The 57,671-nt window shown below is 63.2% G+C and carries 47 protein-coding genes and 1 pseudogene (1 of these 48 only partly in view); 31 read left to right on the top strand and 17 right to left on the bottom strand.

The features are described from left to right. The 3 genes and pseudogenes from BANT918_RS07155 to BANT918_RS07165 form a co-directional block, all read right to left on the bottom strand. Nucleotides 1-524, bottom strand: the 5' portion of a protein-coding gene (locus BANT918_RS07155; RefSeq protein ID WP_233429238.1) for a LutC/YkgG family protein. The gene continues 244 nt to the left of window position 1, outside the view; 524 of the gene's 768 nt are visible here — the first part of the coding sequence; the start codon lies at nt 522-524; its stop codon lies beyond the left edge, outside the window. Then, nucleotides 521-2,065 carry a lactate utilization protein B gene (locus BANT918_RS07160; RefSeq protein ID WP_233430391.1) on the bottom strand — a complete coding sequence of 515 codons (1,545 nt, stop codon included), beginning with the start codon at nt 2,063-2,065 and terminating at the stop codon, nt 521-523. The genes BANT918_RS07155 and BANT918_RS07160 overlap by 4 nt, the downstream gene beginning before the upstream one ends. A 302-nt stretch (nt 2,066-2,367) precedes the next feature. Further along, nucleotides 2,368-3,057, bottom strand: a pseudogene (locus BANT918_RS07165) ((Fe-S)-binding protein); the annotation flags it as partial. Nucleotides 3,058-3,277: 220 nt separating this feature from the next. On the opposite strand from BANT918_RS07165, the gene BANT918_RS07170 reads away from it, so the two are divergent. After that, nucleotides 3,278-4,090 carry a FadR/GntR family transcriptional regulator gene (locus BANT918_RS07170; RefSeq protein ID WP_101619613.1) on the top strand — a complete coding sequence of 271 codons (813 nt, stop codon included), beginning with the start codon at nt 3,278-3,280 and terminating at the stop codon, nt 4,088-4,090. A 36-nt stretch (nt 4,091-4,126) separates the two neighbouring features. Then, nucleotides 4,127-5,047: an SCO6745 family protein gene (locus tag BANT918_RS07175; protein WP_101619614.1), complete on the top strand. Its 921-nt coding sequence runs from the start codon at nt 4,127-4,129 to the stop codon at nt 5,045-5,047. A gap of 65 nt (nt 5,048-5,112) precedes the next feature. Here the strand turns inward: BANT918_RS07175 and BANT918_RS07180 are convergent, their stop codons facing one another. The 3 genes from BANT918_RS07180 to orn all read right to left on the bottom strand — a co-directional run bounded on the left by BANT918_RS07180 (nt 5,113) and on the right by orn (nt 7,899). Then, nucleotides 5,113-6,804 carry a SulP family inorganic anion transporter gene (locus BANT918_RS07180; RefSeq protein WP_101619615.1) on the bottom strand — a complete coding sequence of 564 codons (1,692 nt, stop codon included), beginning with the start codon at nt 6,802-6,804 and terminating at the stop codon, nt 5,113-5,115. Beyond that, a complete protein-coding gene (locus BANT918_RS07185) occupies nt 6,801-7,208 on the bottom strand; it encodes an ArsR/SmtB family transcription factor (RefSeq protein WP_101619616.1) in 408 nt (135 codons plus the stop codon). The genes BANT918_RS07180 and BANT918_RS07185 overlap by 4 nt, the downstream gene beginning before the upstream one ends. Nucleotides 7,209-7,293: 85 nt before the next feature. Beyond that, nucleotides 7,294-7,899, bottom strand: coding sequence for an oligoribonuclease (orn, locus tag BANT918_RS07190; RefSeq protein WP_101619617.1), 606 nt, complete (start codon nt 7,897-7,899; stop codon nt 7,294-7,296). A 169-nt stretch (nt 7,900-8,068) separates the two neighbouring features. On the opposite strand from orn, the gene BANT918_RS07195 reads away from it, so the two are divergent. The 3 genes from BANT918_RS07195 to BANT918_RS07205 all read left to right on the top strand — a co-directional run bounded on the left by BANT918_RS07195 (nt 8,069) and on the right by BANT918_RS07205 (nt 12,587). Then, a complete protein-coding gene (locus BANT918_RS07195) occupies nt 8,069-9,688 on the top strand; it encodes a hypothetical protein (protein ID WP_101619618.1) in 1,620 nt (539 codons plus the stop codon). Nucleotides 9,689-9,873: 185 nt separating this feature from the next. Next, nucleotides 9,874-10,818, top strand: coding sequence for a tetratricopeptide repeat protein (locus BANT918_RS07200; RefSeq protein ID WP_101619619.1), 945 nt, complete (start codon nt 9,874-9,876; stop codon nt 10,816-10,818). A 53-nt stretch (nt 10,819-10,871) separates the two neighbouring features. Continuing rightward, nucleotides 10,872-12,587, top strand: a complete 1,716-nt coding sequence (locus tag BANT918_RS07205) for a hypothetical protein (protein ID WP_101619789.1) — start codon at nt 10,872-10,874, stop codon at nt 12,585-12,587. Between the two features lie 50 nt (nt 12,588-12,637). Here the strand turns inward: BANT918_RS07205 and BANT918_RS07210 are convergent, their stop codons facing one another. Both BANT918_RS07210 and BANT918_RS07215 read right to left on the bottom strand, forming a co-directional pair. Continuing rightward, nucleotides 12,638-13,030, bottom strand: a complete 393-nt coding sequence (locus tag BANT918_RS07210; protein ID WP_167389423.1) for a hypothetical protein — start codon at nt 13,028-13,030, stop codon at nt 12,638-12,640. A gap of 65 nt (nt 13,031-13,095) precedes the next feature. Beyond that, the gene (locus tag BANT918_RS07215) at nt 13,096-13,446 is read right to left on the bottom strand and encodes a hypothetical protein (RefSeq protein WP_101619790.1); all 351 of its coding nucleotides are present in this window, start codon (nt 13,444-13,446) and stop codon (nt 13,096-13,098) included. Between the two features lie 124 nt (nt 13,447-13,570). Here BANT918_RS07215 and BANT918_RS07220 point away from each other — a divergent pair, with 124 nt between their 5' ends. The 10 genes from BANT918_RS07220 to BANT918_RS07265 all read left to right on the top strand — a co-directional run bounded on the left by BANT918_RS07220 (nt 13,571) and on the right by BANT918_RS07265 (nt 26,666). Further along, nucleotides 13,571-14,782, top strand: a complete 1,212-nt coding sequence (locus tag BANT918_RS07220) for a cysteine desulfurase family protein (RefSeq protein ID WP_101619621.1) — start codon at nt 13,571-13,573, stop codon at nt 14,780-14,782. After that, nucleotides 14,779-15,972, top strand: coding sequence for a tRNA 2-thiouridine(34) synthase MnmA (gene mnmA / locus BANT918_RS07225; protein WP_101619622.1), 1,194 nt, complete (start codon nt 14,779-14,781; stop codon nt 15,970-15,972). The genes BANT918_RS07220 and mnmA overlap by 4 nt, the downstream gene beginning before the upstream one ends. Before the next feature lie 34 nt (nt 15,973-16,006). Continuing rightward, entirely contained in the window at nt 16,007-18,037 is a 2,031-nt protein-coding gene (locus tag BANT918_RS07230) for a S9 family peptidase (protein WP_101619623.1), read from the top strand. Then, the gene (locus BANT918_RS07235; RefSeq protein ID WP_101619624.1) at nt 18,030-19,157 is read left to right on the top strand and encodes a hypothetical protein; all 1,128 of its coding nucleotides are present in this window, start codon (nt 18,030-18,032) and stop codon (nt 19,155-19,157) included. Before BANT918_RS07230 ends, BANT918_RS07235 begins: the two co-directional genes overlap by 8 nt. Beyond that, nucleotides 19,154-21,379 (top strand): NAD-dependent DNA ligase LigA, encoded by a 2,226-nt coding sequence (gene ligA, locus BANT918_RS07240; RefSeq protein WP_233430392.1) that lies wholly within the window; start codon nt 19,154-19,156, stop codon nt 21,377-21,379. The genes BANT918_RS07235 and ligA overlap by 4 nt, the downstream gene beginning before the upstream one ends. Before the next feature lie 140 nt (nt 21,380-21,519). Beyond that, nucleotides 21,520-22,023: a hypothetical protein gene (locus BANT918_RS07245; protein ID WP_101619625.1), complete on the top strand. Its 504-nt coding sequence runs from the start codon at nt 21,520-21,522 to the stop codon at nt 22,021-22,023. 124 nt (nt 22,024-22,147) lie between these two features. Further along, complete coding sequence (gene gatC, locus BANT918_RS07250; protein WP_101619626.1) at nt 22,148-22,453, top strand: Asp-tRNA(Asn)/Glu-tRNA(Gln) amidotransferase subunit GatC; 306 nt, start codon at nt 22,148-22,150, stop codon at nt 22,451-22,453. Then, nucleotides 22,453-23,955 carry an Asp-tRNA(Asn)/Glu-tRNA(Gln) amidotransferase subunit GatA gene (gatA, locus tag BANT918_RS07255; RefSeq protein ID WP_101619627.1) on the top strand — a complete coding sequence of 501 codons (1,503 nt, stop codon included), beginning with the start codon at nt 22,453-22,455 and terminating at the stop codon, nt 23,953-23,955. Before gatC ends, gatA begins: the two co-directional genes overlap by 1 nt. Further along, nucleotides 23,952-25,433, top strand: a complete 1,482-nt coding sequence (gene gatB / locus BANT918_RS07260; RefSeq protein WP_101619628.1) for an Asp-tRNA(Asn)/Glu-tRNA(Gln) amidotransferase subunit GatB — start codon at nt 23,952-23,954, stop codon at nt 25,431-25,433. Before gatA ends, gatB begins: the two co-directional genes overlap by 4 nt. Nucleotides 25,434-25,595: 162 nt before the next feature. Continuing rightward, the gene (locus tag BANT918_RS07265) at nt 25,596-26,666 is read left to right on the top strand and encodes a hypothetical protein (RefSeq protein ID WP_101619792.1); all 1,071 of its coding nucleotides are present in this window, start codon (nt 25,596-25,598) and stop codon (nt 26,664-26,666) included. Between the two features lie 64 nt (nt 26,667-26,730). Here the strand turns inward: BANT918_RS07265 and def are convergent, their stop codons facing one another. Continuing rightward, nucleotides 26,731-27,303, bottom strand: coding sequence for a peptide deformylase (gene def / locus BANT918_RS07270; protein WP_101619793.1), 573 nt, complete (start codon nt 27,301-27,303; stop codon nt 26,731-26,733). Nucleotides 27,304-27,808: 505 nt separating this feature from the next. Here def and cysK point away from each other — a divergent pair. From cysK to BANT918_RS07325, 11 genes are all read left to right on the top strand, one after another. Next, nucleotides 27,809-28,735, top strand: a complete 927-nt coding sequence (cysK, locus tag BANT918_RS07275; protein WP_101619629.1) for a cysteine synthase A — start codon at nt 27,809-27,811, stop codon at nt 28,733-28,735. Between the two features lie 135 nt (nt 28,736-28,870). Further along, nucleotides 28,871-29,551: a serine O-acetyltransferase gene (gene cysE / locus BANT918_RS07280; RefSeq protein ID WP_101619630.1), complete on the top strand. Its 681-nt coding sequence runs from the start codon at nt 28,871-28,873 to the stop codon at nt 29,549-29,551. A gap of 264 nt (nt 29,552-29,815) precedes the next feature. Continuing rightward, complete coding sequence (locus BANT918_RS07285) at nt 29,816-30,994, top strand: LLM class flavin-dependent oxidoreductase (protein ID WP_101619631.1); 1,179 nt, start codon at nt 29,816-29,818, stop codon at nt 30,992-30,994. After that, nucleotides 30,991-31,710 (top strand): NAD(P)H-dependent oxidoreductase, encoded by a 720-nt coding sequence (locus BANT918_RS07290; protein WP_233430393.1) that lies wholly within the window; start codon nt 30,991-30,993, stop codon nt 31,708-31,710. Before BANT918_RS07285 ends, BANT918_RS07290 begins: the two co-directional genes overlap by 4 nt. Nucleotides 31,711-31,712: 2 nt before the next feature. Then, nucleotides 31,713-32,177 (top strand): MarR family winged helix-turn-helix transcriptional regulator, encoded by a 465-nt coding sequence (locus tag BANT918_RS07295; RefSeq protein ID WP_101619632.1) that lies wholly within the window; start codon nt 31,713-31,715, stop codon nt 32,175-32,177. Nucleotides 32,178-32,272: 95 nt separating this feature from the next. Then, a complete protein-coding gene (locus BANT918_RS07300; RefSeq protein ID WP_101619633.1) occupies nt 32,273-33,220 on the top strand; it encodes a 2-hydroxyacid dehydrogenase in 948 nt (315 codons plus the stop codon). Nucleotides 33,221-33,299: 79 nt separating this feature from the next. Beyond that, on the top strand, nt 33,300-35,012 hold the full coding sequence (ilvD, locus tag BANT918_RS07305; protein WP_101619634.1) for a dihydroxy-acid dehydratase: 1,713 nt from the start codon (nt 33,300-33,302) through the stop codon (nt 35,010-35,012). 458 nt (nt 35,013-35,470) lie between these two features. Next, nucleotides 35,471-36,454 (top strand): ABC transporter permease, encoded by a 984-nt coding sequence (locus BANT918_RS07310; RefSeq protein WP_009882647.1) that lies wholly within the window; start codon nt 35,471-35,473, stop codon nt 36,452-36,454. Nucleotide 36,455: 1 nt separating this feature from the next. Continuing rightward, entirely contained in the window at nt 36,456-37,373 is a 918-nt protein-coding gene (locus BANT918_RS07315; protein WP_101619635.1) for an ABC transporter permease, read from the top strand. Then, on the top strand, nt 37,366-39,471 hold the full coding sequence (locus tag BANT918_RS07320; RefSeq protein ID WP_069600496.1) for an ABC transporter ATP-binding protein: 2,106 nt from the start codon (nt 37,366-37,368) through the stop codon (nt 39,469-39,471). The genes BANT918_RS07315 and BANT918_RS07320 overlap by 8 nt, the downstream gene beginning before the upstream one ends. A 60-nt stretch (nt 39,472-39,531) precedes the next feature. Next, on the top strand, nt 39,532-41,229 hold the full coding sequence (locus tag BANT918_RS07325) for an ABC transporter family substrate-binding protein (protein ID WP_101619636.1): 1,698 nt from the start codon (nt 39,532-39,534) through the stop codon (nt 41,227-41,229). 140 nt (nt 41,230-41,369) lie between these two features. On the opposite strand, the gene BANT918_RS07330 is transcribed toward BANT918_RS07325, so the two are convergent. After that, entirely contained in the window at nt 41,370-41,933 is a 564-nt protein-coding gene (locus tag BANT918_RS07330) for a hypothetical protein (RefSeq protein WP_101619637.1), read from the bottom strand. A gap of 104 nt (nt 41,934-42,037) precedes the next feature. On the opposite strand from BANT918_RS07330, the gene BANT918_RS07335 reads away from it, so the two are divergent. Next, the gene (locus BANT918_RS07335) at nt 42,038-42,979 is read left to right on the top strand and encodes a D-2-hydroxyacid dehydrogenase family protein (RefSeq protein ID WP_101619638.1); all 942 of its coding nucleotides are present in this window, start codon (nt 42,038-42,040) and stop codon (nt 42,977-42,979) included. A gap of 78 nt (nt 42,980-43,057) precedes the next feature. Here the strand turns inward: BANT918_RS07335 and BANT918_RS07340 are convergent, their stop codons facing one another. Together BANT918_RS07340 and BANT918_RS07345 are read right to left on the bottom strand one after the other, a co-directional pair. Further along, a complete protein-coding gene (locus BANT918_RS07340) occupies nt 43,058-43,879 on the bottom strand; it encodes an aldo/keto reductase (protein ID WP_101619639.1) in 822 nt (273 codons plus the stop codon). Nucleotides 43,880-44,115: 236 nt separating this feature from the next. Next, nucleotides 44,116-44,634, bottom strand: coding sequence for an adenine phosphoribosyltransferase (locus BANT918_RS07345; RefSeq protein ID WP_101619640.1), 519 nt, complete (start codon nt 44,632-44,634; stop codon nt 44,116-44,118). 55 nt (nt 44,635-44,689) lie between these two features. Here BANT918_RS07345 and BANT918_RS07350 point away from each other — a divergent pair, with 55 nt between their 5' ends. Continuing rightward, nucleotides 44,690-45,070, top strand: a complete 381-nt coding sequence (locus BANT918_RS07350; RefSeq protein WP_233429248.1) for a protein-L-isoaspartate O-methyltransferase family protein — start codon at nt 44,690-44,692, stop codon at nt 45,068-45,070. Nucleotides 45,071-45,960: 890 nt separating this feature from the next. Here BANT918_RS07350 and BANT918_RS07360 read toward each other — a convergent pair. The 3 genes from BANT918_RS07360 to BANT918_RS07370 all read right to left on the bottom strand — a co-directional run bounded on the left by BANT918_RS07360 (nt 45,961) and on the right by BANT918_RS07370 (nt 50,018). Then, entirely contained in the window at nt 45,961-46,206 is a 246-nt protein-coding gene (locus tag BANT918_RS07360) for a hypothetical protein (RefSeq protein WP_101619642.1), read from the bottom strand. A 168-nt stretch (nt 46,207-46,374) separates the two neighbouring features. Continuing rightward, nucleotides 46,375-48,213 carry an ABC transporter ATP-binding protein gene (locus BANT918_RS07365; RefSeq protein ID WP_101619643.1) on the bottom strand — a complete coding sequence of 613 codons (1,839 nt, stop codon included), beginning with the start codon at nt 48,211-48,213 and terminating at the stop codon, nt 46,375-46,377. After that, on the bottom strand, nt 48,210-50,018 hold the full coding sequence (locus BANT918_RS07370; RefSeq protein WP_101619644.1) for an ABC transporter ATP-binding protein: 1,809 nt from the start codon (nt 50,016-50,018) through the stop codon (nt 48,210-48,212). Before BANT918_RS07370 ends, BANT918_RS07365 begins: the two co-directional genes overlap by 4 nt. Before the next feature lie 335 nt (nt 50,019-50,353). Between BANT918_RS07370 and BANT918_RS07375 the strand changes: the two genes are divergently transcribed. The 3 genes from BANT918_RS07375 (at nt 50,354) to ilvC (ending at nt 53,966) form a co-directional block, all read left to right on the top strand. After that, on the top strand, nt 50,354-52,291 hold the full coding sequence (locus BANT918_RS07375) for an acetolactate synthase large subunit (protein WP_101619645.1): 1,938 nt from the start codon (nt 50,354-50,356) through the stop codon (nt 52,289-52,291). After that, complete coding sequence (ilvN, locus tag BANT918_RS07380) at nt 52,288-52,800, top strand: acetolactate synthase small subunit (protein ID WP_101619646.1); 513 nt, start codon at nt 52,288-52,290, stop codon at nt 52,798-52,800. The genes BANT918_RS07375 and ilvN overlap by 4 nt, the downstream gene beginning before the upstream one ends. Before the next feature lie 134 nt (nt 52,801-52,934). Next, the gene (gene ilvC, locus BANT918_RS07385) at nt 52,935-53,966 is read left to right on the top strand and encodes a ketol-acid reductoisomerase (RefSeq protein WP_101619647.1); all 1,032 of its coding nucleotides are present in this window, start codon (nt 52,935-52,937) and stop codon (nt 53,964-53,966) included. Nucleotides 53,967-54,032: 66 nt separating this feature from the next. Here ilvC and BANT918_RS07390 read toward each other — a convergent pair whose 3' ends face one another. Then, complete coding sequence (locus BANT918_RS07390; RefSeq protein WP_101619648.1) at nt 54,033-55,850, bottom strand: ATP-binding cassette domain-containing protein; 1,818 nt, start codon at nt 55,848-55,850, stop codon at nt 54,033-54,035. 3 nt (nt 55,851-55,853) lie between these two features. Continuing rightward, nucleotides 55,854-57,530: an ABC transporter substrate-binding protein gene (locus BANT918_RS07395; protein ID WP_101619649.1), complete on the bottom strand. Its 1,677-nt coding sequence runs from the start codon at nt 57,528-57,530 to the stop codon at nt 55,854-55,856. Nucleotides 57,531-57,671: the final 141 nt, after the last annotated feature.

A 57,671-nucleotide genomic window follows, 5' to 3' on the forward strand; every position in this document is an offset into this window, starting at 1 on the left:
GTTCCGGTCTGCGCGATCGCCACCGCCGAGGCGGTCACCACCGCCGCCTGTGCGTCGAGTTCGGGAATGCTCAGCTCCTGACCGGGAGCATCGACGGAGATCTCACCGGAGAACTCCTGCAGCCAGGACTCGTCGAGTCCGCGGGGCACGACGATGTTCGACCCCGACTCGAGGAGTCCTGCGATGGTCGCGGCAGGGTCACCGCTGACACGGTGGACGTTGGCCTTGTAGTCCTCAAGCCGGTCGATGAGGAGTGCGATGAGGTCCTCACCGGAGTGTGTGCCGGTGCGCAGATAGTCCGCGCTCTGATTGACCATGCCCCCGCCGGCTGCGGGAGTCCTCGAATCGGCGTCATCTGTGTTCTCATCCGTGCCGTGGCCCGCGCCGGTCCTGGACCCCGCGGCAGCTGAGGGTGAAGCGGCGGGTACGGTCCCGGAGGCGGATGAGACGTACTCGCCCCCACCTCGGCGACCGAGGGCCTGATTGATGCGGCCAAGGATCTCTTCGCGTGCGGTGTCCGTCATTTCTCGTCGTCCTCTTCCTCTGCACGGGCCTCTTCCTCGGAGCGGGCCTCATCTTCGGCCCACATCGCTCTGAAGCTCTTCTCCGGCAGCCCGGGAATGTCACGGCTCGAGGTCCAGGCTCCCGCGATGCCAGGCAGCGAGTTGATCTGATTTCCACCGGTGGCCTTGTGGGCGAGGGGCAGACCGGATTCGGCCGCTGCCATCCGCTTGCCGTCGCCCATCATCCACGACGCACCGGTGAGCGCGGTGTCGAGTTGGGAAGAGACGGGGGAGTGGTTGGCTTTGACGTCCTCATTGCGCAGGTGGACGAGGATCTCGGGAATGTTGATCTTGACCGGGCACACGTCGTAGCAGGCTCCGCACAGGCTTGAGGCGTAGGGCAGTGAGCCGTTCTCTTCGACTTCGATACCGGTCATCAGCGGTGAGAGGATCGCGCCGATCGGCCCTGGGTAGGTCGATCCGTAGGCGTGTCCGCCGGTGCGCTCATAGATGGGGCAGACGTTCATGCACGCCGAGCAGCGGATGCAGTTGAGTGCCGTGCGCCCGTGCTCGTCGGCCAGGGCGCGGGTGCGTCCGTTGTCGAGGAGGACGAGGTGGACGTTCTGCGGGCCGTCGCCGGGAGTCTTGCCGGTCCAGAAAGAGGTGTAGGGGTTCATCCGCTCTCCGGTCGATGACCGGGGCAGCAGCTGCAGGAAGACCTCGAGATCGTCGAAGCTGGGCAGCAGCTTCTCGATGCCCATCACCGTGATCAGGGTCTCCGGCAGGGTCAGGCACATGCGGCCGTTGCCCTCCGATTCGACGACGCCGAGTGTCCCGGTGTCGGCGATGCCGAAGTTCGCTCCGGAGATCGCGACCTTCGTGGTCAGGAACTTGTGGCGCAGATGTCGTCGGGCCGCCTCGGCGAGGACGGCGGGCTCGTTCGTCAGCTCACCGGCGTCGGGCATCTTCTCCATGAAGATCTCGCGGATCTCGTCGCGGTTGCGGTGGATGGCGGGAACGAGGATGTGGCTGGGCTTATCGTCGCCGAGCTGGACGATGAGCTCTGCCAGGTCGGTTTCGAAGGCATCGATGTCCTGGGTTTCGAGGTGCTCGTTGAGCCCGATCTCCTGGGTCGCCATCGATTTGACCTTGATCACCTCACGGCGCCCGTTCTCAAGCACAGGAGCGTTGGCTTCGACGAGTTCGGTGACGATGGCGTTGGCCTCGTCGGCATCCCGTGCCCAGTGGATGACGCCGCCTGCTGCCGTGAAGTTCTTCTCGAACTCGGCCAGATACTCCGGCAGGTTCTCCATCACGTGATTCTTGGCCTGAGACCCTGCCTCCCGCAGGGCCTCCCAATCGTCGAGCTCGGCGACGACCTCGGAGCGTTTGTCCCGAATCGTCGCGGTCGCATGTCCGATGTTGTCGCGCAGCTGTTGGTTCGACAGATGCTGGTGTGAGACCTTCGCGAAGGACTCGTCTTCGACGATATTGCCCTGCCCGCCGGGGATCTCATGGTCGTGGCGCGTGGACCGCAGCAGCGGCATTCCCAGAAAGGTCATCGCAGACTCCCTCCACTCACGGTTGCTCCTTCACTTTGGACACGCAATGGGTCCTCCTTGGTCGAAGCGAGGATCCGAGCCAGGTGGACTGTGGACTGCCCGACTCTCAGGCCCGACTGGACCGGGCTCGGTTCCGTCGGGCGGGTGCTGTGTCCGCTCGACTTCAGATGATCGTCGTCACCGGCGCCGACGACAGCTGTGAGGTGATCGGTATTGTCATCGCTGGGGTCATTTGAGCTCGTGTGCTTCACATGCACGGCCGTGACGTCGGGGGCGCCCTCGAAGCTCCCGGTGCGTTGGAAGCGGGACATTCCGCCGCCCATGTGCAGGAGGCAGGACGCGTCTCCGCCGGTGCACACCTCGGCGCCGGTTGACTGGACGGTCCGGATCTTGTCGGCGAGCATCGCGGAGGAGACCTCCGGGTTCTTCACCGAGAACGTCCCTCCGAAGCCGCAGCAGGAATCAGCCAAGGGCAGTTCGACGAAGTCGATTCCCTCAACGGAGCGCAGCAGGTCACTCTGCCGATCACCAAGACGCAGCAGCCGCATCCCGTGGCACGAGGGATGGTAGGTCACGCGGTGGGGGAAATACGATCCGAGGTCCGCTGCGGCATCCGTGACGCCTTGGACATCGGTGAGGAACTGGGAGAGTTCATAGGTGCGTCCGGCCACCTCGGCGGCTTCCGAGGCCAGGGCATCGTTGCCCATCCGGCTGGCGACCATGGGCTGCTGGTGTCCCAGGGAGGCCACACAGGAGGCGGAAGGGGCGACGGCGACGTCCCATTCGGTGTCGGTGAAGGCCCGAACGTGGTTGGCGATGACCGGTTCGGCCTGCGCGAATTTGCCGGAGTTGATGTGCATCTGACCGCAACAGGATTGCCCCTCGGGGAAGATCACCTGATGTCCCAGCCTGCGCAGAATCGTCACGGTCGCCTGGGCGACCTCCGGGTACATGGCATCGACGATGCACGTGGCGAACAGTGCAATCTTCATCTGACCTCCAAGCCGAGTTGCCTGCAGTGCCAAGAATCGGATCCGGGGCATGGCCTCTGGTGGAGGTCGATCGAATGCGACGGAAGTGGTTCTTGTCACAAATGTGGTCAGACCATACCATAGGGGGAAGTTCCCGCAAAGACCTCAGAGCTGATGACGTTGACACCGCGCAGAGGCCGGGCCTTCGAGCGGACTCCAGGACGGCGAAAAGGCAATTACGATGAATAAGGCTTATGAAATAGTCCTTGCCGGAATCGAGTGTGCATTCCTCGATGGCTCCCTCACCCTGGGTGACCGTCTGCCGGGGGAGCGGGCCCTGGCTGAGCGCTTCGCCGTGTCCCGATCCAGTGTGCGTGAGGCCATTCGCATCCTCGATGCTGTCGGCCTCATCCGCTCCGGCGTCGGATCGGGGCCAGGCGCCGGATCGGTCATCGTCTCCGAGCCCTCGGTCGGCTTGTCACGGGCATTGAAGCTGCACGTCTCGGCCCGACACATCGCCCCCGCAGATGTGCTGATGACTCGAGTCGTCCTCGAATCCGATGCGGTCGCCACCGCCGCAGAGGCTGTCGCCGCTGCGAAGTCGGCCGGTGTCGAAAAGTCGGCCGACGCCGAGGAATCGACTGACGTCGAAGATCCAGCGGGTGTCGGGATGTCGGCGGCACGCATTCCCGGCCTCGGCGACATCCACCTCAAGAGGGCTGAAGAGCTTCTGGCCAGGATGCGCGAACCCGGCATCGTCAAGGAGAGCTTCCACGATCTCGATGCCAGATTCCATCGTGAGCTGTGTGCTGCAGCAGGCAACCCGGTCACCGACATCATCCTCGCCTCACTGTCGAGCAGCATTGTTGACTATGTCTCCTCCGCGGCCGCCGCGACTGAAGACTGGACCTGGGTGCAAACCGAGCTCACGAAGCAACACGCCGGTCTTCTCGACAGCATTCTGGCCGGCGATGCTGACCGTGCTCGGCGTGAATGCGCGGCCCATATCCACTGGTTTGCCAGGACCACCGGCATCGACGCGGCGGGAACGTGACCAAGGCAACATGCACCTGACCATAGGATTGGAACCATGAACTCTCAGCGCACACAGAACATCAGGACCGTCTCCTCGCGTCTCAACTCATTCCACTCGGCAATGTACTTCTCCGAGACCGTGGGGCAGGAGTATGCCAAGCACGGAGTCGAACCAGGAGTCGAAGCGACCCTGGCGGCACGATCTGCTCCATTGGGCCGCGTGAATGCCGGGGTGGTCAGCGCCGCCTACTACAACTACTCACATGCCTTCCTCTCAACCCAGTTCCCGAAGCTGTGGGACAAGGTCTCACCGGAGACCATGGTGCAGGCTCGCTTCGATGCGGTGGGGGTCTTCATGGCCGAACTCTTCGAATCCCGAGAGGACATCGCCCTGCTCACGGAGGCGGCCACGGAGTTGGCCACAGCCATGACGCCGGTGCTGGCGAACATGGACTTCTCGGGTCGGGCATTGGCCCAGGCAACCGCGGACGCGCTCACCGCACATGCACCGAACACCGCGTTCGAGCAGCTGTGGGCGGTGGCGACCATTGCCCGGGAATTCCGCGGTGACGGACATGTGGCCGCGCTGGTGACAGCAGGCGTTCCCGGGATCGACGCGCTCATGCTCGACGTCGCCACGGGCGCTTCGTTCAAGCCGCGTGCGGCCCAGAAGACTCGTGGATTCACCGACGAGGAATGGAAGAGCGCACAGTCGCGCCTGGCCGAGGCCGGTCTCATCACGGTCGGTGCAGACGAGCGTGGCTTCGACCTGCCAGCCATCACCGACGCGGGCCGCGATCTCAAGGAACAGGTCGAGCAGCTCACCGACGGCACGGTGGCCGCGGCCTGGTCGGCACTGAGCGATGAGGAGATCGAGGCACTCGTGTCTCCGAGCCGCAGCCTGATCAAGGTGCTGGCCCAGTCGGGAGCCTTCCCCGCCACGGTCTTCGCCCAGCCGGCCAAAAAGACCAGCTGAGCGTCAAGACCAACGGAAGGTAAAGACCAGCTGGGCGCTACGACCAGCTGAGCCTCAGCGTCGGCTCAGGGTCGAGCCGATGCCCGCTCCACGTGTGAGCGGGCATGCTCGATCGCGCTGGGCAGATCATCGAAGAGATGCCTCTTGTCCCTGAGCGCACCGAGCACACCGACGTGGCGGAACAGTTCGACGTGGGAGTCCTTGACCCCCTTGATGAGAACCGTGATTCCGCGGCGCTCGAAGGTGCGTACCACCTCGGCGAGGATGCGTGCACCGGAGGCGTCGACGAGCTCGAGCTGGGACATTCGCAGGATCACTACGACGATCCCGTCGAGTTCCATGACTTCGTCGAAGACCCGGTCGGATGAGGCGAAGAACAGCGGCCCATCGAAGCGCACGATGGAGATCGAGTCATCGCCGGGGTGGGCGGAACCCTCGGCAGAGACCTCTTCGATCGTCACTCCGGTCGCCCGGGACAGGTTGCGCAGTGCGAAGGCCGCGGCCACCACCATTCCGATTCCGACCGCGATGATGAGGTCGAAGGAAATCGTGATCAGCGCGGTGACGACGAAGCCGGCGGCATCGGAACGCGTCGAACGAATGATGGCACGCACGGTGTTCAGATGAACCATTCGCACCGCGGTGACGAAGAGGACCCCGCCCAGAGCCGCGAGGGGAATCTGGCTCACCGGAGCGGCCGCCGCGAGGACGATGCCCAACAGGACCAGGGCGTGGACAATCGATGCCAGCCTGGTGCGACCACCGGCACGGATATTGACCGAAGTGCGAGCGATCGCGCCGGTCGCAGGCATGCCGCCGAAGAGTGAGGAGCCGATGGAGGCGATCCCCTGCCCGACCAGCTCCCGATCGGGATGGTAGGCGCCGGCATCCGACATGGAGGAGGCCACCCGTGCCGAGAGCAGCGATTCGATGGCGGCCAGCGCGGCGATCGTCCCCGCAGCCGGCAGCAGCCCACCGATGGCCCCGAGGTCGATGGCCGGAACAGAGGGCAGAGGCAGCGAGCGTGGAATCTCTCCGATGCTCGCGAGGGGATTGGGCACAAGCGCGGCGAGGACCGTGACGATGACGATGCCGACCAGTGAACCCGGGATCGAGGAGTGGATCTTCGGTGCGAAGATCATGCATACGGCGACGATTGCAACCGCAGCAAGCGAATAGGGCAGGTAGGACCAGTCGGCCTCGCCGATGAGCTGACCGGCCGCGACGAGTGCATTCGTGCTGTGCTCACCAGGCTTCGAGTCTCCCGGTGTGGTGACGAACGGGGCCTGCTGCAAGAAGATGATGGCCGCGATTCCCAGGGTGAATCCCTCGATCACGGGCCAGGGGATGAATGAGACTGCACGCCCCAGACGCAGCAGTCCGGCCGCCACGACGATGATCCCGGCGATGAGCGTCACCGCCACCACCGCCTCGGCGCCTTGAGTGGCGACGATGGGCACGAGCACGACCGCCATGGCACCGGTCGGTCCCGAGATCTGCACATGCGAGCCACCGAAGATCGCAGCGAGGACTCCCGCCACGATCGCAGTGATCAGGCCCTGTTCCGCGGTGAGTCCTGAGCTCACACCGAAGCCGAGTGCCAGCGGCAGTGCGACGATGCCGACGGTGACGCCGGCGAGGAGGTCCTTGGGCCACGAACGCCGCGTCTCGCCGTAGTCGGAGACTCCTGGCAGCAGAGCACGTACCCGTCTGAGTGCGCCGATCAGGGCCGCCGAGGTGGTCGTTGGCGAACTCATGATGCGGGCTCGCGCGTGGTCGCGGCGGTGTCCACAGTCGCAGGACCGCCTGGAATCTGCGGCAGCGTTTGGGCCTGGGCCAAGCGGCCGCCGTCGTCTTCGAGCATCGACAGCAGCAGCGACCTGGCCACGGAGAGCAGTTCGGCGGTGCGCCGATCGGCCAGGCGATAGAAGACATGACTGGCCCGACGCTCGGATTCGACCAGGCGGTGTCGGCGCAGCACGGCAAGGTGCTGGGACAGATGGGAGGCTTCGAGCCCGGTCTCGGCCTGCAGATCGGTGACACTGACTTCCGCAGCACCGGCGAGGAGCTCGAGGATCCGAATCCGGTAGGGGTGGGCCAAGCCTTTGAATAGGTTCGCTTTGACCTCATACAGAGGCCGCTGTACGTGATTTAGTGGCATGATGAAATCATCATTTCATATGAATGAAGAAAACCGTGCATTGCACGGTTCTCTTTGTTGCTTGCGGGAGTCTTGCGCTCCTGACTCAGCGGGAGATGTGTGAGCTCACCTCGGCGGCGATGGACTTCGCCTCTTCGGACGTTGGTCCCTCAGCTGAGAAGACGGCCTTGCGGTAGTACTGGAGTTCCACGATCGAGTCGAGGATGTCGCCGAGGGCGCGGTGACCGCCGTGCTTCTCCGGGGACTGGAAATAGGCGCGGGGGAACCACTGCTTGCTCAGTTCCTTGATCGAGGAGACGTCGATGATCCGATAGTGGAGGTGGTCGACAAGCTCGGGCATCTGCTTTGTGAGGAACACCTTGTCGGTGCCCACGGAGTTTCCGCCCAGCGGTGCTTTGCCCGACTCCGAGACATGCTGCTTGATGTATTCGAGCACCTGGGTCTGCGCATCGGCGACCGTCGTTCCCGCATCGAGTTCGGTGATGAGGCCGGAACTCGTATGCATCTGGGTGACGAAGTCATTCATGTTCTCCAGCGCCCCAGCGGAGGGTTTGATGACGATGTCGATGCCCTCGTCGAGGGGGTTGAGGTCGAAGTCGGTGATCACAGCCGCCACTTCGATGAGCTCGTCCCTGACTTCGTCGAGGCCGGTCATTTCACAGTCGATCCACACAATTTTGTCGTTGCTCACCAGCCCAGCTTAAAGCAGAGCGAGGCCTCTGAGCATCTCCTTAGGCTGTGCGCACCGACACACGCTGAGTAGACGCACAAAAGCAATACGCGCGCAGTGACTTAAACTTGGACTGTCCCACGGGCCAATGTGGGACCAGAAGAGACTTTGTTGAGGGAAGGGTTCGTACGTGCGCTACACACTTGCTGTGATTCTCATGGTGGTGGGTGTCGTTGTCGGAGGCCTCGGAATTCTGCAGAAGACCCTGTGGGCGCCGGACGACCAGATCACCGCGACCACAGAGATCGATGCAGACACACCGGCCGTCGTCGTCGACCCCGGAATGCTCAATCTCTACGAAACCCCCGCAACACTGAATGTTGAAGGCTCGGGTGATCTGACGATCGCGCAGGCCCCGATCGAAAACGTCGAGGCCTGGGCCGGAAATTCCGCATTCACTCGCGTGACAGGGCTGGCGCCCGAGGGTGGGCTGAGCGTGAAGTCCCAAGACGGTGAGGCCTCAATGCCGAGCCCGGCCGGGGCCGACCTCTGGACCTCCGAAGTTACCGGCAACGACTCTGTGACGCTTGATTGGACCGAGGACGCGAACCGGACGGGCTTCCTCATCGCCGGCAGCGGTGAGCCGGGCGACGTCAAGACCGTCACCATCACCTGGCCCAACCATGCGGAGACACCTTGGGCCATTCCGCTGATGATCATCGGCGGGGCACTGTTCATCGGCGGCATCGTCGTCCTCGTCTTCAACCGCAACAGCGCGAAGAAGGAGAAGAACCGGCGCACGGCCCGTCAGGAGCGCCGCCGCAAACTGGCCGAATTCGGAACCGCATTCGCGATCGTGCCAGTTCTGGCGCTGAGTGCCTGCGGACCTGATGAGCTGCCCAAGCCGGAGCCGTCGGAGGCCCCGAGTTCTGCCGCGGCCGGAGTCAACGACGACCAGGCCAAACGGATCCTCGATTCCGTGACCGAAGACGTCAAGGCCGCCGACAAGGGGACCGACAGCTCCGAACTGAAGAAGCGCGCGACAGGACCTGCCCTGAAGCAGCGCGAAGACGCCTACAAGGTGAAGAAGAAGGTCAAGAAGCACAAGCTGCCACCGGCAGTGGCCAATGAGAAGGTCGTCGTCAACTACACCGCGGCCACCGACTCCTGGCCGCGCATGACCAGTCTCGTCACCTCGGCGGTCAATGAGACCCAGCTCCTCGTCCTGACTCAGGAAGACCCGCGCGCCGATTACAAGCTGTGGTCACAGACCCAGCTGGTCCCGGGCACCGAACTGCCGGAGATCCCCGACGCCAGGCAGGGTTCGCAGCTCCTTGATCCGAAGACCAAGGACTTCGTCATGACCCCGGAGAACGTCGTGTCCGGTTATGCGAAGGCTCTGGACTCGGGGAAGAAGTCGAAGGAAGCGAAGAAGTTCGAGTCCGATGACTTCTCGAAGTCGATCTGGAAGAACCAGCAGGCACAGAAGAAGAGTGCAGAAGACGGCAAGGCCGAGGTCAAGTACAAGTACACTCCCGGCAAGGAGATCGTCGCGCAGGGAACTGCAGGCGATGCCGCCATCGTCACTGGAGTCATCGAGGCCGAGTCCACGATCTCTCCGGAATCCGTGGACGGACGTACCGGAACCCTGACGCTGTCGAGTCCGCAGAAGGAGCTGACCGGATCCGACAGCACCCAGAAGTCAGTGACGACGAAGACAACTCAGGTCCTGACGTTCCTTGTGCCCACCGACGGCAAGGTGCGTCTCATCGGTGGGCTGGAGACTCTCAGCGGAGCCGAACTGAAATAGTCGGCACTGAAGTAATCGGCAGGTCCGCAGTCTGAAATAGTCGCAGGCCCGGCGGTGTTGATACGTTCTATGCTGGATGTCATCAGCACCGTCGGAGTTCCCGACGGCCGTCAGCACTGTAGAGTTCCCGACGGACGCGCACCGTACGAATTCGCATTTCCCGCAACAAAGGAGACCACGTGTCAATGGATCCCTCGCAGGACAACACGCAGCCCAGCCAAGGACTCGACCTGTCCGCGGTGCGCAGCAGAAACCTGCCACATGAGGAACAGAACGGTGGACCGGGACAGGCTGGTGGGGGAGCGGCGGACCCGAATGCGGTTCCAGTTCCGGCCCTGGTCTTCGACGTCGACGAAGCCAGCTTCAACGACGTCGTCGCGATCTCCGACCGCGTGCCCGTTGTCATCGACCTGTGGGCGCAGCGGAGTGAGGAGAGCAAACAGCTCTCACCGATCGTCGCGCGCCTCGTCGAATCCTTCGGCGGCCGACTTGTCCTGGCACGAGTGGACGTCGACGCCAATCCGCGACTGCAGCAGGCTTTCGGCGTCGAGTCGATCCCGAACGTCATCGCTATCGTCAAGGGCCAGCCCGTACCTCTGTTCCAGAGTGCACTGCCCGAACCGCAGGTGAAGGCCTACTTCGATGAGCTGCTCAAGCTCGCTGGTGAGAACGGTGTGACCGGTCATGCCGTGGTTGCCGGAGCCGAGCCGGAACCGGCAGGTCCTGCTCACCCAGACGCCGAGGAGGCGTTGAGCCGAGGAGACTTCGACACCGCCGAATCCCTGTTCAAGGCCGCCCTGGCCGCCGCGCCGGCGGATGAGGAAGCGAAATTCGGTCTGGCCAGAGCCGGACTGGGACGTCGCCTCATCGACGCCGATCCGCAGCAGCTCATTGCCACCGCCGATGCGAACCCGAAGGACGCCGAGGCGGCCAAGGCGGCCGCCGATGCGGAGATCGTCGGAGGCAACCCGGGCAGTGCCTTCAACCGCCTGATCTCACTGATCCGCGTCAGCGCAGGCGATGAGAAGGAAGCGCTGCGACTGCGGGTTCTCGAACTCTTCGAAGTTCTCAGTGCGGATGATCCGGCCGTGACCAAGGCACGCACAGCATTGATGAGGGCCTTGTTCTGATTCAGAGAATCCGTCTCACCACAGCCATTCTGTTCGCACTCGCAGCGGTGATCGTGGCAGTGCTGGTTGTCTCCGCTCTGTCCGTTGTCGGCACCGACGAGGTCACCGAGACCGAAGATTTCACGGTCAAGGATGGGGCCTACGCCGTCGTCCTCGACGAGGCGATCGTTCCCTATTCGGGCACCAGTGTGACCGTTGAAGCCGCGAATGCTGACGGCAAGGAACTGTTCGTCGGCACCGCCAACGGCGTCGACACCGACAGCATCCTCGACGGGGTGGCGCAGGAGCAGATCAGCAACGTCGAGTTCCCCAGCGCGGTCGAGCACCGGTTCATCCCCGGCGATGCCGCTCCCGAAGCGACGCTGACTGACAGGGACTGGTGGATCAGTCAGGACACAGGCGAGAAGGTTGCGAAGACCTTCGACCTCGACGCCGACCCGCAGGTGCTCGTGATCTCCGCCGCGAACGAGGGCGAAAATCTTGACGGAACCACGGTCTCGCTGAAGATGCGTGTGGAGGGAGTCCTGGCATTGAGCTTGTTCGGCATCGCCCTGGGCATCATCTTGGCCGGATTCGCGGCCTTCTTCTTCCTGCGCTGGTTCAACGGCCGTATCCGCCCCGAGAAGAAGAAAGCGGTCGCCCGAAACACTGACCGCGGCTCGGGCCCAGGCCCAGGGTCCGGCTCTCGGGCGGACGCAGAAGGGGCAAGGGCCGATTCCGGTCGAGTGCAGAGCTCGCGCCTCGTGAAGAACCCTGATCCGGCGAAGGCAGCTCCACCTCGGCGGACGAGTACGCGTGGCAGACGATCACTGCGTATGGTCACAGCCGTGTCGCTGACGACGGGACTGGCATTGAGCGGATGCACCGCACTGCCCGTGGCACAGCCGCACAGTCCCGACATCACACCCTATGAGCGCACAGCGATGCGCCCGGGTGAGGCCGGGACATTCATGACCGGCTACACTGAGTCACTCGATGGGATCCTCAACGACGGAGGCGCCGGCCTCGAAAAAATTCAGGGCGAGCCCCTGATCGACCGGACCCGCGCACAGATCCTGATCGCGAAGAAGGCGAAGCAGAAGCTGCGGGCACCGAACTTCAGTGAAGTCGTCGCCGGCAGCCCGAGCTTCACCGAATACCCGATGTGGTTCTACGCATTCGGCACCGCAAAAGGGGACGAGAAGCTCACACAGGTCCAGCTGGCGACCCGAGAATCCGCCTCGACCGATCCGATCGTGCGCACTGCCTCCTACATCCCGACCGATCAGATGCCGACGCTGATGGCTGACGGGCACGGGGCTGTTGAGCCCGGTCCGGACGCATTCAACGAAGAGATGACGACGACCGCGGATCAGGTCTCGAAATTCCTCGTCGACGGCAAGGCCGACAAAGCGGATGCCGATGGGCTGAAAGAGGGCGGGTTCAAAGACTTCAGGGGATACCTGGGCGACCTGCGTGGCAAGGACTCGGGATTCGACAAGGTCGATGTCTCCTGCAAGCCCTATGAGAAGCTCGACTTCACCTCGATGACCCTGAGCAACGAGCGCGGCGCCATCGGGATGGGCGAGGTCCGCTGCACCCTGACGATCGAGGTCCCTGACGACTATTCGGTTGACCTGGGCGACACCATCGAAGCAGTGAAGTCCAACGACAAGGACGGAAACACTGTCAAGGTCGACACCGCCCACCCGTATGTGCTGATGAAGACCGGGGATGAGCTGAGCGCCGTGGCCACCGACTGGAACGTGCTGTCCTCACGCTTCGAGTGACGGCAGGCCCCATCGTCGAGGTGGGGCCGCACCGGGGTGGGGCCGGTGCCTCAGCTGGTGCGGATTCTGCGTCCGATGAGGGTGAGCCACCAGAGTCCGACGAGGGGCAGGATGAGCGGGATGAATCCGTAGCCGCTGCCGAAGGATGACCACACAGAGGGCTTCGCGAAGTCCTGCGGATGGGTGAAGCTGAGAATGCCGACGACGATGACGCCCACGAACTCGATGAGGCAGGAGGCGATCGCAATCCGGTGCGAGATGCGGTTGCCGATGACCAGGCAGATCGTGGCCATGATGTAGATGACTGCGGCGATCACGGACAGCGAATACGCGACCGGGGCCACGTCGAACTCGCGGATGACCTGGTAGCCGGCGCGTGCGGTCGCCGAGAGTGCGAAGACCCCGTAGACGGCGGTCAGTGCCCGGCCCGGGCCGGTGTGCATCGCCGAATACGGTGACCGGTTCTTCTTTGCCGAGGCATCCGCTGAGCGGGCGCCTCTACGTTTCTTCACTGCCAAATCTGGTCCAATCTCTCGATCATGACGATCACCGTCAGTCCTGCCGCTGCGAGCACTCCCGGTCCCCATCTGCTCAGTTCCGCGAATGCCCAGAAGCCGGCCAAGCCGATGACGAGGATCGCGGTGATGACGTAGCCGAAGTACAGGAGCGGGTCAACGCCGTGGGTTGAACCGAATGTGACGATCGAGAGAACCAGCTGCACGATGAGCAGCAGCAGAAGCAGAGCAGTCGCGCCGAGCAGCAGTGTGCCGGCGGGTCTGTTGCGGATGGTTTCGACGATCGACCAGATGGCCAGGACGGCGGAGACGGCATAGAGCACGATGGTGAAAACGGTGAACACCCGGCCCAGTTTAGTCGGCGTCGACGTGCGCCCGGAACCTGCGGTGCCGGCCGATGCCACGGTATCGGGTGAGATGTGGCACTGATCCTGGCCGAAGTGCCGTTCACAGCCTAAAATAGGGAGAGTGCCGATTTACCTTGACCACGCAGCCACCTCGCCGATGCCGGCAGAGGTGCTCGACGTCTACACCGCTGAGCTGAGCCGACGGGCCAATCCCTCGGCTCTTCACGCTGTGGGTCAGGCCGCGCGGATGCGCATCGAAACCGCCCGCGAGGACATCGCCGGCAGTGTTGGCGCCGCAACGTCGTCGGAGGTCATCTTCACCTCCGGCGGCACAGAAGCCGACAACTTCGCACTCAAGGGCCTCTACCTCTCCCGCAACAACGCCACTTTCCAGGCACCGGTTCGCCCGCGGGTGCTCACCTCGACGATCGAGCATCATGCGATCCTCGACTCCGTCGAATGGCTCGAGAGCCAGGGCGCAGAGGTCGTCTACCTCGACGTCGACGAAGCAGGACGCCTTGACCTCGATGCGGCCCTGGCCGAACTGCGCCGAGCTCCTGAACGCACCGCGCTCATCTCGATCATGGCCGCGAACAATGAGATCGGCACCCTCCAGCCGATCGCCGACATCGGTGCGGCGGCGAAGGAACTCGGTGTTCCCTTCCACATCGACGCGGTGCAGGCATTGGGCCAGATTCCGCTGAACTTCGCTGACCTCGGTGCGACCGCCATGTCGATCACCGCCCACAAGATCGGCGGACCCGTAGGCATCGGGGCACTGCTGCTCGACCGCGGCGCCGCCCCCTCACCGATCCTCCACGGCGGGGGACAGGAACGCGGGGTGCGTTCGGGTACGCTCGACGTGGCCGGTGCCGTGGCCTTCGCCAAGGCCATCGAACTCGCCACTGCCGACATCGACGCCCGAGCTGCCCGTTTCTCATTCCTGCGCGACCGGCTCATCGCCGGCATCGAGGACACGATACCCAGTGCCACCCTGTCCGGTCGCCGAGGTGGGGGCAGGCTTCCCGCGAATGCGCACTTCACGTTCTCCGGGTGTGAGGGCGATTCCCTTCTCTTCGGCCTCGACGCGAGAGGACTGGCGACCTCGACAGGTTCGGCCTGCTCGGCCGGGGTCTCACGTCCCTCCCATGTGCTGCTGGCCTGCGGCATGGAGGAAGACGTCGCCAGATCAGCCCAACGATTCAGCCTCGGCCACGACTCGACCGAAGACGAAGTTGATCGTCTTCTCGAGGTTCTGCCCGAGGTCGTCGAACAAGCCCACCAGGCTGGAATGGTTTCGGCCACTCCACGCTGGATGCAAGGAGCATCATGAAAATTCTCGTCGCCATGTCCGGCGGAGTCGACTCGTCAGTCGCCGCAGCACGCGCCGTCGACGCCGGCCACGAAGTCGTCGGCGTCCACCTCGCCCTGTCCCGCATGCCCGGAACCCTGCGCACGGGGTCACGCGGCTGCTGCACCATCGAAGACTCCCGGGACGCCCACTGTGTTGCCGGGATGCTCGACATCCCGTTCTACGTGTGGGACTTCTCCGAACGGTTCAAAGAGGACATCGTCGATGACTTCATCGCCGAATACGCGGCCGGACGCACACCCAACCCGTGTATGCGCTGCAATGAGCGCATCAAGTTCGCGGCACTCCTCGACCGTGCCCTGGCACTTGGCTTCGATGCCATCGCCACAGGCCATTACGCCGAGGTGCTGCGCGATGAGGACGGATTGCCGGAACTCCACCGCGGCGAGGATCTCGCGAAGGACCAGTCCTACGTCCTCGGCGTGCTCTCCGGCGATCAGCTCGAGCACTGCTACTTCCCGATCGGTGCTACCGCGTCGAAGGCAGAAGTTCGCGCCGAGGCGGCTGAGCGCGGTTTCTCCGTAGCCAACAAGCCCGATTCCTACGACATCTGCTTCATCCCCGATGGCGACACGAAGGCGTGGCTGGCGGACAAGATCCCCATGCGCCCGGGCCTCATCAAGGACGCCGAGGGCGAGACCCTGGGCGAACACGACGGTGCGATGACCTACACCATCGGCCAGCGCAAGGGCCTGGGCATCCAGAAGCCCGCAGCCGATGGTCAGCCGCGCTTCGTCACCGGCCTCGACCCGGCCTCGAACACAGTCACCGTGGGCTCCCGCAGTGATCTCGGAGTCTCCCACCTGACCGGCATCCGGACCACCTGGGCCGGTCCCGCACCGGCCGACATCGGCACCGAACCGGCTACCGCAATCGACTGCGAGGTCCAGATCCGGGCCCACAGCGACCCGGTTCCGGCCAGGGCCTGGCTGGGTGACTACATCAGTGAGGCACCCGAGCACGAGGTGAACCCGGTCGTCGACGAGGTCGAGGTACCGGCTGCCCGGCCTGCCGGACAGCTCATGCACATCGATGTCGACGAAGAACTCTCCGGCGTCGCCCCTGGGCAGACCATGGTCATCTACCGCGGAACCCGGGTTCTTGGCCAGGCCACCATCGATGTGACAGCCAAAGACCGCCTCGGCGTCTGAGCTGTGGCCTTCGCCCCTGCGTTAACCTGGGGGTATGAAGGAATTTCCCCAAGATGTCGTCACGGCACCTTTCGGAACCTGGTCGTCTCCGCTGAGCGCTGCGGAGGTGGCTGCGGGCTCCGCACCGATCTTCGCCGCCGCATTCCGCGGCGAGCACATCTACTTCTCGACGAAGGTCCCAGCGGAGAATTCCCGCACAGGCCTCATCCGGACGTCACTGTCTCATCCGGGGCTGAAGGAGCAGGTGCTGCCCGCGGACTTCAACATCAGATCCTCCGTACACGAATACGGGGGAGCCGCATGGGCCCTGGACCCCAGCAGCGAAGTCATCTACTTCGTCAATGCCTCCGACCAGCGGATCTGGCAGATCATTCCGGGCAAAGCTCCTCATGCGCTGACCCCGGACACATCCGGCCGCATTCGCTACGGCGACCTGACGATGACTCGCTGGGGCCTGCTGTGCGTGCGCGAAGACTGTCGGTCCACACGCAGGGAACGAGCCATCGTGCTCATCACCCGGCACGGGACGACGAATGTGCTCTCGCGGCATTCCTACTTCATGGCCTGGCCCAGACTGTCCCCGGACGGCTCCACACTGGCGTTCATCGGCTGGGAGCACCCCAATATGCCCTGGGACTCGACGAACCTGTGGCTCATCGACGTTCGCACCCAGGACACTCCCGTCGCTGCGGTCCTGCGCGGACATGATGTGTCGCTCCTGCAGCCCCAATTCACCTCGGACTCCTCGCTCATTGTGAGCTCCGACCACAACGGTCACTGGGCCCTGTACTCATTGGATTTCGAACCGATCGACTGTCTGGTTCGTGACAGACGTGCTGCCGCGACGGACTCCGGGCAGTCGAGCGACGTCGCAGACGAACTCGAAATCTCGGTTCTGAGCCCGGTCCTCGACACCGGCGGCGAAATCGGTGGCCCACTCTGGCAGTTGGGAATCAATTGGCATCTGGGTGATGACGAGGAGATCTGGGCCCATTCTCAGTCCGCGACCGCCTCCTTGATCAGGGCACGGCGAGCACAGACGGTGCATGGTGGTTCCCACGGTTCGCACGGTCTGCTCGACGGCGGCGTCGAGGAGATCACCCCGCCAGGGGAGCGGTTCGGCAGCCTCGAACTCCACGACTTGAGCCACAGCCATGTTCTCCTGACCGCGAAGTCCGCGGACTCAACAGGTGCCCTGTATGCCGTGGACCGGGCCAGCGGCAGCTTCATTGAGATCGCCCAGGAACGCCTCGACGCTCATCAGGACTACTATTCTCGCCCCCGCACCCGGGAGCTCGGTGGAGTCCCCGTCGTCATTCACCCTCCGCACAACCCACGATTCACCGCCGGCGACCGCGAACGTCCGCCCTATGTGATCTCCATCCACGGCGGACCGACAGGACAGGCGACACCCGACATGTCGGCCCGGTCCAGCTACTTCACATCCCGGGGCATCGGCGTGATGGAGGTCAACTACGGCGGCTCGACCGGATACGGCCGGAAGTGGCGTGACCGCCTGCGCGGACAGTGGGGAATCGTCGACGTCTCCGATACCCTCGCCGCGGTCGACGCTCTGGTGGCCGAGGGGCTGGCCGACCCCAGCCGCATCGCGATCTCCGGGGCCTCCTCCGGCGGGTGGACCGTGCTTTCGGCACTGGCCTCATCGGAAACCTTCGCCTGCGGCACCTCCTATTTCGGAGTCACCGACCTGATGCGCTTCGTCGTGGACACCCACGACTTCGAGAAGCACTACATCGACGGGTTGGTCGGACCGTGGCCGGAGGCACAGGACGCCTACATCACCCGGTCACCGATTCGACGGACGAGTGAGATCACCGTCCCCGTGGCCATCATGCAAGGCGATCGGGACCCGATCGTCCCGCCCAGCCAGGCGCAGGAATTCGTCGATACCCTGGAACTGACCGGAGTGGAGTACATTTACCGTCTGTACAAGGGCGAATCCCACGGATTCGTCCGAGCCGAAACCATCATCGATTCCCTGGAAAGCGAGTTCGGGTTCTATGCCGACGTCTTCGGAATCCCACGCAGGCACAACCATGGCTGAACCGGTCGGGTCTCCACCCATCCTCAAACCGGCAGGAACGACCACCGGGATCTGGATCCCCGGCCCCAGAGCTGAGTCCGGGCCCGGTGCCGGTGGGACCGGATACATCGCGAACAGTCCCATCCGTGAGGCGGCCGCAGCGGCCTTCACCCACCTCGGCGAGCAGCTGCCACCGGTGCCGCTGGGCGCCCACCGATCCGAGGACCGGTGGGGCGCGGACGCAATCGGACGTGCAGTCGGCTTTCTCACCGATCTTCACGTGGACCGGGCCTCCTTCGGCTGGCGCCTGACGAGCGCAGCGGGCCGAGACGAACGGCTCGAGTCCTCGGCACTGAGTGAGGCCTTCGACGCCATCGCCGAATACGGGGACGGCTACACCGGTCAGGTCCAGGTCTCCCTGCCGGGCCCGTGGACCTTGGTCACCGCGCTGAGTCTGACCTCCGGGGCACCCGTACTCGGCGACCTCGGCGCCCGCCGCGATGTCATCCAGGCCTATGCGTTCGGTCTTGCAGCCTTCGCCGACAAGCTCTCCGCACTCGGCCTGCAACCGGTGATCCGCCTCGTCGAGACCCGGCTGCAGCCGGTTCTCACCGGTACCTGGCCCACGGTCTCCGGCTGGGCCACCCTGCCTGCGGTCAACGAAACCCAGGTCTATGCAGCCCTGCGGTCGACGGTGCGCCACCTGCCCCCGGTTCTGCTCAGCCTCCCCGACTTCGACCCCTTGCAGCTGCAGGGCAAGGAGATCACCGCCGCCGAGGTGGTCCGCAATTCCGGTGCCACCGCCGTGTCAGTGCCGTTGGCTAGCCTGAAGGCACACGGTTGGGAGCAGCTGGCCATGATCTCCGAAGCTGGGATCGGGACGTGGATGGGGCTGCCGCCTGCCGCAGGTTCGAGACCGCGGGAGGTCAAGCACTGGCTGAACCGGATCATGACGCCGTGGAACCGCATCGGCATGGGTGCAACCAGCCTGCGTGACTTCGGAGTCCTCGCCGGCGAAGAGCTTCCGATGACCTATCCGCCTCTGCTGTCCTCGGTGGAAGGGGACGGCGCTGAGAACATCAGCACGGGAACGATGATGATCGCCGCAGGTCTGCGGCGTGCCTTTGAGGAGATCGAATGACCGCAACGCACGACAACTCCGACCTTCCCATGAGCGCAGAGGCCACCACGGGCGCAGAGGCCACCACGAACTCAGAGCTGTCGGATGCCACCGCCCGTGCCCAGGCGCATGCAGAACTCGTGGCGACGATCGAAGCCCAGCGTGCCGCCTACTACACGGACGACTCACCACTCGTCGCCGATGCCGAATACGACGAACTCGTCCACCGGCTCGAAGACCTGGAGGAGAAGTTCCCAGAACTCGTCACCGATTCCTCGCCGACCCAGACCGTCGGCGGCAACGTCGACACGTCCACCTTCGATCCGGTCGAGCACATCGGTCGGATGTACAGCCTGGACAATGTTTTCGACTTCGAAGAGCTGAGGGGCTGGCACGACCGGGTCCGCGCGGCCACCTCGGCGACATCGAAGTTCCTGTGCGAACTCAAGATCGATGGACTCGCAGTCAACCTTCTCTACCGCAACGGCGAACTCGTTCGCGCCGCCACCCGCGGTGACGGACGCATCGGTGAGGACATCACCGCCAATGTCCGCACCATCTCCGATATCCCCGATCGGCTCGACACCGACTACCCGCCCGCGGAGGTCGAGATCCGCGGCGAAGTCTTCTTCCCGCTGGAGAAGTTCACCGAACTCAATGCCGCCCTCGTTGAGGAGGGCAAGGCCCCGTTCGCCAACCCCCGCAATTCTGCCGCCGGATCCCTGCGTCAGAAGGACCCCGCCGTCACCGCCGAGCGCCCGCTGCACATGCTTGTCCACGGCATTGCCGTATGGACTCCCGCCGATGATTCGCATCCTGAACCTGCTCACCAGTCCGAGGTCTACGAGGCGTTCCGGACATGGGGGCTGCCCATCAGCGAATACTTCAAGGTGCTTGCCACGGTCGATGAGATCGAGGACTTCATCACCTACTACGGCGAGCATCGCCACGATGTCACCCATGAGATCGACGGCATCGTCATCAAGATCGACGACATCGCCGTTCAGGAGACCCTGGGCTACACCTCACGCGCGCCGAGGTGGGCGACGGCCTTCAAATACCCGCCCGAAGAGGTCACCACGAAGCTCCTCGACATCCAGGTCCAGGTGGGCAGGACCGGTCGAGTCACGCCCTTCGCCGTGATGGAACCGGTCACCGTCGCTGGATCCACGGTGGAGCGAGCGACCCTGCACAACGGCTACGAGGTCACCCGCAAGGGCGTGCTCATCGGCGACACGGTGACCCTGCGCAAGGCCGGCGACGTCATCCCCGAAGTCCTCGGCCCGGTTGTGGCCCTGCGCGACGGCAGTGAATACGAGTTCGTCATGCCCACTCACTGCCCCTCCTGTGGAACCGAGCTGGGGGAGCAGAAGGCCGGCGACAAGGACAAACGCTGCCCGAACTCCCGGTCATGTCCCGCACAGCTGGCCAACCGCATCTTCTACCTGGCCTCCCGCGCCGCCTTCGACATCGAAGCCCTGGGTGAAGAAGCGGCGCTGGCTCTGACAGCTCCGGCCGAGCCCGAGCAGCCGCCGCTGACCTCTGAGGCTTTCCTCTTCGACCTCACGGCCGAAGACTTGGCCGACGTGAAGATCTGGCGGAACAAGAAGGTCAAAGGGGTGGAGACAGGTGAGCGCGAACTCGTGCCCTACTTCTACACGCGCGCAACCGCGAAGAAGCCCAGTGTCCCGAGTGCCAACACGACAAAGCTCTTCGACGAACTCGACAAAGCCAAAGACCAGGACCTGTGGCGAGTACTCGTCGCACTGTCGATCAGACACGTCGGTCCGACTGCCGCACGCACCCTGGCCGCACACTTCCGCACGCTCGAAGCGATCCGGGCCGCCGAGCTCGAGGAGCTCTCAGCCGTCGACGGCATCGGATCGACGATCGCAGCGAGCATCCGCGACTGGTTCTCCGTGGACTGGCACGTCGAGATCATCGAGGCCTGGGCCTCCGCCGGGGTCCGGATGGAGGACGAGGCACTGGAAGCTGGAGAGCAGACCCTCGAAGGCCTGACGATCGTGGCCACCGGTTCGCTGAGCACATTCACGCGTGATGGGATCAAGGAGGCGATCCTCGGCGCAGGTGGCAAGGCGGTCAGCTCCGTGTCGAAGAAGACGGACTACGTGGTGGCTGGGGAGAACGCCGGATCGAAGTTGGAGAAGGCCGAATCGCTGGGAGTCAAGGTCCTAGACGAGGACACCTTCCGCACGCTCTTGGAGACCGGCAGCCTCGACTGACCTGCGCTGACCTGCCTGCATTGACCTGTGCCGACACGATGTGACCTGTGGCACCGCTGCCACTGAATCGTTACTGAATCTCAAGGTTCGTCACAGCTGCGAAGGAGTCGGGAAACAGCTTGACCTGGAAGAGTGAAGGCATGAAAGCAATTCCGCGATTGATCGCTGGCACTGCCGTTGTTCTCGCCGCAGTTCTGACCACAGCACCGGTGACTGCCGGCATTGCCGACTACATTCTCAATCCGGGACAGCAGCCGACCAAACGGGCCGCTCCCGCACTGACCGGTTCCACCACCGCGCCGGTCGCACCAAGCAGAACTCGCGATGACGAGGGAACCCGCGACGATGACGACAGCACCGGCGACGCTCACTTCAGTGACAGCACCGGCGATGCTCAGCCCAACGCCGAGACGACGCCCACTGCTGGAATCGACTCGGCAAGTGCCACAGCCCTCAGTGAGAGTGCAGGACTGGTGGCACACACCGTTGCCGATGCCCAATCACGAGTCACAGAGCTGGCTGCAGATCTGCAGTCCGGAGTCGAAGCCGGAGAGTTCTCCCAAACAGACGCAGATAGGGTGCTCGGGGAAGTGTCAAGCTACATCAGGGGAGAACGCACCTGGCCAGAACGCACCGTCGCCTGACTCCGCCCGCCTCGGCGAAGCCGAGGAACGGTGCTTTGCGAACCTCACATCGATCCCATCAGAACAGGTCTGGCAAAGAGACTAGACTTGCTGACGAGTAAACAGAGACGATGAAAGGCAGGGAATGACGGAGTCCTCCGCAATCACCCCCGAGCAAGTCGAGCATTTGGCCTCGCTGTCTCGGATCGCCATGGGCGCAGACGAGCTGAAATCGCTCGCCGGTGACCTGAGCACTATTTTGAGCAATGTCGCCAGGGTCAACGAAGTGGCCGGCGACGACGTACCGGCGACCAGCCACCCGATCGCACTGTCGAACGTGCTGCGCCCCGATGTCGTGGGTGAGACCCTGACTAGCGAGCAGGCTCTGGCTGCGGCCCCAGCCTCTGCTGACGACAAATTCCTCGTCCCACAGATCCTTGGGGAGGAATGATGAGCGAACTGATCACTAAGAGCGCCCTCGAACTCGCCGCAGGATTGAAAGCCGGCGAGTTCTCCTCCGTCGAGGTGACCCAGGCCCACCTGGATCGCATCCACGCCACCGAAGCCGACTTCGGCTCATTCATCACTGTCACCGACGATCTCGCGCTGGAGACGGCCACAGCAGTCGACGCCAAGCGCAGCACTGGTGCGAACGTCCACGCGCTGGCCGGAGTGCCCGTGGCGCTCAAGGACCTCGTCGTCACCGAGGGCGTGGCCACGACCGCGGCATCGAAGATGCTTGAGAACTGGGTTCCACCCTACGAATCCACCGTGCACAACAAGGTCAAAGCCGCAGGACTCCCGGTCCTGGGCAAGACCAACCTCGACGAGTTCGCCATGGGGTCGACGACCGAGCACTCGGCCTTCGGCACCACCCGCAACCCCTGGAACCTCGAGCATGTCCCCGGTGGCTCCTCCGGCGGTGCCGCCGCAGCCCTCGCCGGCTTCCAGGCTCCGCTGTCGGTCGGCACGGACACCGGCGGTTCGGTGCGACAGCCCGCCGCGTTCACCGGCACTGTCGGTGTGAAGCCGACCTATGGTTCGATCTCCCGCTTCGGCATCATCGCCATGGCCTCGAGTCTCGACCAGGTCGGCCCGATGGGTCGCAACGTCGCCGACGCCGCGGCTCTGCATGAACTGCTCGCCGGACACGACCCGCTCGATTCGACCTCGCTGCCGGATCCGGTGGCAGGATTCGTCTCTGCGGCACAGACCTCGGATCTGAGGGGCAAGAAGCTCGGTGTCATCAAGCAGCTGCGTGGTGAGGGCTACCAGGACGGCGTCCGCGATGCGTTCACCGCCGCCCTAGACGTCGCCGCCGCGGCGGGTGCCGAGATCGTCGAGGTCGACTGCCCGTCGATCTCCTACGCACTAGACGCCTACTACCTCATCATGCCTTCTGAGGTATCTTCGAACCTGGCCCGCTACGACGGTATGCGCTACGGGCTGCGGATGGAGCCCGAGTCGGGTCCGGTCACCGCTGAGACGGTCATGGCAGCGACTCGTGCAGCCGGTTTCGGTGATGAGGTCAAACGCCGCATCATCCTCGGCACCTACGCACTCTCCGCCGGTTACTATGACGCGTACTACGGGTCGGCACAGAAGATCCGCACGCTGGTGCAGAACGACTTCGCCAAAGCTTTTGAGTCCTGCGATGTCCTCGTCTCGCCGACCGCGCCGACGACCGCTCTGAAGTTCGGTGCCGAGGCGGCATCGGACCCGATGGCCCTCTACCTCGGTGACGTCGCGACGATCCCGGCCAACCTTGCCGGAATCCCGGGACTGTCTCTGCCCGCAGGTCTGGCCGACGGTCTGCCCGTCGGATTCCAGATCCTCGCACCGGCACGTGAGGACGTGAAGATGTACGAGGTGGCCGGCCCACTCGAAGCCGCCTTGGAAGCCTCCGGGACTCGGGTGCTCGATACTCTTGCGGAAGGACTGACCACCAAGTGAAATACGAAGACGCGATCAAGAAATACGATCCGGTCATCGGCATCGAGGTCCACGTAGAACTGGGCACCGTGACCAAAATGTTCGACGCCGCACCCAACACCTTCGGCGGGGGACCCAACACCAACATCACACCCACCTCCCTGGGACTGCCCGGCTCCCTTCCTGTTGTCAACGAGAAGGGCGTCGAGTACGCGATCAAGATCGGCCTGGCGCTGGGCTGCGAGATCGCGGAGACCTGCCGCTTCGCCCGGAAGAACTACTTCTACCCGGACGTTCCCAAGGACTTCCAGACCAGCCAGTCCGATGAGCCGATCGCCTCCGAGGGCGAGGTTGAGATCGAGCTCGAAGATGGAACGATGTTCACCATCCCCGTCGAGCGTGCTCACATGGAGGAAGACGCCGGCAAGAACACCCACATCGGCGGCGCCACTGGTCGCATCCACGGAGCCGACCATTCCCTGGTCGACTACAACCGTGCCGGTGTGCCCCTGGTCGAGATCGTGACCCACCCGATCACCGGGACAGGGGATCGGGCCGCCGAGGTGGCCTCCACCTACGTGCGGACCCTGCGCGACATCTTCCGCGCCCTCGACGTCTCCGAAGCACGCATGGAACAGGGCAACGTCCGTGCCGACGTCAACGTGTCCCTGCGCGAGAGCCCCGATGCACCACTGGGCACCCGCACGGAGACGAAGAACGTCAACTCCTTCCGCTCGATCGAACGCGCGGTCCGCTACGAGATCGCCCGCCAGGCGACACGGCTCGAAGCCGGAGAGACAATCGTGCAGGAGACCCGTCACTTCCACGAAGGCACGGGGGAGACCTCATCGGGGCGCCCGAAGTCCGACGCCGACGACTACCGGTACTTCCCGGAGCCGGATCTCGTTCCGCTGGTGCCCAGTCGCGATTGGGTCGAGGAGCTGCGGGCGACTCTGCCCGAGCTGCCGGCCCAGAAGCGCCGCCGGCTCGCAGGTGTCTGGGGCTTTTCCGATCTGGAGATGCGTGACGTCGTCAACGCCGGTCTGCTGGAAGCCATTGATGACACCGTGACCGCGGGCGCTCAGCCTCCCGCGGCACGCAAATGGTGGACCGGTGAGGTGGCCAGGCTGGCCAACCAGAATGATCAGCACCCCACCGAGCTCGTCACACCGGCCCAGGTCGCAGCCCTGATCGGGCTGATCAACGACGGCAAGCTCAATGACAAGCTCGCAAAGGACGTCCTCACGGCCGTTGCCGACGGAGAAGGCGAACCGGCCGAGGTGATGAGTGCCCGTGGTCTCGAGATCGTCGAAGACACCGGTGCACTCGAAGCCGCTGTCGAGGAAGCGATCGCTGCGAACCCCGACGTGGTCGAGAAGATCAAGGGCGGCAAGATGCAGGCCATCGGTGCACTGATGGGACCGATCATGAAGGCCACCCGCGGTCAGGCCGATGCCGGAAAGGCCAAGGACCTGATCCTTGCCAAGATCAACGGCTGAGTAGAACTCAGGATTGATCCAGCCACACCCTCTAGACTTGGATACCAAAGAAGTCCGGAGGGTGTGGCTGTTCGCATTCTCACGGGCCAGACGTCGACTCTGCCGGACATGTAATCGGCGGATTCGGCGTGAGGATGCCATCCGTGTGTGGAGGTGAATGCGGTGTCCCAGTCATGGAAGTCGTTGTGGAAGAGCGAATGCGGGAAATCGATCCCGATCTATCGCATCCTCGTGCCCGAAAGCGTCAATCAAGACATCATGAGGGCCTGGAACGCTCGCGGGTACCGCTACACCGCCGGCGCCCCGAATGCGATCATGCTCACCGGGGGAATGCGTCGAAACTTCTTCCGCTCCAGCATGCTGTTCAAAGGCGGTACCGGAACCGGGGCCGCTGTCACGGCGGGCTTCGCCGCGCCCGGCGGTCTGGCACTGGTGTCCGGCTTCGCCGATGCGGCACTGACATTCGGTGCGCTTGGTGGAGTAACCGCAGTGGGCACCGGCGTGTTCGCCGCAGTCACCGGACCGAAGTACTTCCGTGACCCCAAACGGCTGAGCCGGAAGAACCGAGCACAGGTGGGGCAGGCGCAGTGGATCACTCCGGCGTCATTGGGATTCCAGCCTGGCCGCAAGGAAGGCCGCGACACCGACGAACAGCGTCTGTTCCACCTGGCGGTGACCATCGCGCGAAAGATCGTCCGGACACGGGCCTGGACCCACCCGATCCTGCGCGACCACGTCTCACGTGTCGACCTCGACCATGCTGTCGCCTCAATCGGTGTGCGGCTGGCCGAACTGGTCAGGCTGCGTGAGGAGATCGAGAGCATCAGGGATGCCGGAACCGCGAAGTCGGTGGAGACGTACCTGTCGAAACTTGCTGTGGCCTTCACCTCGATGGCCAACCGTGTGCTGTCGATGCATGAGTACTATGAGCGACTCATCGCACTCGACGAGCAGCTCATGCTGCTTCACAACTCGGAACGCTCACGTGAACTCGGCGACCGTGTCCTCGACGTTCTGTCCCGGACAGCTGCCGATGACTCCGCAGACTGGCAGTTCAGAGAACTGCGGATCGACGCTGAGTCACAGTCATCGATCATCTCGGGCCTTGTTGCCGAGCTCGACGAGACCGCAGACGACTTCGACGATTTCGACACTCGTCTGGCGGCTGCCCAGGAGTCGATCGACGCGCTGGAACCCACATCCTCCGCGGGGGAGGACCGCCGCGCGGAGTGATCCGCGTGCAGTCGTCGAGCTCAGCATCGTCGAGTTCAGTGACTTGAGCTCAGCATCGTCGAGTTCAGTGACCGAACGGATCGGGGTCGACACCCGGCATCCATGAACGACCGGGGACGTTGTATCCGTTGGCGGCTTGCTCCTTCTTCCATTTCTTCGACCAGCGCTTGTCGAGACGGTCAACGTAGAGTGTGCCCTGCAGGTGATCGTATTCGTGCTGCATGATGCGAGCGAACCATCCTTCGGCGGTCAGTGTCACCGACTGGCCGGTCTCATCGACACCGTTGACCGTGACACGGTCCGCGCGTTTGAGTGGAAAGTCGAGGCTGGGCACCGAGAGACACCCTTCGGTCTCATCATCGGGATCCGGGCGGGTGTCGGGGATCTTCGAGGCGATGAGCAGCGGGTTGATGAAAGTACCGCGTCTGCGGACTCCGGCATCATCTTCGGCGTGGAAGACGAAGATGCGCTTCGCTACGCCGATCTGCGGAGCTGCCAGGCCGACACCGTTGCTGGCGTCGAGGGTTTCGTGCATATCGGCGACCAAGGTTGCGAGCTCGTCGTCGAAGTCGGTGATCTTCTCCGCACGCTGATGCAGCACGGGCTCGCCGTAGATGACGATGGGATGAATAGGCATGAGGACAATCGTATCGGCTTTCGACACCGCGTTCCGTCCGAGAATAGCCCGTTCGCCTAGGTGCCTCCCACCGGCCCTTCCACTCGGCAGTCTGCCGGGTCACCAGTCGATCCACGACTGCCTCGGCGTCTCAGATTCGCACCTCACCAGCAGGGACGAAGCCGTCGCGTCGAGCACCGAAGCTGCAGCGTCACGGGAGGCGACAGCGGCATTCGCACCCATGATTGTTCAGCGGTTCGAGCCCCCTGGGTCATTGGTGCCAGGGTCAGGCTTGGGTTCTTTGTTGAATATGTCTCGGGATGACAGTGTATTTCGCCGGAAGCGAACATGGATTGTTGAGCAACCATCTTGGGAACAACCGGGAATGGCGCATGGTTATGATGGTGTCGAGCCGTCTCGGTCGACGAGATGAGATCGGCAGCTGAAGCCTTTGGCTGGTGGTTGTGTGACTTCTTCGTCACAGCCCTCAGCACCGAGCGAAAAAATATGCGTGAAAGGACATGTCTTGACCATCTTCAACAATGTTTCCGAACTGGTCGGCCGCACCCCGCTGATTCGTGTGAACAAGGCCAGCGAACGCTCCGGCGCGGAGATCATCGCCAAGCTTGAGTTCTACAACCCCGCTAGCTCGGTCAAGGATCGCATCGGCGTCGCGATGATCGACGCCGCCGAGGCTTCGGGGGATCTGAAGCCGGGTGGAACGATCGTCGAAGCAACCTCTGGCAACACCGGAATCTCGCTGGCGATGGTGGGCGCCTCCCGCGGCTACAAAGTCGTGCTGACCATGCCGGAATCCATGTCGAAGGAGCGTCGCGCACTCTTGCGCGCCTTCGGTGCCGAGCTCGTCCTCACCGACAAGGCCCTGGGTATGAAGGGTGCTGTTGAGAAGGCGGAAGAATTCGCTGCCGACGGTGCTGTCCTGGTTCGCCAGTTCGAGAACAAGGCGAACGCTGAAATTCACCGTTCCACCACCGGTCCGGAGATTCTTGCCGACACCGACGGTCAAGTTGATATCTTCGTGGCGGGCGTCGGGACTGGTGGAACCATCACTGGCGCCGGAGCCGCTCTGCGGGAGTCAATCCCCGACGTGAAGATCGTCGCTGTCGAGCCTGCAGCTTCGCCGCTGCTCTCCGGCGGAGACGCCGGCCCCCACGCCATCCAGGGTCTCGGCGCGAACTTCGTTCCTGGTGTACTCGACACCAAGATCTACGATGAGGTGGTCGCCGTTGACAATGATGACGCCTTTGCCACCGCTCGCGCGGTCGCGAAGGAAGAGGGACTGCTTGTCGGAATCTCGTCTGGTGCAGCCTTGCATGCTGCGGAGGAGATCGGTGCACGTCCGGAGAACGCGGGGAAGAGGATTGTCGTTATTTTGGCCTCGTTCGGTGAGCGCTATCTCTCCACGCCGCTGTTTGCCGAATACATGGACTGAGCAGAAGAACTTCGACTGAGCGCTGCCTGAGGCAGATGCCGGTTCCGCGGTGAGGGCGTCAAACACATGTTTGACGCCCTCACGACTTTGACCACGAACTGATACGAGCAAACATTAGCACGAAGGACTGTTGAGATGAAGGCACTGTGGGCTGTGGCGACTGCGGCGATCGGCGCGGCCGCCTATGGGCTGAGCCGACCTGGGGTGCGCACGACTCTGCGCGAGGACCTCGATACCGTTCGCAGGCGCGATCCTGCGGCCACCAGCGATTTCGTCTCGCTGATCTCCTATCCGGGTATGCACGCGATCTGGGCGCACCGCGGCCTGCACCGACTGTGGCAGAACGAGACCACCAAGGTGCCAGCCAGGCTGATGTCACAGGCGGTGAGGACCCTTACCGGTGTCGAGATCCATCCCGGTGCGCAGATCGGGCGACGCTTCTTCATCGACCACGCCAACGGAGTCGTCATCGGTGAGACCTCGGAGATCGGTGACGATGTGATGCTCTACCACCAGGTCACCCTGGGTGGGACGTCGATGGAACAGGCGAAGCGCCACCCGACCATCGGCAACCACGTCCTCGTGGGGGCCGGTGCGAAGATCCTCGGACCGGTCATCGTGGGCGACAATTCCTCAGTCGGGGCAAATGCGGTCGTCGTCAAAGACGTCGCTGCCGACTCGAGCGCAGTCGGAATCCCCGCAAAGGTCAGACCCTACAAGAAGCCCACCGGCTCCGAGGGGGTCGGGTCGGAGGCCGATGACACACGCTCCAAATACTCCGACTTCGAACTGATCGACCCGGCCATCTGGATCTGAGAGTCATTCGGATCTGACCGGGACGCTCGCTCACCAACTCCATCCGTCAACTCGGTCTTCGCCGGGTCTGCCTCGTCGACATCCGTTGAAGGGCGTCGGCTTGGAAGGGCCGGCGATTGCACTGTCATGGCCTTCGGGAGTGCTGGACGAGAAGGCGCGGGAATACTTTCCGCCCAATGTCCGTTAAACTTTCAACTAATTACTTCAAAACTGAAGTGTTGCAGTTCAAGGAAAGTTCGTGAGCGGCGGGCAGAAGGAGCAGGCATGGAACTGGGAATCTTCACCATTGGAGACATCACCAGCGATCCCACCAACGGGACCACGGTGTCTGAGAATCAGCGGATCAAGAACACGGTCGAGATCGCCAAGAAGGCCGAAGAGGCTGGCCTCGACGTCTTCGCCACCGGTCAACACCACAACCCGCCGTTCGTCGCACCCGCGAACCCACCGGTCCTGCTGTCGAACATAGCAGCACAGACTCAGAAGCTGCGTCTGTCTACTGCCACCACGCTGATCACCACCACCGACCCGGTGCGCATCGCCGAGGACTACTCGTATGCACAGCATCTCTCCGACGGGCGCATCAGCCTGATCATGGGACGCGGCAACACGGGCCCCGTCTATCCCTGGTTCGGCAAGGATATCCGCTCGGGCATCCCGCTGGCGGTGGAGAACTACAACCTGCTCTACCGCCTCTGGCGGGAGAAGAACATCGACTGGGAAGGCAAGTTCCGCACGCCGTTGAATGGTTTCACCGCGACACCGACGCCACTCGACGATGTCCCACCTTTCGTGTGGCACGGATCGATCCGCAGCCCCGAAATCGCTGAGCAGGCCGCGTATTACGGCGACGGATTCTTCCACAACAACATCTTCTGGCCGATGTCGCACACCGCTCGCATGGTGAGGCTCTACCGTCAGCGCTACGAATACTACGGACACGGAGCAGCGAACCAGGCGATCGTCGGGCTCGGAGGTCAGGTCTTCATGCGCAAGAACTCACGTGACGCTGTCAACGAATTCCGTCCGTACTTCGACAACGCACCGGTCTACGGTCACGGTCCCAGCCTCGAGGACTTCTCGGCACAGACCCCGTTGACCGTCGGATCGCCCCAGCAGGTCATCGAACGCACCCTGAGTTTCCGCGACTGGGCCGGGGACTACCAGCGTCAGCTGTTCCTCATCGACCACGCGGGACTGCCGCAGAAGACGGTGCTGGAACAGCTCGACCTCCTCGGCGAAGAGGTTGTCCCGGTCCTGCGGAAGGAATTTAAGAAGGGCCGTCCGGCCGATGTTCCCGACGCACCGACACACGAATCACTCGTCCTGCGTCACCGCGAAGGCCGCGACCCCATCCCCGGCGGGGGTCCCGGATCGCGTGCCCATGCCGACCGTGCGGCCAAGTCCGCAGAGCACAACGACGCCCAAGGAGCTGATCGATGATGCGAATCCTGTGCATCACGACCTCGCTGAGCGAGGACTCGACCACACTGAAACTGTCGAACAAGATCATCGCAGCCGCCATCTCGGCGGCGCAAGATGCGGGTCTGAGCGCGGAGACCGACCTCGTCAACGTGCGGAACCTGAGCTCAGACCTCACCGATATGGCACTGACCGGGTTTCGTTCGGGAAATCTCGAAGCGACATTCGCACAGGTCGGTCAGGCGGACGTGATCGTCACCGTGGCCCCCGTGTACAAGGTCGCACCGGTGGGACTGCATATCCTGTTCTGGCAGCTCATCGACGAAAAGGCACTGGCGAACAAGCCCGTGCTCATCGGCTCCACCGGCGGCACGCCGCGGCACTCGCTGGCCGGTGAGACCGTGCTGCGCCCGATGCTGTCCTACCTCAAGGGCATCGTAGTGCCGACGACGGTCTTCGCCGCGACCGATGACTGGGGCAGCGTCGAGGGCGGCCGCAGCCTCAATGCCCGGATCACCCAGGCCAGCGAGGAGCTGGTCGGCTTGGCGGCGAGCCTCAGCGGTGTCGATGTCGGTCCCACAGCCGATCCCAAGGTCGGTCCCACAGCCGGCCCCAAGGTCGGCTCCACATCGACGCCCGGTGAGTTCGGCAGTCGTACCAGAGACGGAAATCCGAGCATCGATGATGAGTTCAATCCCGATCTCATCACCCCCTTCGCCCAGCTTCTCGAGGGGTGACGATGGTCGAGATCAAGCTCGGCCGAGGTCGTGACGAGCTCGCGCAGAGGTCGTGGCGGTTGTACTTCGAGACCTCGCAGCGCATCCGGCAGAACCTCGAGGGCAGCCTCAAGGATCGGGCGGGTCTGACCGTCAGTGACTACAACACGCTCCTGTTGCTGTGGGAGGAGCCCACCCACACGCTGACGATGAGTGCATTGGCAAGGAAGCTTGTGTTCTCTCCATCGCGGCTCACCTACCGGATCAGGGTGCTCGAAGACGCCAGACTGGTGACGAAGACGGAATGCCCGGACGACAAACGGGCACACAACGTCGGCCTCACCGAGGTTGGGGCACAGGCCTTCCTCGATGCGGGGCGTCAGCACCGGGAGAACATCGACGAGGTGTTCCTCTCCCATGTCGACGATGAGGAGCTCGAAGTCATCGAGAGAGTGTTCGCAAGGATCGGCAAGGCGCTGCCGGACTAGTCCCTGCCGGAATATGCCTGCTGGAATATGCCTGCTGGATTCCGTCTGCCGGAATGCCCCTGCCTCAGTGAGCTGGTTCGTGGGACAATGTGTCTATGTCGATCAAGACCATTGCCTTTCCAGATTCCGAACTCCGCAACCGCGTCATCGCCCGGATTCCGGCGCACCAGCGTGCCAACGTCGACCTGGTCGTCTACTCGGATGCCGAGAAGTCAGCGAAGCTGAGCCGAGATGACGTCGATGTCGTCGTGCTCCCGTACCTCAATTCGGGACCGACAATCGAACTGCTCGACGAGTTGCCGAACCTGGGCCTGGTCATCACGCAGACCACGGGCTATGACCCTGTCGCGCATCTGCCGGAGCGCGGCATCCAGGTGGCGACCGCCTCGGGCGTGCACACCGGCGGAACGGCCGAGCTCGCACTGACACTGACCCTGGCCAGCCTGCGCGGAATCGACGATGCCGTTCGCGCTCAGAGCGCAAGGATCTGGAACCACAAGCGCAACCGCTCCCTGCAGGACCGCCGCGTCATGATCATCGGCGCCGGTGAGATCGGGTCGGCTATCGCTGATCGATTCGAACCTTTCGAAGTCGACCTCACACGGGTCGCGACGAGGGCACGTGAAGACGCTCGCGGCCGGATCCACGGCGTCGATGAACTGCCGAACCTGCTTCCCCACACAGAGGTGGTCGTCCTCATCACGCCACTGACCGAATCAACGAACAAGCTCGTCGACAAGGACTTCCTGGCCCGATTGCCAGACAACGCCCTGATCGTCAACGTCGCTCGAGGCAAGATCGTTGACACCGACGCGCTCGTTGCCGAGCTGAGCACCGGTCGCCTCCATGCCGCTCTCGACGTCATGGATCCCGAGCCGCTGCCGGACGACCATCCGCTGTGGGGGAGCCCGAACACTCTCATCACACCTCATGAGGGAGGCGACACCTCGGCGTTCGAGCCTCGGGTGGTGCAGATTCTGGCCGAGCAGGTCCGTCGGCTCAACGATGGCGAAGCGCCGCTCAACCTCGTCTCGACGGAGTGATCGCCTGAACTGCTCACAATAGGTTCCAACATGCGAGAACTCGGCATATACATGATGGACTCGGGCGTAGAGTGCCTGCATGAGCATTGATACGAACTCCACCACCCCGGACATCAAACCTCGTTCTCGCGACGTCACCGACGGTCTCGAAGCCACTGCCGCACGCGGCATGCTGAGGGCAGTCGGCATGGGCGATGACGACTGGGTCAAGCCGCAGATCGCCATCGCGACCTCGTGGAACGAGATCACCCCGTGCAACATGTCTCTGCAGCGTCTCGGCGGGGCCGCCAAAGAAGGCGTCCATGAGGCAGGCGGCTTCCCCCTGGAGTTCGGCACCATCTCCGTCTCCGACGGCATCTCGATGGGCCACGAGGGCATGCACTACTCGCTGGTCTCACGCGAGGTCATCACCGACTCCGTCGAGACCGTGATGAGCGCCGAGCGACTCGACGGGTCCGTCCTCATGGCCGGCTGTGACAAGTCGATCCCGGGCATGCTCATGGCATCCGCCCGCCTCGGCCTCTCCAGCGTCTTCCTCTACAACGGCTCGATCATGCCGGGTACCGCGAAGATGGAGGACGGCACCGAGAAGGAAGTCACCCTCATCGACGCCTTCGAAGCAGTCGGCGCCTGCCGTGCCGGAACCATCAGCCAAAAAGACGTCGACTCCATTGAGCGCGCCGTCTGCCCGGGTGAAGGCGCCTGTGGTGGCATGTACACCGCGAATACGATGGCCTCGGCGGCCGAGGCGATGGGCATGTCCCTGCCCGGCTCGGCCGCACCTCCTGCCATCCACCGCGACCGCACGATGTTCGCGCGCAAATCCGGTGATGCTGTCGTCAACCTGCTGCGTCAGGGAATCACGGCGAAGGACATCATCACCCGCGAATCGCTGCACAACGCGATCGCCGTGGTCATGGCCTTCGGCGGATCGACCAACGCGGTTCTCCACCTCCTGGCCATCGCTCATGAAGCCAACGTCGATCTTTCACTCGATGACTTCAACCGCATCGGTGACAAGGTCCCGCACCTGGGCAACGTCAAGCCCTTCGGCCAGTACGTGATGAACGATGTGTTCAAGATCGGCGGCGTGCCCGTGATCATGAAGGCACTGCTCGACGCGGGTCTGCTCAACGGCGACTGCATGACGGTGACAGGCAAGACCGTGGCCGAGAACCTCGAGACGATCAACCCACCGGACCCCGACGGCAAGATCCTGCGCGCGATGAACAACCCGATCCACGCCACCGGCGGACTCACCGTGCTCAAGGGCTCGATGGCGCCCGAGGGTGCCGTCGTGAAGTCCGCTGGCTTCGACGCCGATGTCTTCGAAGGCACGGCGCGGGTGTTCAACCAGGAGAAGCCGGCCATGGATGCTGTGCTCAACAATGAGCTGCAGAAGGGCGATGTCGTCGTCATCCGCTATGAGGGGCCCAAGGGCGGCCCGGGCATGCGCGAGATGCTCGCCATCACCGGAGCGATCAAGGGGGCAGGCATCGGCAAGGACGTCCTGCTCATCACCGACGGACGCTTCTCCGGAGGGTCCACCGGCCTGTGCATCGGCCACGTCGCGCCCGAGGCCGTCGATGGCGGACCGATCGCGCTCGTCGAGGACGGGGACAAGATCACCGTCGACATCGCGGCCCGCTCGATTGAACTCCACGTTGACGAGTCGGTGCTCGAAGAGCGTCGCAAGACCTGGACGATTCCCGAGAACCACCGCCTCACCGGTGTGCTCGGGAAGTACGCGAAGCTCGTGCAGTCGGCCTCCACCGGTGCCGTCTGCTTCTGAGTAGGGGACACCCGATGATCTGATGATCGAATAGTCGAGCCCCGGATAGCGGGGATCGATCCATCGCCGAGGTGGTGCGGACCAATGTCCGCACCACCTCGGCTTTTCTGTGCCTGATGAGGCAAAGGACCACCCCTTGTTACCCAACTGTAACCACGGCGTGTCGCCCGAGAATCTGCGGCACCGCCGGATGGAGAGAAAGAAATTGAGCAAGGTGTTTTGTGCGGGGGATCACATCTGGGTACAGTACAACTTACGTTCAGTTGTTTGTGATGGTTCACGGATGAACCGCGCAGAGTTGCTGAGCTGACAACACTTGACGCAAAGGAACTTTGACCGCAGATGACTCGCACACCCCTCGAGATTCGCAAAGAGATCTATTCCCTCATCCCCGGACCGATGCATCAGTCAGAGAATAATCACGAAAGTTCTCGAGTCGCAGCGATTTAGGTCTCGGCATGGGAAAATACGTTCTCCGGCGATTCGTCAACTACTTCATCCTGGCGTTCATCGCCACGGTCACCGCCTACATCACCTCCAGTGCGTTTATGGATCCGGCCGCGCGGTATCGGGGCCAGAATCCGCCGCTGTCAGAAGCCTCGATCAAGTCGATCCTCAACGGACACGGGACCAATCCGGATGTTCCGATCATCGAGCGTACGTGGGCCTGGCTGACGGGGATCTTCCTCCACGGGGACTTCTCTACGACGGTCCACAACAATCCGGTCTTCCAGGAGATCATGACCCGGGCAGGGGTCAGCCTCAAACTTCTGCTCATCGGTTCCATCCTCGGAGCCATCCTGGGCGTCGTCCTCGGCGTGTGGGGCGCGGTTAAGCAATACAAGGCCTCTGACCAGACAGTGACTTATGCGTCCTATCTGATCATCGCCACCCCGACATTTGTCATTGGCGTGGTGCTAATGATCATTGCCACTGCCTTCAACGGTCTCATCGGCACAACCCTGATTCGCTTTTCCGGTGAATACACGGCGGACATACCGCCGGGCTTCTTTCCGTGGTTCACCGATCAGCTCTCACATATGCTGTTGCCGACATTGGCATTGGTGATGATGGGTGCTGCCACCTACTCGCGTTATCAGCGCTCGGTCATGCTCGATGTGCTGGCCTCTGATTTCATCCGCACCGCGAGATCGAAAGGGCGCACCCGCAAGACCGCCTTGGTCAAGCACGGTGTTCGCGTTGCCCTCATCCCGATGTCGACCTACTTCGCCTACGCCTTCGGCACGTTGGTCGCAGGATCGGCGATGCTCGAGGTGGTGTTCTCCTGGCACGGCATGGGGGAGTTCACCATCAACTCGATCCTGCAGTCCGATATCAATGCTGCTGCCGGGTCCGTCCTGTTCATCGCAGTGCTGACTCTGATCTCTTCGACCCTCTCGGAGATCCTCTACGCTGCCCTCGACCCGAGAGTGAGGATCTGACATGGCCACCGATCTTCCGATCTCCACGACTGCCGACACCGAGGTTGCGCCTCGTCGTTCGAAGCCGACCTCCCGTCTGACCTTGGTCTGGCGCCGACTGCGCTCGACCCCGCGCTTCTGGGTCGGCGGCATCATGCTGGGGTTCTTCGTCCTGTTCGCAATATTCGGCAACACGATCAACATCTATACGCCGACTGACCAGGACATCCACGCACTCAACGAGGCACCGAGCCCGCAGCACTGGTTCGGCACGAACACCATCGGCCAGGATATCTACGCCCAAACCGTGGCGGGACTGCAGAAATCTCTGCTCATCGGCATCATCGCCGGGCCCGCAGCGAGCCTCCTAGCCGCGATCATCGGTTCGACAGCGGGATACTTCGGCGGCCGCATCGAGGTCGTCATCGTGTGGTTCATCAACCTGCTCCTCGTCCTGCCTGCGTTCTTCATCCTCGTGCTTCTGGCCCCGATGCTGCGCCAGCTGTCGTGGATGGCGATCGTCGTCTTCCTCGCCCTGTTCGGGTGGATGATCATGGCCCAAGTTGTGAGAAACCAGACGAAGGCGATCAAGGACCGTGACTTCGTCAAGGCGGCGCGGTACATGGGCGTCTCCACTCCACGGATACTGAGCCGGCACATCATCCCGAACGTCGCGTCGATCCTCATCGTCGATGCCACTTTGGGCGTGGTCTCAGCGATCCTGACCGAAACTTCGCTGAGCTACTTCAACCTCGGAATCCAGAAGCCCGATGTCTCCATCGGCACACTCCTGGCTGAGGGCTCCGGGGCGGCTGTGACCCGTCCGTGGCTCTTCGTCTTTCCCGCAGGCGTCCTCGTCCTCATGCTGTTCGCCATCAGCCTGATGGCCGATGCGCTCCGTGACGCCATCGATCCCACCTCAGGAGTCAACCGTGACTGAGACTCTCATCACCGATCAATCCAATCCACCTGCGCAGGCTCCGATCCTCGAAGTCCGGGACCTGAGCGTCACGTTCCCGAATCCTCAGGGCGATGTGAAGGCCGTTCGCGGCGTCAGCTACGAGGTGATGCCTGGTGAGTTCCTGGGCATCGTCGGCGAATCGGGTTCCGGCAAGTCAGTCTCGTCCATGGCCGTGATGGGATTGCTTCCCTCCACAGCCCGCATCGGCGGCTCGATCAAGTACCGCGGACGCTCCCTGCTGGACATGGACGATCACGCGATGTCGGAGTTGCGCGGTTCCGAGATCGCCATGGTGTTCCAAGACCCGCTATCGGCGCTCACCCCGGTCTACTCGATCGGCGAGCAGATCTCAGAAGGTCTGCTCCTCCACGATCCAACGCTGTCGAAGGATGCTGCACACAGCAGAGCGATCGAGCTGCTGCGAGTCGTCGGCATACCGGGGCCCGAACGTCGGGTCAGGGCATACCCCCACGAGTTCTCCGGAGGTATGCGTCAACGAGCAATGATCGCCATCGCCATTGCCAACGATCCGGACCTCATCATCGCCGATGAGCCGACCACCGCGCTCGATGTCACGATCCAAGCCCAGATCCTCGAGGTCCTGCAGAAGGCGCGTGAGATCACAGGCGCTGCGATTGTGCTCATCACGCACGACCTCGGTGTGGTTGCGGGCAACGCGGACCGCATCGCGGTGATGTATGCCGGTCGCCTGGTGGAGACCGGGCCGGTCGAACAGGTCTTCGCCCGACCGCAGATGCCCTACACGACCGGGCTGCTGCGCTCGGTGCCGAACCTGGCGACAGCCGGAACCCAGCGACTCGTTCCGTTGGAGGGCAAACCGCCATCGCTGTCGAACATGGTCCCGGGGTGTCCCTTCGCTCCGCGCTGCCCGATCGCCCTCGACAAATGCCGTGAAGTCGAGCCTGAGCTCATCGCTCATGGCACGCCCGGCGTCGCCGCTGCATGCCACCGGGCCGATGAGATCGCCTCGGGGAAGCTGTCCGCCGGCACCATCTTCCCGCGGCCAGAACCTGTTGAGAAGCGAGTGAAGAACGACGAAGCCGAACGGGTCCTCGAGATCACCGGGCTGCAGAAGCACTTCCCGCTGCTCAAAGGAGCCGTTTTCAAACGGCAGATCGGCACCGTCCGCGCCGTCGACGGCATCGACCTGGAGATCAGGGAGGGACAGACTCTCGGCCTGGTCGGAGAGTCGGGCTGCGGCAAGTCGACGAGCATTGGTGAGGTTCTCGAGATGGTGGCGCCCCAGAAGGGCAAGATCGTCATCAATGGAGTCGACGTGTCCGAGCTGTCCAAGCGCGATCGTTTGGCCATGCGCAAGGACGTCCAGGTCGTGTTCCAGGATCCGATGGCCGCGATCGACCCGCGGTTGCCGGTCGGCGAGGTGATCGCGGAACCGCTGACAGTCCACAAGGTCCCGGCCAAACAGCGCACTGACACCGTCGCCGAGATGCTCGAACTGGTGGGCCTCGACGCGAACATGGCCGATCGGTATCCGCACGAGTTCTCAGGCGGGCAACGCCAGCGCATCGGCATCGCCCGGGCGCTCGTGACCAACCCGAAGCTGCTCGTCCTCGACGAACCGGTTTCGGCCCTCGACGTGTCCGTACAGGCCGGTGTCATCAACCTGCTCGAGGACCTGCGCGACTCACTCGGGCTGTCCTACCTCTTCGTCGCCCATGACCTGGCAGTCGTGAGGCAGATCGCCGATCACGTTGCGGTGATGTACCTGGGCCGGATCGTCGAATTCGGCGCCTCCGAAGATCTCTACGACAATCCGCAGCATCCCTACACTCGAGCGTTGATGTCGGCGATTCCGGTGCCCGATCCGGTAGTCGAACGATCTCGTGAGCGAGTGCTCCTGTCCGGCGACCTTCCGAGCCCGACAGACGAGATCTCCGGGTGCAATTTCCGCACTCGGTGCCCGCTCTTCTCGCTGCTGCCCGAGAGCGAGCAGGACAGATGCACACACGAGGATCCCCAGCCTCGGCGGGCGGAGGCGAACCTGGTGGCCTGTCACTTCGCTGAACGGATCCACGAGCTCGACCACTCGGACTGAACGAACCCGACACAGTACTCATCCATCGATCACCACACAGAGAACAGGAAAGAGGAACTCATGAAGATGAGAAACAAAGCGACAGTGGTTGTCGCTGCGACTGCGGCATTGGGGCTGGCCCTCTCCGGTTGCCAACAGGACAACAAGGACTCCAAAGGAGTCGACAGCGACAAGGCGAACGAGGAGATCTCAGGCTTGCCGTCCGTTGACTACCAGAAGGCCGGCTACGATGAGATCGCCGATGGCGGAACGCTCACCTATCCGATGACCGAGATCCCGGCCAGCCTCAACTACTACCACGCTGACGGCGCGCACGTGGACAACAACAATCTCTACGGCACCTCACTGGGTGGGCCGATCAAGACCAAGGACGATGGCAGCTGGGAAGTCGATAAGAACTACGCCGAGAGCGTGGAGATCGCCAGCGAAGATCCGCTCGTCATCGACGTCAAGCTCAACAAAGACGCTGTCTGGGAAGACGGCACCCCGATCGACGTCGAGGACTACAAGGCATTCTGGAAGACGCAGAGTGGTGAGAACAAGAAATTCGAGGTCGCCTCGACCAAGGGCTACGAGGACATCGAGAGCATCAAGTCCGGTGACGACAAGTACGACGTCGAAGTGACGTTCAAGACTCCCAACATCGACTGGCCCAACTACATCGGCGCCTTCGTGCCCAATGAGATCGCAGAAGACCCCAAAACGTTCAACAAGGACTACGTCAAAGACGTGCTGCCCTCGAACGGACCGTTCAAGGCTGACAAGGTCGACAACAAGGCCGGCGTCATCACCATGGTCAAGAACGACAAATGGTGGGGCCAGGAACCCAAACTGGACAAGGTCATCTTCAAGGTCGTCTCCCAGGCGCAGCAGGCCCAGGCCTATGCGAACAAGGAGATCGACCTCGTCGACATCGGCACCGACGGTGACTCATATGAGACGGCCGGAAAGCGCGAAGACGGCGAAATCTTCAAGTCGCAGGGCATGCAGTGGACTCACGTGACCCTGAATGCGGAGAAGGGCGCGCTCAAGGAGCAGGAGGTCCGCGACGCGATCGGTCACGCCATCAATCGTGAGGCCATCGCCCAGGCAGCCATCGGGCCTGTCGAAGCACCGGTGACACTGGTCAACAACGTCACCTTCATGCCGGGCCAGGACGGATATCAGGACAATGCGGACGGAAGCCTGGACTTCGATCCGGAAGCGGCAAAGAAGATCCTCGACGACGCAGGCTGGGCCGAGGGAGACGATGGAATCCGCGAGAAGGACGGCGAGAAGCTGAAGTTCAACATCGTCGTTCCCGCCGACACAGCTTCGAATGCCCAGCGCGCTGAGCAGGTGATGAAGGACCTCAACGAGATCGGCTTCAAGATCAAACTCGAGACCGTCCCGGTGGCCGCGTACTTCGCCGATCACGTGCTCAACGGCAACTTCGACATGGCTACGTTCACCTGGCAGGGCACAGCCTTCCCGATCTCCTCGGGTTCGAACCTGTTCTACCCGGCCGATTCCGAGCAGAACCACTCGAAGATCTCCAGCGACGCGATCGGTGAGAAGTTCAAGGCCGCAACGAAGACTCTCGACCCGGCCGAGTCGAAGAAGCTGGCAAACGAGGGCGATGCCGAAGTGCTGAAACTCAAGCCCCTGATCCCGTTCTACCCGACCCCGTATGTCTGGGGCGTCAAGGACGACATTGTGAATCTCGGGCCGCGTCAGCTCGAAACTCCCGATTGGACGAGCATCGGGTTCAAGAAGTGACCCTGAGACTCATCGTCTGATCCGAAAGATGTGATCGCCACGATCACCCTCAGTCGCCGGCCCCGTGGACTCACGTTCTCCCACGGGGCCGGCTCTTCTCGTGCCCTCAGGCAGACTTGGTTCTCGAGGCCGCTTCAGCGCTACAGGCGGCTGAAGATGTCGAGCAGTATGAGGACGAGAGTCACGCCCACGACGCCGAGGTTCCACACCGTTGTGGTGGTGCCGGTGGGGTTGGCTGCGGTGGTCGAGTCCTGATGCTGATTCTCCCAGCGTCGGAGCAGTTCGAAGGCAGGGTGGTTGTCGACCGACTCCGGTCGTGTGCCACCGGTAAGCCCCGAGTCGACTTTGCGGCGCGGCATCCCGGGCGCATTCCACGGACGGTATGTGCGTGCAGCCCCGTTCGGTGCGATCGCCATGATGGAGACGACCGTGCTCAATCTGATGTCAGTGATGTTGGCAAAGGGCACTGTGGTGGTGCGCAGGATCTCGCGGATCACGACCTGCTCGGACCCGACGATGACAGCCGGTCGCCACAGGAGGATGAAGATGAGCCATCCCACCAGCGCCAGCGGTGGGAGGAACGTTCCGACGGTGTCCCAGGAGCCGCGCATGATCGCATCGATGAGAAGCAGTGCGAGGAACGCCCAAACGATGATGGTGATGATGGGGCCGCTGCGTTGTCTGAGGATGATCGGTGCGCTCACCGTCTTAGCCTATCGGCTATACGATGAAAGACAGGGACTGCTCCGGACTCGTGCGGCTTCGGTGCTCTGCTTCCGACCAAAGCACCGAGGATGGAAGGACAGGCATGCACATCGTTGTGCTCGATGACTACCAGAATGTGGCGGCAGACTATGCGAATTGGCACGCGCTTGGGGCGCAGGTCGATTTCGTCTCCCGCCCGATCCTCGACACCGCGGATCTGGTGCAGACAGTGGCCGGAGCCGAGATTGTCGTCGCCATGCGTGAGCGCACCCTCTTCTCTGCTGAGCGTTTGTCGCGGCTGCGAGACCTGCGGCTGCTGGTGACCACGGGCAGGGTCAACGCCTCGATCGATCTGGACGCTGCACGAGCGCAGGGGATCACGGTCTGCGGGACCGAGTCGACCGCCTCGGCGACTCCGGAGCTGACCTGGGGGCTCATCCTCTCTGTGTTACGCAGCATTCCAACCGAAGATGCCGCGATGCATTCCGGCGGCTGGCAGTCCACCGTGGGCGGTGATCTTTTCGGGCACAGGCTCGGCGTCATCGGACTGGGCAGGCTGGGCAGCCAGGTCGCCCGTGTCGGGGCCGCCTTCGGAATGGAAGTCGTGGCCTGGAGCCAGAACCTGGACGCGGCGCGTGCCGCCGATGTCGGGGCACATGCTGTGAGCAAGGAGGAGCTCTTCGCCACCTCCGACGTGGCGACCCTGCACTACAAGCTCAGCGAGCGCAGCCGCAGGCTCGTCTCTGCCGAGGAGCTGGCGCTGATGAAGCCGACGAGCATCTTCATCAATACTTCGCGGGCGGGCCTCGTTGACATGGAGGCACTGCAAGACGCCCTGGCAGGAGGTCGCATTCGCGGCGCGGGGATCGACGTGTATGACACCGAACCGCTGCCGGCCGACCACCCTCTGCGCAGCACTCCGAGGACCGTGCTGACCCCGCACCTGGGCTACGTCACCGATGACACGTACCGAATCTTCTTCACTCAGGCACTCGAGGACATATCCGCGTGGATGGCGGGGGAGCCGGTTCGTCAGCTCACCTGATGCGACGGACCCGCCAGAGACAACGACAAGGCCCGCCGGGAGCAAAGATGCTCCGCGACGGGCCTTGAACGATCAACGTCAGTTCACATCGGCCGGGTCACCGGAGACGCGACCGCCGTTCTCCAGCGAATCGATGGAGGCCACCTCGGCGGCGGTGAGTTCGAAGTCGAAGACATCGAAGTTCTGGGCCATGCGGTCACGGTTGTTCGACTTCGGGAAGACGACATGTCCGCGCTGCAGGTGCCAACGGATGATGGTCTGCGCCCAGGACTTGCCGTGGGCCGACGCGATCTCGCCGATGACGGTGTCTGCGTAGTCGACCTTGCCCTGTCCCAGTGGTCCCCAGGCCTCGACCTTGATGTCGTGCTCGGCCAGCAGCGGACGGGTCTCGATCTGCTGGAACTGCGGGTGGCATTCGATCTGGTCGACGGCCGGGATGATCCCTGTGTCGAGGATCTGGGGCAGGTAGCGATGGTCGAAGTTCGACACGCCGATCGAGGTGGTCAGACCCTGCTCGCGGTAGGAGGGGAAAGCCTCCCAAGTCTCGACCGAGTTGTTGTTCTCCGGTGTCGGCCAGTGGATGAGGTAGAGGTCGACGTGGTCGAGGCCGAGCTTCTCGAGGCTCTCGCCCAACGCGCGCTTCGATTCGTCGGCACCGTGACTGTCGTTCCACAGCTTGGTGGTCACGAAGAGTTCATCGCGGGCGATGCCGGAGTTCGCGATGGCGCGGCCGACACCTTCCTCATTGCCATAGACAGCGGCTGTGTCGATGTGGCGGTAGCCGACCTCGAGAGCGTCGGTGACGATGCGCTCGGTCTTCTCGGGATCGACCTTGAAGACGCCGAAGCCCAGCTGCGGGATGGTCTTGCCGTCGTTGAGTGTGAGTGTGGGAACCGTCATGGTGCCACCTTTCGTCACGGGTTTGATGGTCTGTCGTTCTGCGGTCTGGCGGGCGCCGCGGTGGCGGTGCCTCTGCGAGCTTATAACGCCGTGAAGGTGCCTGTGCATTCCTGACAGCCGGATCTGACCGGCGTGATCCGAGTCTCGGGCGCTCTGTCGAAGAGTGAGACCGAGGATTGAGCCGCCTCGGTGTGGGAGCTCAGGGTGGCCGGCGGAGCCGTCAGTCTGTGGAACCGTCAGTCGGTGAAGACTGTGTGCACATCCCCGGTCAGCGAGCGGCCGTCGAGCGCTTCGAGCTCGAGGACGACTGCCGACCCGATCACATCGGCGCCGAGCTCCTTCACGAGCGCCTGAGCAGCAGTGAGGGTCCCACCTGTGGCCAGGATGTCATCGACGAGCAGAACGCGCTCGCCCTCTTTCAGAACGTCTGGGCCTTCGATCGTGGCCGTCCCGTACTCGAGCGAGTACGACACTGCTGCCGCCGGTCTGGGAAGCTTGCCGGCCTTGCGAATCGGCAGAATGCCCACGCCGGTCATCGCCGCGATCGTTCCGGCGAAGAGGAAACCGCGAGCCTCGAGACCGCCGACGATGTCGAACTGTCCCTCGAACGGTGCGATGAGCGCCTCGGTGACGGCACGCATGGCGGCACCATCTGCAAGCAGGGGAGAGATGTCACGGAAGTTCACCCCTGGCTCCGGATAGTCGGGAATCGAAGCGATGAGGGTCTTCGCGCGGTGGAGATCTGTATTCGTCACGGGTCAACGATACTCGGTGGGCCGTATCGTAGTGGACACCGGAATGGAGGACTCCATGGGAACCGATCGACAGCCTGAGTCACTCGCCGAGGCCTTCGCCCAGGTGCCTCGTGAATTGTTCCTGCCTGAGGATGAACGACGCTTCGCCTCCAGCAATGTGGCGCTGCAGATCGGCGATGGACAGACGAATTCTCAGCCGAGCACGGTCGCCGATATGCTCAAGCTCCTTGGCCCACGACCGGGTGACCGCGTTCTCGATCTGGGTTCCGGTTCGGGATGGACGTCCGCTCTCCTCGGTGTCCTCGTCGGCCCTCGCGGGCGCGTGACTGGTGTGGAGCGTCACCGTCAGCTCATCGAGCGCGCGCGGGCGTCGCTGGGTCATGGTCATTCCGGTGCAGGGCGTGATGCTGCGTGTCGTGGTCGCCGGATCCGGTGACCACGACGTCTCCATCACGCGGCACGGACAATATCGATTCGTCCCATTCATCCGCGACTGATCGCGTTACTCCTTCGGCAAGTCGTAGACTACGTCAGCCACCAGCTACGTGAACCCACAAAAGCACAGTGCAGGCGGTGTGCTTTTGCAGGTTGGGGTATCTGAAGTGAAGTAATCCGTTGTAGTTTATTGTCATTTAATGACGATAGGTGCAATATTGACGCATGTACCAAGTATTCGACACTGCTCGGTTGCTCAGGCTCGGACTTTCTGAGCGTGATATTCGCAAGGCGGCCGCATGTTGCTTGGAACGCGTCGCCCGCGGTCGATTCGCTGTCCGACGAAGATGTGACAATGAACGGCATCGGCGAGTTTGGGAATCTGTCGACCAGGAAGATGCAGATCTTCTAGTGAATAAGAACGATTTTCGCGATGTCCTCGAACGACTGAAAGTTCTCATCAGAGCTCGCGCAGATAGAGTGAGTGACCGCCAGCAGAGCGCGGGTGGCCGAGTGCGAAATGAAGTCTTCTCCCATATTTCGGCCGCTCTCCTGTGGACGCTTGAGGTCGCTCGGCCGGTCGAGGGGCGCGTAGAAGTGATTCGGCCGGGCATCAGCCGGCGCCACGCAAATCTGATCGTCAGGAGACGAACGCTCCCGCCGGAGCATGTTGCCAGAATCGGAGATGTCGCCGTCACCACTCGTGCTCGGACCCTCATCGATGTCGCCCGAGACTACGGCTTGGACGTGAGTGTTCCTATGCTCGACGATGCATTGCGACGAAGCCAAGTGTCGAAGGCTCAGCTCTTCGACGTGGTGCAAGCTGCCCATGAGGTGAGGAACGAGAATCGTGTCTCTGAGGCGATCAGCTTGACGGATCCCCTCAGAGAGTCACCTGCCGAATCGATTGTCGCAGTTCGGTTCTTCGAAAACGGAATCCTCGATTTCGAGTCTCAGGTCGAAGTCCGCGATGCGCAGGGTCGCTTCATAGCCCGTGTCGATTTCCTGCATCGAGGGGCGATGATCATCGTGGAGTTCGACGGACGAGGCAAGTACTTCCTCGACGATCGTGATCACAGAGCGGCCTTTGACAGAGAGCGTGAGCGTGAGCGGCAGCTGAGAGCGCTTGGCTATCATGTGGTGAGGATCTTTTGGAAAGATCTATTTCGTCAGCAGAAGTTCACCGAGCTGGCTCGACTCCTAAGGGCACGTATGGCTCGGCCACCAGCTACGTGAACCCACAAAAGCACAGTGCAGGCGGTGTGCTTTTGCAGGCTGAGGTAGCTGAGAGCAAGCAACTGCCAATCACACCAGCGAGTCCCGCCACGCCTTGTGCAGCTGGGCGAACTTGCCCGCCCCTGAGATCAGCTCGTCCGGCGTGCCGTCTTCGATGATGCGCCCGGAGTCCATGACGAGGACACGGTCGGCGATCTCCACGGTCGAGAGCCGGTGGGCGATGATGATTGCGGTGCGTCCTTCAAGCACTGTCGCCAGAGCCGTCTGGACCAGCCGCTCGGAGGGGATGTCGAGGTGAGCGGTCGCCTCGTCGAGGACGACGATGTCCGGGTCGGCCAGGAACACGCGGGCGAAGGACACGAGCTGACGCTGTCCCGAGCTCAGTCGTCCGCCGCGTTTCTTCACATCCGTGTCGTAGCCGTCGGGCAGATTGCGGATATAGGGATCCAGGCCGACGGCCGTGGCCGCGGCGAGTACCTCGTCATCTTCGGCATCGGGATTGCCGATGCGGATATTGTCCGCGATCGTGCCCGCGAACAGGAACGACTCCTGGGTGACCATGACGACGCTCTTACGCAGCTGCGCATCGTCGAGGTCACGCAGGTCCACCTCGTCGATGGTGATCCGACCTTCGCTGGGATCGTAGAAGCGGGTGACCAGCTTGACCAGAGTCGATTTGCCCGCGCCCGTGGCTCCCACGAGCGCCACGATCTGGCCGGCTGGGATGCGCAGGTCGAACCTGGGGAGGACATCAGGGCCGTCGCCGTAGGAGAAGCGGACGTGGTTGAGGTCGATCGAGCGCCCGTTGGGTGCTTGAGCCGATCCCTCCGCCGAGGCGGTGTCCGAGGCGTGTGCGGGCAGGGGCTTCGGACTCACCGGTGCGACCACCTCGGGGTCGGTGTCGAGGACGGCCGCCATCTTCTCCAGCGCCGCCGAGGCGGACTGGTAGAGGTTGAATGACTGAACAAGTTCATCAAGGGGACCATAGAACCGGCGCAGGTAGAGGATGAACGCCGCGAGCACTCCGATCTGAGTCCATCCCTCGATGACGAGCCACGCGCCGACGATGATGATGACCGTCTGAGTGACATTGCCGACCAGCCGCGTCCAGCCCGCGAACCAGGCGACGCCGCGCAGGGCATCGGTGTTGGCGTCACGGTACTGTGTGTCCTCGTCCTTGAGCGTGCCTCGGCGATCGGGCTGCCGGCGATAGGCCTGAACCGCACGGATCCCGCCCATGGTCTCGACGAAGTGGACGATGACCTTGGCGATCGAGGTGCGAGTCCGACGGTAGGCATTGCGCTGCGAACTGTGCGCAGACTTCGTGATGAAGAACAGCGGAATGAACCCGAGGAAGACCACGAGTGCCAGGGGAACGTCGAGGACGATGAGGGTGACGGCGATGAACGCCATCTCGAACAGAGCCAGCGCCGTGTCGAAGAGTGAGTAGGTGAGGAACTGCTGCACCGACTCCATGTCAGAGGTCTGCCGCGACACCAACCGCCCCGAGGTCGACCGCTCGTGATAGCCCAGATCGAGACGCTGGATATGCCTGAACAGGCGGGAGCGGAGACTGTAGACGACCTTCTGAGCGGTGATGCCGACCAGCCTCGTCGAAGCGAAGGCGAGCACCGCCGAGGCGACCGCGGAGATGACGAAGGCCGATACCGCACGAATCAGCGGTCCCGGATCGCCCTCGATCGCTTTCGGAACACCAGTGTCGAGTGCATCGGCGATGAAGATCGGACCGATGACGAGGAACAGTGCGGTGAGGACGACGATGACGAGCAGGAAGATCGCCATCGGAAGATGGGGGCGGATCAATGAGAGCAGAAGTGCACGGGCCTTGATCGCGATGTCTGGCGGAAGTGCCTCGACCTCGTCCTCATTGAGACGTGGAATGCTCAAAGCGCGCCTCCTTCCGAGGTGTGTCTGGCCGAGAAATGCTCTGGCGCAGAGTGCTCGGACGATGAGTGCCCGGCCGTCGCGGCCGCACCCATGAGTTCACGATAGAGCGGTGAGGATCCCAGCAGCTCATCATGGGTGCCCAGTGCGACGATGCGTCCCTCGTCGAGGACCGCAACAGCATCGGCCAACGCCGAGGTGGACGGGCGGTGGGCGATGATCAGCGTCGTCGAATCGGGCAGGATCTCCCGCAGCGCCCGTTGCACCCGATCCTCGGTGTCGACGTCGACCGCAGACAGCGGGTCGTCGAGGACGAGGATGCGGGGCGCACCGATGACTGCGCGCGCCAGTGCCAGGCGCTGGCGCTGCCCACCGGACAGGGACAGCCCCTGCTCGCCGACCTGCGTATCGAGTCCCTCCGGCAGCCGCTCGACGAAGTCCTTCGCAGCCGTGATCTCCAGGGCCCGCCAGATCGCGTCGTCGTCGACCCCGGGCGCGCCCATGCTCACGTTCTCGGCCACCGAGGTGGAGAACAGGATCGGGTCCTCGAATGACACGGACACCAGGTTGCGCACCTCGTTGACGGGCAGCTTGCGAATGTCGGTGCCATCGACGCGCACGGATCCGCCGGTGACGTCCTGCAGGCGCGGTACCAGCGAGGCCAGGGTCGTCTTGCCCGATCCGGTGGCTCCGACGATGGCCAGGGTCTGGGCCGGATCGATGTGCAGATTGAGGTTCTTCAGGGTGTCGCGGTCGGTGTCGGCGAAGTGGAAGTCGACATCCTCGAAATCCAGCTCGCCCTTGTAGCGACCCACGTCGGGTGCATCCTCGATCCGACCGTCGGCGTCGGTGATGTCGTGCCTGATGTCGATGACCTCCCAGTATCTGGCCGCAGCGGTCAGGGCCATGAGGGCATCGGCGAGGAGGAAGCCGAGCATCTCGATCGGCATTCGCATCACCATCGAGATGGTCACGGCCGCGACGACGGTGCCGATCGACGTCCACCCCTGCACGACGCCCCAGGTGCCGACGCCCACGATGGCGGCCTGGGCGAGTGTGGGCAGGAGGATGAGCACACTCCAGAACCAGGAGTCGAGCTTCGCCTTGCGCACTTCGAGGCGTTGGAACTTCCGTGACATGAGGGAGAACCGCTGTGCCGCCCAGGGGGAGCGGCCGAAGGACTTGAGGATCCTGATCCCCTGAATCGACTCCTCGACCTCGGTGGTGATCTCACCGACCGTGTCCTGGGAGCGCCGGGAGGCCTCGCGGTACCTCTTCTCGAAGACCGTCACCGTCGCAATCGTCGGTACGGCCATGATCAGCATGATCAGACCGAAGACCGGTTGCAGGACGGTGAGGATGATGGTGCCGATGATGATCACGAGCGGAGTCACCACGAGGAAGGGGATCCCGAAGGCGAAGAAGCGGCGCAGCTGTGACAGATCGTTGATCGCGCGCGAGAGCAGCTGTCCCGACTCCCAAGAATCGTGGATGGCCACCGAAGTGTACTGGAGCCGGTCGAAGAGACGTGAGCGCCAGGTGATCTCCCACTGCGCGACCACCGGAGCCACGAGGAGCCTGCGACCCCACAGTGCCACCGCCTCGGCGATGCCGATGAGGAGGACCCCGAACACGGGCAGCCACAGTCCCGACAGATCGCGGTGGGCGATGGGGCCGTCGATGATGTGACCGGTGATCAGGGGGATGACCAGTTGGATGCCGTTGGCCAGGAGGGTAAGGGCGAGTACAGAGATGTACACGCCGATGCGAGAACGCAGATCGGGCCAGAAACGTAGGAGGGGGCGCACGTGTCAAGAGCCTAGTCGGAGCGCGTGTCGTAGTCCATGGCTTGCACAATCGAGCTTTCCCTTGCTTCGTGGGTGCGATCGCGGGTCGCCCTTCATTGATCTCACGCCTCAAGCGATACGAGTCCCAATCTTCGAGACGATCCATTGCAACGTTTGACACGCTTATTGCCAGAGGTGAACTATTGAGGCATGACTCACCTTCTTGTCGTCGTTATTACCCAGCGCGCGGATCTTCCGTAGCCTGTCAACACGACATGTTCCGCGCGCCCCTACCGAAACCGGAGGGGCTTTTTTCATGCGGAGACAAGATGGATCACTAGGAAGGATACGAAACGATGGCAGCCACGCCCTCGGCCCAGTCAGCGGGAACCGGCACCGCGCCCAGCGCAGCCCCGGTGACCGCGACCCCGTCAAGCATTCGACGCAACTCGACCCCTGAGGTCCTCACCGGAGCGCAGGCGATCGTTCGCAGCCTCGAGCTCCTCGAGGTCGAGACGGTCTTCGGCCTTCCCGGCGGCACCATCCTTCCGACCTACGATCCGCTGTTCCAGACCGACAAGATTCGCCATATCCTCGTTCGTCACGAACAGGGAGCCGGGCATGCGGCCGAAGGCTATGCCACCGCCTCGGGCAAGCTGGGCGTGTGCATAGCGACCTCGGGCCCGGGTGCGACGAACCTGATCACGGCGCTCGCCGACGCCCACATGGATTCCGTCCCGGTGCTGGCCATCACCGGTCAGCAGAGTTCGAAGCTGCTGGGCACCGATGCCTTCCAGGAAGCTGACATCGTGGGAATGACGATGCCGGTGACCAAGCACAGCTTCCTCGTCACCAAGCCCGAGGATATTCCCTCCGCGATCCTGCACGCCCATCACATCGCGACCACAGGTCGGCCCGGTCCGGTCCTCGTCGACGTCACCAAGGACGCGCAGACGGGCACCGCTCCCTTCGTTTGGCCCGAGGAGCCGCAGCTGCCCGGGTACCGTCCGATCCTCAAGCCCCATGCGAAGCAGATTCGCGAAGCCGTCCGACTCATCTCGGATGCCCAGCGCCCCGTGTTCTACATCGGCGGCGGTGTCATCCGCTCCCAAGCGGAGAAGGAACTGCTCAAGCTCGCCGAGGCGACCAACATTCCCGTCGTCACGACCCTGATGGCCCGCGGTGCGTTCCCCGACTCGCACCAGCTGCACCTCGGGATGCCGGGTATGCACGGCACCGTGCCCGCCGTGACCGCCTTCCAGAAATCCGACCTCCTCATCACCATCGGCGCCAGGTTCGATGACCGGGTCACCGGCAACCTCGATTCCTTCGCGCCGAATGCGCAGGTCATCCACGCCGATATCGACCCAGCGGAGATCGGGAAGAATCGTGACGTCGACGTTGCCATCGTCGGTGACGCCCGCGAGGTCCTCGCGGAGATGCTCAACGAGATGCGGAGCAAGTTCCCCAAGGCTCTCGAGCGTCAGCGTGAACCCTGGTGGCGCTTCCTCAACCGTCTCAAGACGACCTACCCGCTGGGCTACGACACACAGGATGAGCTCTGCGATCCGCAGTACGTGATCTCGCGGATCTCCGCGCTGACCGGACCCGAAGCGGTCTACGCAGCCGGCGTGGGCCAGCACCAGATGTGGGCCGCCCAGTTCGTTGAGTTCGAGCGCCCCAAGTCGTGGCTGAATTCCGGTGGCCTCGGCACCATGGGCTACTCGGTGCCTGCCGCGATGGGCGCGAAGGTCGCCGAGCCGGACCGTGTGGTGTGGGCCATCGACGGGGACGGATGCTTCCAGATGACCAACCAGGAGCTGGCGACCTGTGCGCTCAACGACATTCCGATCAAGGTCGCGATCATCAACAACTCCTCACTGGGCATGGTCCGTCAGTGGCAGACCCTGTTCTATGACGGCCGGTACTCCAACACCGATCTCAACACGGGCCATCAGTCGATCCGGATCCCCGACTTCGTCAAGCTCGCCGAGGCGTACGGCTGCCTGGCCCTGCGCGTGGACAGCAACGACGACGTCGATGCTGCGATCAAGACGGCGCTGGAGACCAACGACCGGCCTGTGGTTCTCGATTTCACTGTCCCGCCGGATGCCATGGTGTGGCCGATGGTCGCCGCCGGTGTCTCCAATGACGAGATCGAATACGCGCGCGGCATTCGCCCGGAGTTCGATGGCGAAGGCGACGAACAGGCCGAGAACCTGATCGCGGACGCCGGCACTGAAGAAGATGGCACGGTTCGCTCCGTGGCCCAGATCGAAGGAGGCCTGGAATGAACAACCGGCACACACTCTCAGTCTTAGTCGAGAACAAACCGGGCGTGCTCACCCGCTTCACCGGACTCATCGCCCGCCGCGGCTTCAACATCCACAGCCTCGCCGTGGGCGTGACCGAACACGATGAGCTCTCGCGCATCACCGTCGTCGTCGACGTCAAGGACGTGCCTTTGGAGCAGGTGACCAAGCAGCTCAACAAGCTGGTCAACGTCATCAAGATCGTTGAGCTCGAGCCGGCCTCGTCGGTGCGTCGAGCCCACGTCATCTACAAGGTCAAGGCCAACGCCACCACCCGTCCGCAGGTTGCGGCGGCAGTGGAGATGTTCCGCGCCAAGATCGTCGACGTGGGACCCGACTCCGTCAGTGTCGAAGCCACCGGCGAGCTGGGCAAGGTCGAGGCCCTGCGCGAGGTCCTCGAGCCATTCGGGATCAAGGAGATCGTCCAATCGGGAACCGTGGCCATCGGCCGCGGATCGAAGTCGATCACCGACCGCGCTCTGCGCAGCTGAACCCTGTGGCCCGGCACAGCTGATGTCTTCACGTTCCACTAAGTGGAACGTCAACCATCTCAACAAGTGAACAGCAGTACCGAACTGTGAAACAATGGGGGAGTACCCCAAACCTCTGAAGGAGCAAGAGAACTATGGCAGCAGAACGCTATTACGACGACAACGCAGATCTGTCCGTCATCCAGGGCAAGAAGGTTGCCGTCATCGGCTACGGCAGCCAGGGCCACGCGCACTCGCTGAGCCTGCGCGATTCCGGTGTCGAGGTCCGCATCGGCCTCAAGGAAGGCTCTGCCAGCCGCGACAAGGCCACAGCTGAAGGCCTCGAGGTCGGCACTCCTGCAGAGGTCTCCGAATGGGCCGACCTCGTTGTGATCCTCGCTCCCGACCAGGTTCAGGCCGAGATCTACAACGCAGAGATCGCTCCTCATCTGACACCCGGCAACGCCCTGCTCTTCGCTCACGGCTTCAACATCCGCTTCGACTACATCCAGCCGCCCGAGGGTGTCGACGTCATCATGGTCGCACCCAAGGGTCCCGGACACGTTGTGCGTCGCGAATACGTCGATGGCCGCGGTGTGCCCGTTCTCGTGGCCGTCGAAGCCGACGCCTCAGGCACCGCCTGGGAGCTCGTGCTCTCCTACGCCAAGGCAATCGGCGGACTGCGTGCCGGTGGCATCAAGACCACCTTCACCGAGGAGACCGAGTCGGATCTCTTCGGCGAGCAGACCGTTCTCTGCGGTGGCACCTCCCACCTCGTGCAGTACGGCTTCGAGGTCCTCACCGAGGCCGGCTACCAGCCGGAGATCGCCTACTTCGAGGTTCTCCACGAGCTCAAGCTCATCGTCGACCTCATGGTCGAGGGCGGAATCGCCAAGCAGCGCTGGTCGATCTCCGACACCGCTGAGTACGGCGACTACGTCTCCGGCCCGCGGGTCATCACCCCGGACGTGAAGAAGAACATGGAAGCCGTCCTCGCGGACATCCAGAACGGCAAGTTCGCCGAGCGCTTCATGAACGACCAGAAGAACGGTGCGCCCGAGTTCAAGGAGCTGCGTTCGAAGGAAGAGACACACCCGATCGAAACCACCGGCCGTGAGCTGCGCAAGATGTTCGCATGGCTCAAGGATTCCGACGACGACTACACCGAGGGCACTGCCGCTCGCTGATCGTCTCTGAACGATGGAGGTGCCCCGGAAGCCGATCGGCTTCCGGGGCACCGTTGTCTTGCAGCTTCAGGCGGCCAGCCTGGTCGCGCGACGAGCTGCCTGGACCTCGGGGTCGGGGACTGGCGCGGAGTCGATGAGCTCGCGTGTGTAGCCCTGACTCGGATTCATCAGCACCTGAGAGCTCGGCCCCTGTTCGACGATCGCCCCGCGCTGCAGGACGACGACAGTCGACGCCAGCTGTTCGACCACTGCAAGGTCATGGCTGATGAACAGACAAGCGAATTCGTGGATCTCGTGGAGGTCGGCCAGGAGTCTGAGGACTCCTCGCTGCACGGAGACGTCCAGCGCCGATGTGGGCTCATCGGCGATGAGCAGCTTGGGCCCAAGTGCAAGTGCTCTGGCGATCGCTACGCGTTGGCGCTGGCCGCCGGAGAGCTCGTGCGGATACCGTCCGGCGAAATCGCCCGGCAGACGCACATCGTCAAGGAGGCTCGTCACCTGAGCTTCGATGTCTCGTCGACCGCGATCGGTGTGGACTCTCATGGGTTCTGCGATCTGTGCCCCGACCGAGCGGCGCGGGTTGAGAGATCCGCGCGGATCCTGGAACACGACGCCGATCTCCGACCGCAGCCTCCGCTGCTTTCGAGTCGGACGCGTACTCACGCGACCACCGTCGACGAATGCCCGACCGGAGGTCAGCCCTTGGCCTCCGGTGAGTACGTTGGCGATCGTTGACTTGCCCGAGCCGGATTCGCCGACGAGACCGGTGATCGACCCTGCGGGTATGGCGAGGTCGACCGAATCCATTGCAGTGACTTGGCGTCCCGAGCTGCGGTGGACGACAGTTGCGGCGGTCAGTTCGGCGGCCAGAACAGCGGGAACGGCAGCAGGCGAGGATTCTGCCCAAGCCGTTGCCGAACCATACGGATGCGCAGTCGGAGAGCCCAGACGATCGTTCACCTCGGCGGTGGAGGCCGCGATGACCGCATTCAGCCGCGGGACCGCGTCGAGGAGTTCACGCGTGTACTCGGACTTCGGGCGGTCGAAGATATCGCGAACTGCACCGGTTTCGACGATGCGTCCCGACTTCATCACGGCCACACGATCAGCAATGTCGGCGACCACACCCATATCGTGGGTGATGAGGAGGACGGCCTGGCCTTCCTCGGTGGCCTGCCGGCGCAGCAGATCGAGGATCCCGGTCTGGACTGTGACGTCGAGAGCGGTGGTCGGCTCGTCGGCGAAGAGCACTTCGGGGGAATTGATGGTCGCCAGCGCGATCATCGCCCGCTGCAGCTGTCCGCCGGAGAGCTCGTGTGGGTAGGCCCGCATGACTTGGTCGGGATTGTTCAGTCCCGACTTAAGCAGCTGCTGCCGTACTCTCTCGCCGATCGAATCATCGGACTGGGCCCCGTCGGTGGGAGACGTCGGGGTACCTTCGGGCAGGGTCGTGTGAGCACCGCCGGCTGCGGCGGGCTCTCTGCCATGGGCACGGGCCGCCTCGGCGATCTGATGCCCGAGTCGAAACATGGGATTGAACGCTCCCATCGGCTCCTGGAAGACGACACCGACGCGTGCACCGCGAACTCGGCGCAACGCTTTCGCGGTGAGACCGACTAGCTCGGTGTCCTGTCCTTGGCGAGCTTCTCTGCCTTCGCCGATCAGACGCTCTGGCCCGGTCAGACGCACCGAACCGGTCTGAGTGGCCGATCCGGCCAGGCCGAGTGCCGCCAGCGCGGTCACCGACTTGCCCGAGCCCGACTCGCCGACGAGGGCAAGGATCGAGCCCGGCACGAGCTCGAGGGACACGCCCTCGGTGATGGTTCGGGCCCCGAAGGAGACCGAGTGATCGGAGAATTCGAGTGCTGCAGAAGTGTTGGCCATGGGTCAGCCTTTCAGTGAGGCCTTGAAATAGACCGGGTACGCGGGGAAGTCGCCGACGACGAAGTTCTCCACAGCGGATCCGTACAGGAAGGAGTTCTTGTTGTAGGTCAGCGGCACTATGGGAGCATCGTCCATGATCCGCTTGTCAGCCTCGGCCCAGATCTTCTGTGCCTCTTCCGGTTTGACGGTTTCGGTCGCCTTCTTGATGAGTGCGTCCACCTCGTCGTTGGAGTAGCGGGAGATGTTGTAGTTGCCGTTGCCGATCTGCGAGGAGTCGAAGAGCGGCTGGATGTTGCCATTGGCCGATGGGAAGTCCGGCTGCCACGAGCTCAACGCCAGGTCGTAGTCGCCCTTGGCGTCTGTGGCATCGGCGGAGAACGTGTTCGCGTCCACGGACTTGATCCTCACCTTGACGTCGATGCGGGCCAGAGCCTCCTGGATCGCTTCGGCCTGCGCGACCGAGGTGGCGTCGTTCTTCACCAGCAGCTTGAGCGTGCCCAGATCAGCACTCGACTCCTTGAGCAGAGACTTGGCCTTGTCGATATCACCGCTGGGATCTGCCTGATAGAGGTCATAGTCCTGACGGCCGGGGATCCCTGGCGTGATGAGCGTCGAGGCGAAGTCGCCTGAGATCTCTCCTCCGCCGGCGATGCGATAGGTGTCCTTGTTGACCGCATAGTTGATGGCCTGACGGACCTTGACGTCGTCAAGTCCCTTGCGCTCGTTGTTCATCGCGAGGTAGGACAGGGCGCCCGGGCCTGAGGTGACGAGACGGGACTTCGCACTCGGGTCGCTCTGCACCTGAGCCAGCTGCGCGGCCGGGACGAAGCTGGCGGAGAAGCCGTTCTTCGCATCTCCGGAATCGGAGATGAGAGCCTGAGCGGTCACCGAGGCATCCTGGCCGAGTTTGAACACGACCTCATCGGGGCCGGCGGTGCGCACGGGGTCGGTCTTCTCGTCCCAGTACTTGTTGCGCGTCAGCACGGCTTCGGAGCCGGATTTGTTCGATTTGACCTGGTAGGGGCCTGACGAGATCGGGTCGAGGCCGTACTTGCCCGGATCGTCTTTGTCCTCGGGGACGGGGGAGAAGGCCGGCATGGAGGCGATCCACGGGAAGTCGCCGAAGGCTGACTTGAGGTGGAAGACAATGGTCTTGTCATCGGGAGTCTCGACGGATTTCAGTTCCTCGCCCTTGAACGGGCCCTGATAGTCAGCGCCGCCCTTGAGCAGCGTCTTGTGGTAGCTCAGGCCACCGGAGAGTTCGGTGGAGAAGGACCGTTCGATGCCGTATTTGATGTCCGCCGAGGTGATCGCGGAGCCGTCCTCGTACTTGAGGCCGTCTTTGAGGGTGAAGGTCCAAGTCTTGCCGTCATCGCTGATCTGTCCGGTGTCGGTGGCGAGGTCGGGAACGACCGTGCCCTCCTGGCCGGGCCTGATGTCCCACGTGGTCAGACGACGATGGACGTAGGCCAACGATGTGATCGCCAGGCCCTGGCTCTTGCCGGGATCGAAATCGAGGTCGGAGTCCTCGGCGAAGATGTTGAGGGTCCCGCCCGTGTGCGTCTCGCCCAGAGTGTTCGTACTCTTGTCGCCGTCCTTGTTGAGCTCTGGGTTGGCGTTGCAGCCGGTGAGGATGAGTCCCAAGGCCAGTGCTGATGCGATCAGTGCTGATTTTCTCATGGTGTGCCTTTCTCAAGCGTCCCAATCGGGGTGGTGATGGTGGGCCCGAAGGTTCGCTGTGTCCGTGTGTGTCGTCATGGTCCGGTGATGGTGTGGCTGCGTCGGTCGGCGCGTGTACCCGCCGTGCGTGTGGATGCGGGG

It is taken from the genome of Brevibacterium antiquum CNRZ 918, from assembly GCF_900169145.1.
GTDB classification, from domain to species: Bacteria; Actinomycetota; Actinomycetes; order Actinomycetales; family Brevibacteriaceae; genus Brevibacterium; species Brevibacterium koreense.

Excerpts from the sequence above, each read along its gene's own strand:
- BANT918_RS07160 (WP_233430391.1), bottom strand. The coding sequence starts at position 2,065 with ATGACCTTTCTGGGAATGCCGCTGCTGCGGTCCACGCGCCACGACCAT.
- BANT918_RS07170 (WP_101619613.1), top strand. The coding sequence starts at position 3,278 with ATGAATAAGGCTTATGAAATAGTCCTTGCCGGAATCGAGTGTGCATTC.
- BANT918_RS07175 (WP_101619614.1), top strand. The coding sequence starts at position 4,127 with ATGAACTCTCAGCGCACACAGAACATCAGGACCGTCTCCTCGCGTCTC.
- BANT918_RS07180 (WP_101619615.1), bottom strand. The coding sequence starts at position 6,804 with ATGAGTTCGCCAACGACCACCTCGGCGGCCCTGATCGGCGCACTCAGA.
- BANT918_RS07185 (WP_101619616.1), bottom strand. The coding sequence starts at position 7,208 with ATGCCACTAAATCACGTACAGCGGCCTCTGTATGAGGTCAAAGCGAAC.
- BANT918_RS07200 (WP_101619619.1), top strand. The coding sequence starts at position 9,874 with ATGGATCCCTCGCAGGACAACACGCAGCCCAGCCAAGGACTCGACCTG.
- BANT918_RS07210 (WP_167389423.1), bottom strand. The coding sequence starts at position 13,030 with ATGCACACCGGCCCGGGCCGGGCACTGACCGCCGTCTACGGGGTCTTC.
- mnmA (WP_101619622.1), top strand. The coding sequence starts at position 14,779 with ATGAAAATTCTCGTCGCCATGTCCGGCGGAGTCGACTCGTCAGTCGCC.
- BANT918_RS07230 (WP_101619623.1), top strand. The coding sequence starts at position 16,007 with ATGAAGGAATTTCCCCAAGATGTCGTCACGGCACCTTTCGGAACCTGG.
- BANT918_RS07235 (WP_101619624.1), top strand. The coding sequence starts at position 18,030 with ATGGCTGAACCGGTCGGGTCTCCACCCATCCTCAAACCGGCAGGAACG.
- ligA (WP_233430392.1), top strand. The coding sequence starts at position 19,154 with ATGACCGCAACGCACGACAACTCCGACCTTCCCATGAGCGCAGAGGCC.
- BANT918_RS07245 (WP_101619625.1), top strand. The coding sequence starts at position 21,520 with ATGAAAGCAATTCCGCGATTGATCGCTGGCACTGCCGTTGTTCTCGCC.
- gatC (WP_101619626.1), top strand. The coding sequence starts at position 22,148 with ATGACGGAGTCCTCCGCAATCACCCCCGAGCAAGTCGAGCATTTGGCC.
- gatA (WP_101619627.1), top strand. The coding sequence starts at position 22,453 with ATGAGCGAACTGATCACTAAGAGCGCCCTCGAACTCGCCGCAGGATTG.
- def (WP_101619793.1), bottom strand. The coding sequence starts at position 27,303 with ATGCCTATTCATCCCATCGTCATCTACGGCGAGCCCGTGCTGCATCAG.
- cysE (WP_101619630.1), top strand. The coding sequence starts at position 28,871 with ATGAAGGCACTGTGGGCTGTGGCGACTGCGGCGATCGGCGCGGCCGCC.
- BANT918_RS07285 (WP_101619631.1), top strand. The coding sequence starts at position 29,816 with ATGGAACTGGGAATCTTCACCATTGGAGACATCACCAGCGATCCCACC.
- BANT918_RS07290 (WP_233430393.1), top strand. The coding sequence starts at position 30,991 with ATGATGCGAATCCTGTGCATCACGACCTCGCTGAGCGAGGACTCGACC.
- BANT918_RS07295 (WP_101619632.1), top strand. The coding sequence starts at position 31,713 with ATGGTCGAGATCAAGCTCGGCCGAGGTCGTGACGAGCTCGCGCAGAGG.
- BANT918_RS07300 (WP_101619633.1), top strand. The coding sequence starts at position 32,273 with ATGTCGATCAAGACCATTGCCTTTCCAGATTCCGAACTCCGCAACCGC.
- ilvD (WP_101619634.1), top strand. The coding sequence starts at position 33,300 with ATGAGCATTGATACGAACTCCACCACCCCGGACATCAAACCTCGTTCT.
- BANT918_RS07310 (WP_009882647.1), top strand. The coding sequence starts at position 35,471 with ATGGGAAAATACGTTCTCCGGCGATTCGTCAACTACTTCATCCTGGCG.
- BANT918_RS07315 (WP_101619635.1), top strand. The coding sequence starts at position 36,456 with ATGGCCACCGATCTTCCGATCTCCACGACTGCCGACACCGAGGTTGCG.
- BANT918_RS07325 (WP_101619636.1), top strand. The coding sequence starts at position 39,532 with ATGAAGATGAGAAACAAAGCGACAGTGGTTGTCGCTGCGACTGCGGCA.
- BANT918_RS07335 (WP_101619638.1), top strand. The coding sequence starts at position 42,038 with ATGCACATCGTTGTGCTCGATGACTACCAGAATGTGGCGGCAGACTAT.
- BANT918_RS07340 (WP_101619639.1), bottom strand. The coding sequence starts at position 43,879 with ATGACGGTTCCCACACTCACACTCAACGACGGCAAGACCATCCCGCAG.
- BANT918_RS07350 (WP_233429248.1), top strand. The coding sequence starts at position 44,690 with ATGGGAACCGATCGACAGCCTGAGTCACTCGCCGAGGCCTTCGCCCAG.
- BANT918_RS07360 (WP_101619642.1), bottom strand. The coding sequence starts at position 46,206 with ATGATAGCCAAGCGCTCTCAGCTGCCGCTCACGCTCACGCTCTCTGTC.
- BANT918_RS07375 (WP_101619645.1), top strand. The coding sequence starts at position 50,354 with ATGGCAGCCACGCCCTCGGCCCAGTCAGCGGGAACCGGCACCGCGCCC.
- ilvN (WP_101619646.1), top strand. The coding sequence starts at position 52,288 with ATGAACAACCGGCACACACTCTCAGTCTTAGTCGAGAACAAACCGGGC.
- ilvC (WP_101619647.1), top strand. The coding sequence starts at position 52,935 with ATGGCAGCAGAACGCTATTACGACGACAACGCAGATCTGTCCGTCATC.
- BANT918_RS07390 (WP_101619648.1), bottom strand. The coding sequence starts at position 55,850 with ATGGCCAACACTTCTGCAGCACTCGAATTCTCCGATCACTCGGTCTCC.
- BANT918_RS07395 (WP_101619649.1), bottom strand. The coding sequence starts at position 57,530 with ATGAGAAAATCAGCACTGATCGCATCAGCACTGGCCTTGGGACTCATC.